This is a genomic window from Arsenicicoccus dermatophilus, from assembly GCF_022568795.1.
Taxonomy (GTDB): domain Bacteria; phylum Actinomycetota; class Actinomycetes; order Actinomycetales; family Dermatophilaceae; genus Arsenicicoccus; species Arsenicicoccus dermatophilus.
In genome coordinates this window covers 1,019,620-1,076,728 of sequence record NZ_JAKZHU010000001.1, presented here as the reverse complement: position 1 = coordinate 1,076,728, position 57,109 = coordinate 1,019,620, and the positions used below count along the sequence as shown (strand labels likewise).

The window sequence follows — 57,109 nt, the reverse complement described above, 5'->3', positions numbered from 1 at the left end:
GGCCCGGCTCCGTCATACCGGGCCGGTCCTGAGCCTCCTCCCCCGGGCCGGTGCGGTGCGGTGCGGGGTCCTTGCGGTTGCTCATGCGTGGAAGAGGTGTCGGCGGATGGATGCGACGTTGGAGAAGATGCGGACGCCGAGCACCACCACGACGCCGGTGGACAGCTGCGCCCCGACCCCGAGCTGGTCGCCGAGGAACACGATGAGGGCGGCCACGACCACGTTGGACAGGAACGAGATCACGAAGACCCGGTCGTTGAAGATCCCGTCGAGCACGGCGCGCACCCCGCCGAACACCGCGTCCAGGGCGGCGATCACCGCGATCGGGAGATAGGGCTGGAGCCACGGGGGGACGGCCGGATCGAGGAAGACCCCGACCGCGATGCCGATCAGGAGACCGAGGGCAGGGATCACGGGTGGACCTCCGTGGTGCGGGTGGTGGCGGCCGGCGTCCCCGTGCGGGGCGCCCTGCCAGGGGCGGATGTGCTCGTCGGCCGTGCCAGCGGTTGGACGGGCCGGGCGTAGCGCAAGGTGATGGACGAGGCACCGCGCATCGTCAGCGAGCGCTCCTCGGCGACCGAGTGCTGGATGCCGACGTCGTCGTTGAGCTGCTGGAGGAGGCGGCCACCCTCCGTCTGGGGGAAGCGGCTGCGCAACGAGTCGGCTTCCCCGATGGCATGGATGAGGTAGGGCCGGGTGAGGGGTCGGTAGTCGACGAGGATCGCCTCTCCGGCGAACCGGACCGCCGAGGTGGACGTGAGGCGGTTCCCGTTGATGTCGATGGCTTCGGCGCCGGCCTGCCACAAGCCGTTGACGACGGCCTGCAGGTCGCCGGACTGCACCCGCCCCTGGTCCGGCTCGTCGGTGTCCGGCTGCGTGGCCCCGGCGTCCCGGGAGTCGTCGACGGTCACGGTGATGCCGGGACCGGAGACGGCGGCCGCCGCGGCAGCCATCTCGGCCTCGCCGAGGCGGCCGGACAGGTCCCGCTGCGTCCCCGCGTCGAGGGCGCGACGCTGGGCGGCGGCGATCTCGGTCTCCCAGGCCGCGATCTGCGCCTCCAAGGCGTCGCCGTCGCGCTGACGACGCTCGATCTGCCCGATGAGGGCCGAGCGCTGCTGGACGACGGTGGCCTTGGGCTGCCGCAGGGCGGTGGCCGCCCCGGCCATGAGCAGACCGATGAGGAACATCACGACCGTCACCCGGGCCGTCACCCCGTGGGGCGTGCGGGACAGGCCTGCGGCCTCGCGCCGGTCGGCCTCGGCGGCGTACGAAGGGTCCAGAGGCCGCTTCATCATCTCGGTGAGGAGCGTCATGGACGCGTCGGGGCGACGCGGACGCTGCGACGTGGCCGGCATGTCAGCGCTCCTCCCCGAGTCTGCGCACCACCTGCTGCGCCTGGATGTAATACATGATTGCGGAGAGCCAGTACAGCCCCAGGCCCCACCATGCGAAGGCCCATCCCATCACGAGAGCGCCCCGCTGCGGCAGTCCCTCCCCCGCGCCGAGCAGGAGCAACGGGAAGGCCACCAGCAACGCGAAGGTCGCTGCCTTGCCCAGGAAGGTCACCGGCAGCGAGCTCAGACCGTGACGTCGCAGCCGGACCATCTCCGCGACACCCCACAGGTCTCGCGCCACGAGCGCAACGACGAGCCACGAGGGCACGAGGTCACGGAGAAGCAGCCCGAGGAGTGTCGAGACCACGAAGAGGCGGTCGGCGATCGGGTCGAGGACGAGCCCCAGCCGCGATACCTGACCGTAGCGACGTGCGACCACGCCGTCCAGCCAGTCCGTCAGGCCGGAGCCGACGAGGACCCAGAACGCCGCCGTGTCGGCCCGCCGGACCAGGAGCAACCACAGGAAGACCGGCACCATCAGGATGCGCAGGCCGCTCAGCAGGTTGGGCACCGTCAGGACCCGGTCGTCGGGCATGGTGGCCCGCTCGTCGGCCTGCTCGTCGTCGCTCCGGTCCACCACGGGACCAGGCTAGGGGGCGACATGCCCTGGCGCGGGGCGGCCCGCGGGGCGGACGGCTCATGGGGTCCTGGAGGTCCGCAGGTCCGGGCCTGCGGCGGGTGCTCGTGGCAGGATGCGGCGTATGACGACGTCCGCCCGCCTTGCTGCGCTGTCCGACCGGGGTCGGGTCAGCGACCACAACGAGGACTGCTACGCCACCCACGACGACCTCTGGATCGTGGCCGACGGGATGGGTGGTCACGCCAGCGGCGAGGTCGCCAGCCGGGTCGCGGTGGACTCGGTGGTCCGGTCCCTGGGCGCGATGGCGCCGGGCCAGGCCCTCGCCGACCAGCTGCGCGACGCGGTCGCGGGCGCCCGGGGGGCGCTCCTGGACCACGTGCGCGCCACGCCGCAGGACGCGGGCATGGGGACGACGCTGGTGACCGCCGCCCGCCGGGGCGACGAGCTCGCGGTGGCCTGGGTGGGCGACAGCCGCGCCTACCTGCTGGAGGGCGACCAGCTGCGGTCGCTGACCAACGACCACAACGTGGCCGAGGAGATGCTCGCGCTGGGGATGATCGACGCCGAGCAGGCGCGCACCCACCCCGGGCAGTACCGCCTGACGCGGGCCCTCTCCGGGGACAGCGACATCGACGCCACGCCGGACGCGCTCACCGTCCCGGCCCGTGGCCGGCTGCTGCTCTGCTCGGACGGGCTCAACGGCGAGCTCTCCTCGGACACCATCGGCCGGCTGCTCGGCGAGGCCGATCCCGAGACCGCCGCCCGTGCCCTCGTGCATGCCGCCCTCGACGCGGGGGGCAGGGACAACATCACCGTCGTGGTCGTGGATCTGTGATGCGCAGGGTCACCCCGCTCGTGGCGCTCGCCGTCGTGCTCGGCGGGTGCGGCCCGACCCAGCCGGACGTCCAGCCGTCCACGCTGCAGGTGACCCTCCCCGGTGACGTCCCGCCGTCGGCCCGCGACGACCAGCTGCCGCAGGTGCACCAACCCGACGTCCCTCCCGCACCCACGGGGGCCGGCGTGGCGAGCTCCACGATCGGGCGGGCGGGTCTGCCCCGGTGGCGCTCGGCGTGGTGGCGCGACGAGTGGCCGGTGGCGGCGCGGTACGGCTGCACCGACGTCGGCACCCGCCCGCACGACCCGCGGTGCCCGGGCACCCAGGGCTTCCGGCACGGCACGGAGATCGCCATGGCGTGCGGCACGGTCGTGACGTCCGGCGTCGAGGGCGTCGTGCTGGACCCCGCGACGCCGACGACCCCGGGCCCGGCATACGGCCCGAACGCCCTGCGGGTGCGGACCAGCACCCCGGCGAAGGACGTGGTCCTGGGGCACGCGCGCCGGCTGCTCGTGCGCCCGGGTCAACGCGTCGTCGTCGGCACTCCTCTGCTCGAGGCGGGCGACCTGGCCTCGGAGGGCGGCTGCCGGCTGTCGCTGGAGGTGCGCGCCGTCGGCGGCGACGTGACCACCGCGCAGGACCCGGCCCGGGTCCTCAACCTGACGGCCGACTGAGCAGGCTCAGCGCCCGGCCATCGGCCACCGGGTCAGGCGCTCCCGCAGCTCGCTCGTGGTACGCAGGCCCCGGCGCGAGGCCTGACCCACGCGCATCAGCACCGCCGCCGCGCTCGACCCCAGGACCAGCCCGATGGCGATGGCGCACAGGACGCTGACCGACAGGCCCAGGGTCGGCCCGGCGAGGTCCGGCTCCAGGCCGAGCTGGGTCACGGACATCACCCCGAGGGAGCCGGGCACGAGCAGCCAGAAGCTGGGCAGGAAGACCACGAGCCGCGGCAGCGCGGGCCGCAGGGCTTCCACCGTCTGCGCGCCGAAGCTCGCCGCGATCGCGCCGAGCAGCGCGCCGAACCACGGGCTGGGCACGAGGGTCTGGCCCAGCACCTGCCCGCCGAAGGTGATGGACAGGATCGCGAGGACCCACGGGACCAGGTGCGGCGGGATCGACTCCATCAGGCTCATCCCGCTGGTCAGCAGCAGCAGGCCGACGATCGCCGCCCACCACCCCAGGTCGTCGGCGCGCACGTTGAGCAGCATCGTGCTGTCGGCCGACAGCAGCACCGCGGCGGCCCCGACGCCGAGGGAGAACAGCAGCACCTGCGTCGCCCCGAAGACCAGCCGCGAGGTCCCCGCCACCATCTCCCCCGCCGCGAGCTCGGACAGGCCGGTCACGAGCAGCCCGCCCGGCAGCAGGACCGCGAGCGGTGGCAGCAGGCTGCGCAGCGGGCCGGTCAGCAGCCCGTGCTGGGCGGCCCAGAAGGCCCCCAGGCTCACGCAGAAGGCCGCCGCGCAGGGGAAGATCATCGACGCGAGCCGGTGCCGCGCGCTGAAGCGCATGAGCAGCACCACGAGCGGGCTGCACAGCACGGCGAACACCACGCTGCGCAGGGAGGGCTGCAGGATCATCGCGATGCCGCCGGCGACGAGCGCCCCTCCGACATACATCCCCTGGACGTCGTAGCGGTGCGGCCGGGCGCGCATCGCCACCAGCTGCTCCAGCGCCTGGGTCGCGTCCAGGTCCCCGTCCTCGACCCCGCGCTGGATGGCGTTGACCTCGGCGCTCTGGTCCAGGCGCAGGGGCCCCTCCACGGACTCGAAGGTCGCGGGCGAGCCGTAGCCCAGCGAGAGGACCACCCCCGTGGGCAGCGCCTGCACCTGGCAGCCGGCGTGCCCGAGGCGGCGGGCGGCACGCCGGACGTCGGCCTCGACCTCGTGGACGGGCATGCCGCCGGCGATCAGGGCAACGGCGAGATAGACGAGCAGGCGTCGGGTCTGGCGCTCATCCGGGGCGGGGGCGGCGGCGTGGGTCTGCACGAGTCGCCAGGCTACCGTGCGTGATTGCGCAGTGGGTCCACCAGGTGCCTGGCCAGAAGGTTGCCGAGGGGTCAGGAGGGGGACTATCTTGGAGGCGCGGACCCGTCCTGCGCACGCAGGGAAACGGGTCCAGCTTCTTTGGTGCGGGCAGGCCGGGTTGCCGCCCCCGGCCGGGACGTCCGCCTGGGACGCCACCCCCGGAGCCCGATCCAGATCAGGACAGCCACCGCAGCCAGCTCGACGACGAGCCCCCTGACGACCGCGATCACGACGTCCTCGGCCGATCCTCGCGAGGTGACGACGTCCTGACGTGCGTCGTGGACGAGCGGCGGCGCTCCGGTCAGGGCCGCGGACAGGCACAGCACCGCACCCATCACCGTGACGTGTCGGCGAGTCACGGAGAGGATCCTGGTGATGAGGACCACGCGGGCGTCCGGGGCCTGCCCGACCCGCGACCGACCGCACCTGGCGGGGGACGTGCAGGGTCAGACCGGGTCGAGGTGGACGGTGTCGTCCAGCCGGCAGGGCTGGCGGCTGTGGCTGTGCGGATCCTTGCGCAGCCGGGTGATGCTGCCGGGACGGACGGGGAAGTCGGCGCGGCCGGCGTACCCGAGCGGGACCCCGATCCAGGCGGCGATCACGAAGGTCACCGTGCGCTCGTGGGTGACGACGATCTGGCGCTCCCCGCGCACGCGCACGGCCAGGTGCCGGGCGAGCGCCTGCGCGTCCCGGCTGCCGCGCGCCGTCGACGACGAGTCGAACCAGCGGCCCCGCGCGAGGCCACCCCGCGTCCGGCAGGGGTCAGCGGGCCTTGGCGGCCGCGAGCCGGGCCTCGAGCGCAGCCTGGGTGGCCAGGGCCTTGAGCTCGCGGCGGGTCAGGGTGGCCTGGGCGCGGGCGCGGTGCTTCAGACCGGGCTTGCCCTCGGTGTCGACCATGCCGAGCAGCGCGCCGCCGGCCAGACCGAGGTTCTTGTAGAACTGGATCTGCTGCATCTGGCGGGCCTGCGGGTCGGTCTCCTTCCAGAACGCGTGCCCCGCGAGGGTGGTTGGCACCATGGTGGCAGCGAGCACGGCGCTGGACAGGCGCGGGAGGCGACCGAGGGCGAACATCGTGCCGGCGCCCACCATCGCGGCGCCGCTGGCCTTGACGAGCAGCTCGTCGGACAGCTCGACGCCGGTCAGGTCCTTGACCGTGGTGCGCACCGGCTCGAGGACCGGCTGGCCGAGCTGGACATGGTGCTCCAGACCCTTGAAGTGGCCGATGCCCCCGGTGACGTAGATCGCGGCGAGCATGGGGCGGGCGAGACGACGGACGATGGACATGAGGCTCCTTGCAGCTGCGGGTGGTGCCTGGTCGGACTCCATGGAGGACCCGGCGTGCTGATGAGGTCACCCTAAGCCACACATCGGTGCCGGCCCCTCCCCCACGCCCACCGGCCGGCCGCGCTCGTCATACGGCCAGAGGCCCACCGAGCACGTCGATCTCCCGCAGCCGGGGATACCACCCGTGCGCGAAGGCCTTGGCCGGCTCCTGCAGGATCTCCTGGTAGGCCGAGTAGGCGACCATGTCGGCCATCTGCAGCCACTGGCTGCGCGAGCTGTGCTGGAACATCGGGTCCTCCACGATCCGCCGGGTCCGCAGCCGCAGCGCCCGGTGCGCCGCCAGGTAGCCGGTGTCGGTGCCGTCGCCGTCCATCACCACGATCCCCAGCTCCCCGGCGCCGGCCAGGTGTCCGTCCAGGACACCCACCAGCTCGCCGTAGACCCGCAGCCGCTCCGCGCGGTAGGCACCCCGGCGGCCGGTGGTGCGGGCGTAGACGGTCCCGACGCGCAGGCAACCGGTGCTCGCGATCGCCTCCAGACCCTGCACGAAGACCGCGCGCCGGCGGGCCTTGGAGGCGTTCCACCGGTCGTTCAGGCTCGGGCGTCCGCGGCCGTTGACGAAGCTCGTCGAGTGGATCTCCACGGCCTTGCCGATCTGGTGCCGCTCCCACAGCAGGTCCCGCCAGTCCAGCCATCGGCCGAGGGCGGTCGACCAGTCGCCGTCGACCAGCTCGACCCAGCTGTAGGCCACGATCCCGGAGATCTCGGCCCCCGAGTCGTCGACGTAGACCAGGCGCATGCCCCGCTCCCTTCGATGGGCCTCCATCCAAGCAGGCGCCACCGACAGGCGGCGCACCGGCGATCGGCCGCGACCCGGTGACCCCGTGAGAGGGTGGGCCGGCACCACCGGACCCGACCTCGAGGAGCAGCCATCAGCGACCAGGACCAGACCATCGACGAGCGGGACAACGCCGAGTCCCGCGTCGCGGAGGGCGAGGCCAGCCAGACCCGCCAGGGCGCCAGCAAGGGGGGACCGATCCCCGCGGACGCCCCCGCGGCCGGCCAGACCCCGGCCAAGAAGGACGCCGAGGACGGCATCACCGCCGCCGGCACCGGTGGCGGCAGCCCCCTCGCGGGCGTGCTCATCAGCGAGGAGGACGCCGCCGAGGCGGTCCACGGCGACGAGGGCCCCGAGCACCCAGGCCGGCGCTCGCGGTCCTGATCGCGGGATGACGAGACGCCCCGGTCCTCGTGACGGGGGCGTCTCGTCGTGCCGGGCGACCGGGCCGTTCGGCATACGCCCTGACAGCACCCGCCGTGTCAATCCCCCATCACCCACGGTGACGAGGTAGGAAGGACAGACCACGGCGGGACCACCGAAGAGCCCCGCACCGAGGAGGCCTCATGGCTCAGGTCACGAGTGGCGCTACCCGCTGGACCCGGCCCTCGTCCACGCCGCCCGGGCAAGGAGCAGCCGGACCCGGGCTCGGCCAGGGGCTGGAGCGCCGCCACCTGGACCTGATCGCGCTGGGCGGGGTCATCGGCGCCGGGCTCTTCGTGGGCAGCGGGGTCGTCGTCCAGCACGCCGGGCCGGCCGCGATCGTGTCCTTCCTCGTCGCGGGCGTGATCACCGTCCTGATGATGCGGATGCTCGCCGAGATGGCCGTGAGCCGCCCCGTGGTGGGGTCCTTCTACGTGTACGCCCGCGAAGCCCTCGGTGCCCGAGGCGGATTCGTCGTCGGGTGGCTCTACTGGTACTTCTTCGTCATCGTGGTCGCGGTCGAGGCCGTGGCCGGAGCGCGGATCCTCGCCGGCTGGTGGCCGCAGGTGCCGGTCTGGGCCTTCGGGCTGGGGCTGCTCGTCACCCTCACCGCCACCAACCTCGTCTCGGCGCGCAGCTACGGCGAGTTCGAGTACTGGTTCAGCTCGATCAAGGTCGTCGCGATCGTGCTCTTCCTGGCCGCCGGTCTGCTGTGGATCACGGGGCTGTGGCCGCGGTCCACGCCGGGGCTGTCGGGACTGTGGTCCCACGGCGGCTTCGCGCCGCACGGGTGGGTCGCCGTGGTCACCGCGGTGGTGCCCTGCGTCGCCTTCTACACCGGCGCCGAGATCGTCACCATCGCCGCCGCCGAGTCGCGGGACCCGCGCGGCGCCGTCGAGAAGGCCATGCGCACCATCGTGCTGCGGGTCGTCACGTTCTACGTCGGGTCGGTCTTCGTCGTCGTGGCCGTGCGGGCCTGGAACGACCCCGAGATCGCCATCTCCCCGTATGCCGCCGCGCTGCGGACCCTCGGCATACCCGGTGTGTCGACCCTGATGAACCTGCTCATCCTCACGGCCGTGCTCTCCTGCCTGAACTCCGCGCTGTTCACCGCGTCGCGGATGCTCTTCGCCCTCACCGGTTTCGGCGACGCGCCGCCGTGGTTCGCGCAGGTGTCGCGCAGCGGCGTGCCCCGGCGCGCGATCGTCGCCGGCACTCTCGTCGGCTGGATCTCCCTCGTGGCGGCCGTCGTCTCCCCCGACGTGGTCTTCGCCTTCCTGATCAACTCCTACGGCGCCGTGATCCTGTTCGTCTACATCGCCATCGCCGCCTCCCAGATCGTGCTGCGGCGCCGCGGGCAGGCGGCCGGGGAGCCGCGACCGGCGGTGCCGATGTGGGGCTTCCCGTGGCTGTCCTCCGTCACGCTCGCGCTGCTCGTGCTGGTGGTCGTGGCGATGGGTCTGCTGCCACAGACGCGCCCCCAGCTGCTCGTCTCGCTGCTGACGCTCGCGGTGGTGCTGGGCCTCTACGAGCTGCGGGTGCGGCGCGGACCGGACCCGGCGTCGATCGTCGCGCCCGCCCGCGAGCGCACCTGACCCGCCACCGACAGCGGGTGGTATGACGCCGCCCCCGGTCACCTGCGAGAGGTGGCCGGGGGCGGCGGCGTACGGCCAGGACGACCGGATCAGCCGGCGCTCAGCAGGGCCGTCCCTGCGGGGCGCGCGCCGCGGTCTGGGCCGGGTCGCGCTCGACGACCGAGCCGAGAGCCTCGTCGACGGCCTTCATGACCTCGTCGTCCAGCCGCACGCCTGCGGCCTTGACGTTGTCCTTGATCTGCTCGGGGCGCGAGGCGCCGACCAGGGCGGCGGCGACGTTGGGGTTCTGCAGGACCCAGGCGACGGCGAGCTGGGGCATGGTCAGGCCCGCCTGCTCGGCGATCGGCTTGAGACCCTGCACGGCGGTGAGCACCTCGTCGCGCATCAGGTCCTTCATGGACTGGCCCGCCTGCGCGTGGCCGGCGCGGGTGTCCTCGGGCGGCTGCTGACCGGGGAGGTACTTGCCGGACAGGACGCCCTGGGCCATCGGGCTCCACACGATCTGGGAGATACCGAGCTCCTCGCAGGCCGGGACGACCTCGCCCTCGATGACTCGCCACAGCATGGAGTACTGCGGCTGGCTCGAGACGAGCTGCACGCCCAGCTGCTTCGCGAACGCGTGGCCCTCGCGGATCTGCTCGGCAGTCCACTCGCTGACGCCGATGTAGAGCGCCTTGCCCTGGCGGACGACGTCGGCGAAGGCCTGCATCGTCTCCTCCAGCGGCGTCTCGGTGTCGAACCGGTGCGCCTGGTAGAGGTCGACGTAGTCGGTCTGCAGGCGCCGCAGCGAGCCGTCGATCGACTCCATGACGTGCTTGCGGGACAGTCCGCAGTCGTTGTGCCCGCCGGGGCCGGTGGGCCAGTAGACCTTGGTGAAGATCTCCAGGGACTCGCGGCGCTCGCCCTTGAGGGCCTCGCCGAGGACCGTCTCTGCCTTGGTGTTGGCGTAGACGTCTGCGGTGTCGAAGGTGGTGATCCCCTCGTCGAGCGCAGCGCGCACGCAGGCCTTGGCCGTCTCGTTCTCCACCTGCGACCCGTGGGTCAGCCAGTTGCCGTAGGTGATCTCGGAGATCTTCAGTCCGCTGTTGCCGAGGTATCGAAACTCCATGTCCGCGACCTTAGTCCTCGGGCTGCGGCTCCGGGGTGCTGAGCACGAGGAATCCCTGGTCCTCGGAGGGGAGCAGGCTCAGCTCGTGGCGGTAGAGCCGTGCGAGGTAGTCCACCGGCTGGTGGTAGACGAACACCGAGGGCCCCTCCCCCACGATCGCCGGGGTGTCGACGAAGAACGGCAGCTCGTCCAGGAAGTACTCCACCGCCAGCTCGGCCTGCTCGGCGGTCGGCTCTCCGCCGTCCGGGATCTTGCCGGCGAGCACCCAGCGGGAGGTCTCCAGCGTCGCGGCCCGGAAGGCCGCGTCGTCGGCGAAGCGCTCGCGCCCCTCGCGAGCGAGGCGCTGGTACTGCTCGTTGGCGTCCAGCGGCTCGCTCCACTGCAGGTAGGGCTCCGGGTCCGCGACGCCCGCCTTGCCGAGGGCCGTGCGGATCTTGTTGAGCACGTAGGCACCCTGGCGGCGGGCCTTGGTGCGCGCCTTGCCCTCGGCATACCCGAGCGCGCGGAAGGTGTGCTGGGGAGACAGGTCGGGGACGTAGAAGCTGACCGACGGATAGGCCTCGAGCCCCCAGCGCACGAGCAGGTCGATGCGCGGCTGGGTGTAGTAGCCGTTGAAGGGGCTGATGCCGAGACAGACGTGTCGGGCCCGGTCGGCCACCTGGGCGCAGCGCGGGGTGAGCGGGGTCGCGACGAAGCCGTCGAGCGTCGCGGCGGAAGGGGTGGGGGTGGCCACGGGGGTCATGGCTCGCTCCTCGGGGGTGGGGGCGCGGGACGGTGTGATCGTCACGGAGCGGTCACGACAGACTCAACACATTGACCCTAAAAGGGGACAAGATATGACTGAGAGCGCTGCCAGGTCAGGGTTAGGTCCGCCATTCCGGACAACTGCGGTCACCTGGGGCGGGCCCGGGTCGAGCACGGCCGGGATCGACCCGGTCGGCGACGGGCCCACCTGCGACGGCGCCGGCAGACGGCTGCCTGCCCTCCCGACCCGCCGAGGGCCGCACCCCCGCAGGACGGGGCGCGGTCCTCGGTGTCCGGTGGCCGACGGTCAGGAGCGCGCCGACGGTTCCTCGGCGGCGGGCCGGACCTGGCCGGGCTCGACCTGCTGCGGCCGGCCCTTCAACGAGGCGCCGGTGAGCAGGCCCACCATGAAGACCCCGATCGACAGGGCGCCGAGGCCGAAGACCACGTCGCCGGGGATCCGCAGCCAGCGGACGACGGTCAGGACGGGACCGTAGAGGAACTCGTCGGAGCGGGCCCACCACAGGCCGCGGTCCATCGACGCCCAGGCCTGGGCGAGGCCGAGCGGGAGCAGAGAGACCAGGGCCATGGCGAGCAGCCCGCCGTTGAGCAGCCAGAAGCCCCACCGCAGCGGCCGGTCGTCCCACTCGCGGCCGGGCATCAGGGAGCGGATGCAGAAGAGCATCAGCCCGATCCCCAGCATGCCGTAGACGCCGAACAGCGCGGTGTGCCCGTGCAGCGGGGTGAGGTTGAGGCCCTGCACGTAGAACAGCGAGATCGGCGGGTTGATGAGGAAGCCGAAGACCCCGGCGCCGAGCATGTTCCAGAACGAGACCGACACGAAGAAGTAGATCGCCCAGCGATAGCCGGCGACCCACTCGCGGACCTTCAGCAGCCGCAGGTTGCGGAAGGCCTCGAAGCCCATGAGCGCCAGCGGCACCACCTCCAGGGCGCTGAACGCCGCGCCGAGGGCGAGCACCGGCGACGGGGAACCGGTGAAGTACAGGTGGTGCGCGGTGCCGATGATCCCGCCCGCCAGGAAGATCGTCGTCGACGAGATCACCGAGGTGGTGGCGGACGACGAACGGATCAGCCCGAGCCGGGAGAACAGGAACGCGATGACGGTCGTGGCGAAGACCTCGAAGAAGCCCTCGACCCACAGGTGCACCACCCACCAGCGCCAGTACTCCGCGATGGACAGGTGCGTGCTGTGCCCGATCCCGAAGGCCGCGCCGTAGAACCCGGCGATGGCCAGACAGCTCATGAGGAGCATGAGGGTGAGCGAGCGCTGGCTGCCCGAGGCGAGCGGAGCCTCGGGCGTGGCGGCCAGGTGTCCTTCGTCGCGGGCGCGGCGCAGGGCCGGCGCCATACCCCGCCACATCAGGGCGAACCACAGGAAGAGGCCGACGAACAGCCCGATCTGGAAGGCCCGCCCCAGGTCGACGTACTCGTAGCCCTGGGTGCCGAGCCAGAAGGACAACGGGGTGCCGTGACCCATCCTGCCCATGATCGACAGCCACTCCCCCGCCATCGAGCCGAGGACCACGACGAGCAGCGCGCCGAAGAGGACGTTCACGCCGAGGCGCTGGCCGGCGGGCTCGCGTCCGCCCACGGCCGGTGCGACGTACAGACCGGTCGCCAGCCAGGCGGTGGCGATCGGGACTGTCGGATTATCGGTGGGCGGGGTGCCCAGCGTTCTTAGGTGGTCGAGGGGGTGATGCGTCCCTCGAAGGTGATGGCGAAGGCGTTCAGGGGTGCCTTCCACCGGATGACCCATCGTGCCCTGCCTCTCCCGGTGGGGTCCAGGGAACGGGTCACCAGGTAGAGACACTTCAACGCGGCGGCGTCGTTCGGGAAGTGCCCTCGCGCACGGACGGCGCGCCGGTAGCGGGCGTTCAACGACTCGATCGCGTTGGTCGTGCAGATGACCTTGCGGATCTCGACGTCGTAGTCGAGGAAGGGCACGAACTCGTTCCACGCGCCTCGCCACATGCGGATCGCGGCGGGACAGACGGGCTCCCACGTGGCGGCGAAGTCCTCGAACCGTGCGGCGGCCTGCTCGGCGTTGACGGCCGTGTACACGGGCCGCAGGTCCTTGGCCATCGCGTCCCAGTGCTGGCGGGCCGCGTACCGGAACGTGTTCCGGATCAAGTGCACGACGCACGTCTGTACGGCGGCGAGCTCCCATGTCGTGGTGATCGCCTCGGGCAGTCCTTTCAGCCCGTCGCACACGGCGATGCACACGTCCTCGACACCGCGGTTCTTGATCTCGGTGAGCACGCCCAGCCAGAACTTTGCGCCCTCCCCACCGTCGCCGGCCCAGATCCCGAGGATGTCGCGTTCCCCGGCGGTCGTCACGCCGATGACGATGTAGAAGGGCTTGTTGGTGACCTGCCCGTCACGGACCTTCACCACGAGCGCGTCGATGAAGATCACCGGGTACACGCGGTCCAGGGGCCGGTGCTGCCACTCAGACATCTCCGCGGCGACCTTCTCGGTGATCCGACTGATCGTGTCCTTGGACACCGACGCGCCATACACCTCGGCGAAGTGCGCCGCGATCTCACCGGTGGTCAACCCGCGCGCCGACAAGGACAGGACGAGCTGGTCGACGCCGTCCAGACGGCGTTGCCGCTTCCGGACGATCTTCGGGTCGAATGTGCCGTCCCGGTCCCGCGGAACGTCGATCGTGACCGGCCCGATCTGCGTGAGCACCGTCTTGGATCGGGTGCCGTTCCGCTCGTTCCCGCCCCCGTCGACCGGCGCCGGCTTCGCGTGCCGATCCGAGTGCTCGTAGCCGAGGTGCTCGGTCAGCTCTTCCTCCAGAGCGGTCTCCAGCACCTGCTTGGTCAGGCCCGTCAGCACACCGTCGGGGCCGACCAGGTCGACTCCTTCAGCGCGGGCCTGGTCCACCAGACGCTGCGCCAGCGCCTGCTTGTCGTCATCGTTGAGGTCCACGACCCCAATCGTGTTCGTCATGCTGCCTGCTCTCCCGCCGAGCACCGCTCAGCGCGTCAGGCCGAACCCCCACCCACCGTTGTTCTGACACTCCCCCGGTGGTCGACACCCTTCACCAAGGGCATCGACCACCGGGGATCGAGGATCAGGACTCGACGTGCGTGCTTTTGATCCCGTTGATGCAGTGCGAGCTCGAGGTCGAGCGGTTGGCGCCCGTGATCCAGGCCGTAGCGATGTCAGGCTGCCACAGGTTGCAGTCCCCGATGCCGCGGGCCGACGTGTTGCTGTACTTGGTGCAGGAGATGACGACGTGGTTCTGGTCGGTGCCACCCGCCCAGGTCTTGCAGTCCACGCGGGCCAGGGAAGGAGTTGCGGAGCTGGCGACAGCAGGCACCGCAGACGGGGCCAGCGTGAGGGCCGCGGCCGCCATGGCGACGACGATCGGGAGCTTCTTGGTGGACATGTCGAGCCCTTCTCTCGGTTGGAGCAGTGGGCCGTGCCCACTGCTCCAACCAGGGCGGAGGATCGCTCCGACCTGGCGCATGGAGGGGTCCTCCCTCATGCGCTCTCATACTGCAGGTGGAACGCGTTGCCACTCAGGGGATTTCGGTGAACTGCGGATGAAGACTGGATCGAGCCGGTAGCTACCCACCTCCCGGAGCGGCATGACGTCCGTGCCTGGTAGGCATGCCTGACGACATCCGCAAGTAGCACCCTCGGGCCGTGGGCCCGCAGGTCTTCGGTCTCGCTGCGACAGACGCGGCCGGGTCGAGAGCGGGTCAGGCCCGGCCGGTCTCGGCGATCGTGGCGGACCCGACCACCCGCGTCCCGGCATACAGCACCACCGACTGGCCCGGCGCGACGCCCCGGGTGCGCTCGGCCAGGGACACGTGCAGCGAGGCGCCCTCCACCCAGGCCCGCGCGGGGATCTCGGCCCCGTGCGCGCGCAGCTGGGCGCCGACCTCGACCGTCCCGTCCGGCGCCGGACCGCACCAGCGGACGTGCTCGCCGCGGATCCGGTCGATGCCGAGCAGCTCGCCGGGCCCCACGACGACGCGGTTGCGCGGGACGTCGACGGACGTGACGTAGCGCGGCCGGCCGTCCTGCGCCGGGCGCCCGAGCCGCAGCCCGCGTCGCTGGCCGACGGTGTACGCATACGCACCCTCGTGCGCGCCCACCACCGCACCGGTCTCGTCCACGATCTCCCCGGGCCGCTCCCCCAGCCGCGCCCCGAGCCACCCGCGGGTGTCCCCGTCGGCGACGAAGCAGATGTCGTGGGAGTCGGGCTTGCGGGCGACGGCGAACCCGCGCTCGGCCGCCTCCGCGCGCACCTGGGTCTTGGTGGCGTCCCCGAGCGGGAAGAAGGACCGGGCCAGCTGGTCGGCGTCCAGGACGCCCAGGACATAGGACTGGTCCTTGGCCGGGTCGACGGCGCGGTGCAGCTCGCGCGCGACGGCGCCGTCCGGCGAGCGACGCTCGACGACCTGGGCGTAGTGGCCGGTGGCGACCGCGTCGAAGCCCAGCGCGAGCGCCTTGTCCAGCAACGCGGCGAACTTGATCCGCTCGTTGCAGCGCAGGCAGGGGTTGGGGGTGCGGCCGGCGGCATACTCCGCGACGAAGTCGTCGATCACCTCGGCCTGGAAGCGGTCGGCGAGGTCCCAGACGTAGAACGGGATCCCGAGGCGGTCGGCGACCCGGCGGGCGTCGCCCGCGTCCTCGAGCGTGCAGCAGCCCCGGGCGGACTCGCGCAGGGTGGCGGCGGAGCGGGACAGGGCCAGGTGCACGCCGACGACCTCGTGGCCGGCGTCGAGCATCCTGGCGGCGGCCACGGCCGAGTCGACCCCGCCGCTCATGGCGGCGACGACCCGCATCAGCTCGCCGCCTCCACCGCGTCGGCGCCCAGGCCCCGGGCGGCGGCAGCCGCGACCGGGCCCCCGCTCAGCGAGCCCGCGCGCCGGGCCCGGTCGACCGCTCCCGGCAGCGCCGCGAGGGCTCGCTCGACGTCCTCGTCGGTGGAGCTGTGCCCGAGGGTCAGGCGCAGGGCCCCGCGCGCCTCGGCCTCGGACAGGCCTATGCCGATCAGCACGTGGGAGGGCTGCGGGACGCCCGCGTGGCAGGCGGACCCGGTGGAGCACTGGACACCGGCGGCGTCGAGAAGGTAGAGCAGCGAGTCGCCCTCGCAGCCGTCGACGACGAGGTGGGCGTTGCCGGGCAGGCGCCGGGTGGCGTCGCCGGGCTCCCAGTCGCCGCCCACGCGGATGCCGAGGTCCAGGTCGAGCGCTCCCTGCAGCAGCCGGTCGCGCAGCGCCACCAGGCGGGCCGTCTCGGCCTCACGCTGTTCGCAGGCGATCCGCAGGGCCGTCGTCATGCCCACGATGCCCGCCACGTCGAGGGTGCCGGAGCGGATGTGTCGCTCCTGACCACCGCCGTGGGTGAGCGGGTCGACGACGGCGTCGCGGCGGGCGAGCAGGGCGCCCACGCCCACGGGACCGCCGAACTTGTGCGCGGTGACCGCCATCAGCGCGAGCCCGCTCGCCGCGAAGTCCACCGGCACGTGCCCGACCGCCTGCACCGCGTCGGAGTGCACCGGGACGTCGTATGCCGCTGCGGCTGCAGCGATCTCGGCGATCGGCTGGATTGTGCCGACCTCGTTGTTGGCCCACATGACCGTGGCCAGGGAGAGGGAGTCGGCGTGCTCGTCGAGGGCCGCGCGGGCCGCCTCGAGGTCCACCCGCCCGGCGGCGTCGACCTCGAGCCAGGTGACCTCCGCGCCCTCGCGGCGCACCAGGTGCTCGACCGCGTCGAGGACGGCGTGGTGCTCGACGGTGGAGGCGAGGATCCGGCGGCGCTGCGGGTCGGCGGCCACGCGGGCGCGGGCGGTGCCGAGGACGGCGAGGTTGTCGGCCTCGGTGCCGCCGCCGGTGAAGATCACCTCGGACGGGCGGGCGCCGACGAGCTCGGCGATCTGCTCACGGCTCTCCTCGACGACGCGGCGGGCGGCGCGGCCGGCGGTGTGCAGGCTGGACGGGTTGCCGACGACGGCGCGCTGGCGGGCCACCGCCTCGACGACCTCGGCAAAGACGGGCGTCGTGGCGGCGTGATCGAGATAGGCGTAGTCCGGCTGCACACCCGGAGTCTACGTCCGGTCACACCTCGCCCCCGGGCCCCCAGGATCGCGGGCGGCGGGCGCCGGATTCCGGCGGTAGGCGCACACGACCCTGGGGCGGCGGGCAGCGGGCAGCGTCAGAAGATGCGCACCCGCTCCTCGGGCGCCAGCCAGGCCCGGTCACCCGGCGCGGTGGCGAAGGTCTCGTGGAAGCCGTCGAGGTTGCGGACGAGCCCGGCGAAGACCTCGAAGGGCGGGTGCACGTCGCTGCGCAGCCGCGCGCGGGCGACAGCGGGCCGGTCGGCCGCGCGCCGTCCGTAGGCCTTGGCCACGAAGAAGCGCTCGTCCCCCGTCAGCCCGTCCACGCGCCGCGTCCGCTCGTCACCGGAGACGTTGTCGCACCAGGCGTCCCACGCCAGCTGGAGCCCGATCAGCTCCGCCACGCACTCGAAGCCGACCCTCGTCCCGTCGACGCTCTCGTCGTCGACCCCGCGCGGGCGCCACCCGTCGACCTGGGCCTCGACGGCGGCCGCCCGCTCGCGGAAGGCCGCCTCCTCGGCTGCGCCCCACCACTGCCGCACCCGGCCGAGGTGGTCCCGCTGCGAGCCGCGCGAGTCGAAGGCATGTCCCAGCTCGTGCCCGAGGACGCTCGCGTACTGACCGAAGAGCACGGCCGGGTCGTCGAGCACCGCGGCCGGCGGCAGGCTCGCGCCCTCGACAGTCACCTGGTTGTGGAAGGGGTGGTAGAAGGTGTTGACGACATAGGGCGGCGGTCCCCAGGTCGCCCGGTCGACGGCGGTCTCCGTGGCCGCCACCTCCCGGTCGTGCGCCGCCGCCCGCGCCGCGCGCACGGCGCCGGCCGCGGTCTCCCCCAGCTCCAGGCCGGTCATGTCGGGCCACTCGTCCGGCCACCCGACGAGCATGACCACGGCGTCGAGCTTGGTGAGCGCGGCGGTCGTGGCCTCCTCCCCCAGCCACGGACAGTCGCGCAGCGTGGTCCGCATCCCGTCCCGCAGCGCCTCGGCGAGCTCGCGGGTGCGCTCCCGGCACCGCTCGTCGGCATACCGCTCGACCCACAGCCGTCCGAGGGCCAGGGGCAGGACGTCCTGCACGGTCTGCACCCGGCGACGCCAGTCCGGCGTCGGCCGTGGCTGGCCGCCGAGCACCTGCTCGTGGAAGCGGGCGTGCGCCTGCGCCAGGTCCGGACCCAGGTCCGGACCGAGGTATGCCGCGCGTGCCGCGACGAGCCGCCAGCGCAGGTAGTCCTGCCACTGCGCCAGGGGTCGCTCGCGCAGCAGCCGACCGAGCCCGGCGACGTAGGACGGCTGACAGACGTTGAGCCCCAGCCGATCCGGACGCAGACCCAGCGCGTCGAGCCAGGGAACGAGGTCGATCCCGGCCAGGTCGCCCAGCTCGACGAAGGTCATCGGGTGGGTGAGCGCCCGGTCGTCCTCGCCGTCGGGGGCATCCCAGCTGACCTCGGCCAGCGCGCGCTCCAGGTCCGGCGCCGAGGCTGCCACCCCGGGCCGGAGACCTGCTGCGGTGCACAGGGATCGGGCGTGCTCGTCGAGCGCGTCCCCGAGCCGGGCGTAGAGCGGGGCGACGGGCAGGGTGAGTCCGGCCTGGAAGAGGTGCACCGCCCAGCGGGTCGGGTCGTCGGCGTCCGGCAGGAGATGGGCCTCCAGCACGCCGGTCATCCCCTCGCGCTGCCGCTCCCCCAGCACCCGCAGCAGGTCGGGCAGGTCACCGATCGCGTCGACGGCACGCAGCTCGTCGCGCACCGGGTCCAGCCCGGCGGCCGCGCGTCCGGCCTCGTCCACCAGCAGGTCGCGGACCCGGGCGACCAGCCGCTCCTCGGCGAGATCGCCCGTGGCGCAGGCGGACTCGACGACCTCATGCAGCTGCTCGGACACCCGGGCCCGCGTGAGGTCGGACAGCCCCCACCGACCGCGGTCGGCCGGGATCGGGTCCGTCGCCAGCCAGCGGGCGTTGACGTGACCCCACAGGTCGTCCTGCGGGCGCACGGCCGGGTCCAGCTCGGCCACGGGCAGCGCCCCGGACAGCGGGTCCGGACCGGCGTCGGCCGCACCAGCGGTCGAGGAGGTGCTCGTGCCTGGACCCTGGGGCTCAGGCGATGGCGGCGCAGACGATGGCGCTGACCGCCAGCATGGCAGCGGCGGCGACGAAAGCGCCCGGGTGCCAGTCCTTCTCGACCACGAGGGCGCGCAGCGACCCGGGCGTGATCGCGTCGAGCAGCAGGAAGCTCACGGCCTGCAGCACGATCCCGAGCAGCCCGAAGCCCACGGTCCACAGCAGGGCGTGGCCCACGCCGGCGTCGCCGTTGGTCCAGATCGTCGTGAAGGTGATCGCGCCGAGCCCGAGGAACTCCGCCGCGACGACCACGGCGGCGTTGACCGACCGCTCGGTGTAGATCCGGGCGCCCAGGCGACCTGGCGTCAGCAGGTCGAGTACCACGAAACCGGCGGCCAGCAGGGCGATCCCGGCCAGGCAGTAGGCAGCGGCATACAGCAGAGCAGCGATCATCGGGGACCTCCCTGGTCCTCGGCCACCCACTGCGCGCGCTGCGCGGCGGACGGCGGGGCGGTGTCGATCAGGTGGGGGACGAAGCGGGCGCCGACGTCGGTGACCCAGCCGTCGCTCTCGCGGATCCCGGCGCCGGCGGCGTGGCCGTCGACCACCCAGGAGCCGATGACGACCTTGTGGCCGTCGAGCTCCGGGAGCGGGCACCACTGCTGGTAGACGCAGCTCGTGCCGCCGTCGGACCCGGTCGGGGTCTGCTCGACGCCGTCGGCGTGGATGCGGATCCCCGCGCCCTCGCGGCCGAAGATCGGCTTGGCGACCCACTCGGTGAGCCCCTGCGGGGAGTCGAGGTAGGCCGGGAGCAGCAGCTCGTGGTCCGGGTAGAGGTGCCACAGCGCGGCGAGGAGGGCCTTGTCGGACAGCACGACCTTCCACGGGGGCTCCAGCCAGGTGGTGCCGTACATCGGGTTGGGTCGCGGCTCCACCCAGCGGCCGAAGGGCTCGCGGAGCATGTCCTCCCAGGGATAGAGCTTGAAGCAGGTCCGCAGCATCTCGCCGCCGTGACCCACGAAGTACTCCGCCGCCTCGTTGTAGCCGATCTGCCCCATGGTGATCGAGCGGGTCTGCAGCCCGGCCTGCTCGGCGGTGTCGCGCAGGTAGGTCGTGGTCATCCACTCCTCGCCGGTGACCTCGTCCTCGTGGTGGGCGAACCACACCGGCTGGGTGATGCGCGGCGCCATGGCCTGCCACGCGGCGACCAGCCGCTCGTGCACGGAGTTCCACTGGTCCCGGTCGGGGTGCAGGTCCTCCAGCCAGTACCACTGCACCACGCTGGACTCGAGCAGCCCGGTGGGGGTGTCCGCGTTGTACTCCAGCAGCTTGGGCGGGCCGTCGCCGTCGTACCGCAGGTCGAACCGGCCGTAGAGGCTGGGCGTGCCGGCCTCCAGGCTCGCGGCGGCCAGCCGCAGCGCCCCCTCGGGGAGGCCGATCGGCCCCATCGCGCCGGTGACCAGGAACCGCGCCGCCTCCAGGCACATCCGGTGCAGCTGCTCGGTGGCGGCCTCCAGCTCGTCCACCTCCGCGGAGGTCAGCTCGTAGTACGCGCTCTCCCACCAGTAGGGCCGCTCGGCGCCGTCCGGGCCCACGGTCGTGGGATAGACCAGCCCCTGGGACTCGACGGTCTCCCGCCAGCCCGCGCGGGGCGTCGACGTCATCCGGCGCATCAGCTGCTCCCCTTGCCGCCGGAGCCGCCGAAGCCGCCCCGCGAGATCGTCGTGCCCTTCCCGCCGGAGACCGTCGAGGACTTCAGGCTCGTGGTGCCCCGGGGGTCGACGCCCCCGGTGACATAGCTGTGGTCGCTCGGTGCGCTGAACGACCCGCCGCTGACCTTGCCGCCCACCCGGGGCACCCGCGCGCCGTCGCTGTAGTAGTACCACCGGGCCCAGCGTCCGACCACGCCGTGGGCGCCGCGGCGCCGGTCGTCGCACTCGGAGTCGGGCAGTCGCTCGTTGGTCTGCGCGTCCACGCACACCCCCGCGGACGTCCGGCGGGTCTCCTGCGCGCAGCCGGTCAGCGTGCCGGCCAGGACGGCCGTGATCCCGAGGGCCACGACCTGGGACCGTCGTGCGGTCATCTGTGCCTCCCCCATCGTGTGCGGCGGGCGCCGCACTCCTTCCTGGACGCACCCTGGCACCGCGCGGTTCCCCACGGCGCGCGGCTCAGCTCGAGGCGCCCGCGGTGGCCAGGCTCGTCACGGTCACGATCAGCACCGGCAGCAGGCACAGGCCCAGCCCGACGAGCGCCCACACCCGGCCCGTGCGGGTGCCGCCCGCCCGCCGCCACGTCCAGGCGCAGGTCAGGGTGGCGACGACGAGCACGACGTGGGCGAGCGGGGCCGCGAGGGCGAGCACGCACAAGATCCCGAGCGCGAAAGTGGCTCGGGCCCAACGCTCCTGGGTCACCAGGGTGGAGCTGGGCATGGCACTCCTCGGGATCGGGCCCCGGGGCCGGGATGCCTCGGGCGCAGGCTCAGCCTGCGGCCCCCGAGGAGGCCTGCCTCCACCCCGGCGGGGCGCCGGCAACCGGATGACGGCGGCGGGCCGCCCTCCCCGTCGGGGAGGGCGGCCCGCCGCGAGAGCGCCTGGGGCTCAGCGCTTCTGGACGGCCTCGGTGGCCTGCGGAAGCACGGAGAAGAGGTCGCCCACCACGCCGAAGTCGACGAGCTCGAAGATCGGGGCCTCCTCGTCCTTGTTGATCGCCACGATCGTCTTGGACGTCTGCATGCCGGCGCGGTGCTGGATCGCACCGGAGATCCCGCACGCGACGTACAGCTGCGGCGACACCTGCTTGCCGGTCTGGCCGACCTGCGAGGAGTGCGGGTACCACCCGGCGTCGACGGCGGCCCGGGAGGCGCCGACGGCGGCCTTCATCGAGTCGGCGAAGGCCTCGACCGTGGAGAAGTCACCGCCGGTGCCGCGACCGCCGGAGACGACGACCTGGGCGGTGGCCAGGTCCGGACGGCCCGTGGACTGCTTGGGCTGGGCGTCGGTGATCTGCACGGCCTTGGCGGCGTCGGAGATCTGCACCTCCACGGGCTGCAGGGCGCCGGCACCCTGGGCGGCCTCGGGAGCCACGGAGGCGGGCTTGACGGTCACGAAGGTCGTGCCCCGGGTGCCCGTGGACTGCACGGTCCAGTTCCCGGCGAAGACCGACTGGGTGGCGAGGACGCCGTTGCCGCCGCCCTGCACGTCGACGGCATCGGTGATCAGGCCACCGTCGCAGCGGACGGCCAGGCGGGCCGCGATCTCCTTGGCGTCGGTGCCGGTGGTCATCAGGACCGCGGCGGGCGAGGTCTGCTGCACCACGGCGGCCAGGGCGTCGACGGCCGGGCCGACGAGGAACTGCCCGAAGGAGTCGTCGTCGACGACGTAGACCTTCTCGGCGCCGTACTTGGCGAGGACCGGGAGGGCGGTCTCGACGCCCTTGCCGAGGAAGACGGCGCTGGGCTCGCCGACGCGGCGCGCCAGCGTCAGCAGCTCGGCGGAGGTCTTCTTGAGCTTGCCGTCGGTGTGGTCGACCAGAACGAGAACTTCAGCCATGTCAGTGAACTCCTTTGTCGCGGTGGCCGGCTCAGACGAACTTCTTGGCGACGAGGAACTCGGCGAGCTTGGCGCCGCCGTCCCCCTCGTCCTTGACGATGGTGCCCTGCTCGCGCGGCGGGCGAGGGGTGGCCTGCTCGACCTTGGTGCGGGCGGCACCCAGGCCCACCTGGTCGGCGTCGAGGCCGAGGTCGGCGAGCGACCAGGTCTCCACGGGCTTCTTCTTGGCGGCCATGATCCCCTTGAAGGAGGGGTAGCGCGGCTCGTTGCCGGTCTGGTCGGTGACCGAGACGACGGCGGGCAGGGCGGCCTGGAGGCGCTGGGTGGCCGTGTCGCCGTCGCGGCGGATGCTCACGGTACCGCCCTCGACGCCGAGCTCGGAGGCCAGGGTGACCTGCGGCAGGCCCAGGCGCTCGGCCACCATCGCGGGGACCACGCTCATGGCGCCGTCGGTCGAGGCCATGCCGAACATCACCAGGTCCGGCTGACCTGCCTTCTTGATCGCCTCCGCGAGCACCAGCGACGTGGCGACGGCGTCCGAGCCGTGCAGCGCCTCGTCGTTGACGTGGATGCCCTTGTCGGCGCCCATCTGCAGGGCCTTCTTGATGGCGTCGGCCGCCACGTCAGGACCCATCGTGAGGACGGTGATGGTGCCCTCGCCGGCCTCCACGAGGCGCAGGGCCTCCTCCATGGGGTACTCGTCCAGCTCGGACATCAGGCCGTCGACGGCCTGGCGGTCGGTCGTCCAGTCGGACTCGTCGAAGCCGCGGTCGCCCTGGGCGTCCGGCACGTGCTTGACGCAGACAACGATGTCCATCGTGCGGGTCCTCTTCTCTATCGTCCACGGTGGCCTCGGTCGAGACCCGTGCTTGTGCTACTCAACTACATTACCGGCAGGTAACTTGCCGTGCGAGACGATCGACACCCCGATGCAACGCGCCCCCGGCCGTCCGGGTGGACGGTCGGGGGCGCGTCGGCTCGCGGGGCAGCGGCCAGGTGATCAGCTGGGCAGGCCACCCTCGGGCTGGTCGCCCTCGCCGGGCACCAGGCCGGTGTCGAACTGCAGGTCGCCGGTGACGATCTGGTGCCAGGTGTGGACCGCGGTGAGCACCACGGAGGTGGTCATGGGCAGCAGGGTCTTGACGTCGGTGCCGGGCAGCATCACGTGCTCCGCGGTGACCACGAGGGTGCCGCCGGCCAGCCCGGACTTGACGACGCTCATGCGCAGGTTGAGCTCGTTGCAGGCGCGCAGCTGGGACAGCTCGTCCTGCGGGATGTCGTCGCCGATCTGCCACTGGCCGAAGACCCGCATGATCGTGACCTCGCCCTCGATGCAGCGGACGAAGAGCTGCTGGCCCTGGACCTTGAACGAGACGTCGCCGTCGGCGTCGATGTCGGCCATCAGCCCGTCGTCGTGCAGGGCGTCGATGACCTGGCCGCGCAGCGGGTGCTCGTCGGCGGCCGGCGGGAAGCTGGGGATGGAGGTGGGATCCGTCATGCCCCCACCCTAAGCGCCGCCGCGGGGGCGCGCGCCAGACGGGGAGCCCCGGGGCCCCGACGCGCTTCGGGCGAGCGCTGCCGGAGCCCCCACCTATGCTTCCAACCATGCCCGCCACCCTCGAGCAGCCCCCGCGCCTCGGCGTCACCCTCCTGGCCGACGGCGCGGCCGTCGCCGTCCACGCCGGGCACGCGACGGCGGTGGAGCTGTGCCTCTTCGAGGCGGGCGACGCCACGGGAGCGAGCGAGCGGCGGATCCCCTTGCGGCAGCGGGCCTTCGGGACGTGGTTCGACGTCATACCCGGGATGCGCGCGGGTCAGCGCTATGGCTATCGGGTGCACGGCCCGTGGTCCCCCGCCGAGGGCCACCGGCACAATCCCGCCAAGCTGCTGATGGACCCCTACGCCCGGGCCCTGGAGGGGCAGGTCACCTGGCGGCCGGAGATCTTCGGCCACCGCGTCGACGCCGACCTGCGCGGCGAGAACGAGGTGCGCGACGACCGGGACGACGCGGCCTTCGTGCCGCGGTGCGTCGTGGTCGACGACGACTTCGACTGGGCGGGGGACGAGCGCCCGCGCACGCCGCCGGCCCGGTCCTTCGTCTACGAGGCGCACCTGCGCGGACTGACCCGCACCCTGCCGGGGGTGCCGGAGGAGCTGCGCGGCACCTACGCCGGCATGGCGCACCCGGTGACCGTCGCCCACCTGCGGCGGATCGGGGTGACCGCCGTGGAGCTGCTGCCGATCCACGCCTTCACCCACGAGCCCCACCTGGCCACCCGCGGGCTCACCAACCACTGGGGCTACAACACCCTCGGCTTCTTCGCGCCGCACGCCCCCTATGCCTCGACCACCGACCCCCAGGGCGTCGTCGACGAGGTCAAGCGGATGGTGCGCGACCTGCACCGCGCCGGGATCGAGGTGATCCTGGACGTGGTCTACAACCACACCTGCGAGCAGTCCGTCGACGGCGCGACGCTGTCGCTGCGCGGGCTCGACTCCGCCACCTACTACCGCCTCGACGGGCGCGGGCACGACGTCGACGTCACCGGCTGCGGCAACACCGTCGACACCCGGCACGTGGTTCCGCTGCGGCTCGTCCTGGACTCGCTGCGCCACTGGGTGCAGGAGATGCACGTCGACGGCTTCCGGTTCGACCTGGCCGTGGCGCTCGGGCGAGGCCGGGACGACGGCTTCGACCCGGACCACCCCTTCCTCATGGCACTGCGGGCCGACCCCCTGCTGCGCGACGTCAAGCTCGTCGCCGAGCCCTGGGACATCGGCTTCAACGGGTGGCGCACCGGCCAGTTCCCGCCGCCCTTCTCGGAGTGGAACGACCGCTTCCGCGACGGCGTCCGCAACTTCTGGCTCGTCGACGCCGCCCGCTCCCGCACGGGCGTCCCGGGACACGGCGTCTCCGACCTGGCCACCCGTCTCGCCGGATCCGAGGACCTCTTCGCCCGGCACGACCGCAACGCCGCCGCGTCGATCAACTTCGTGGCCGCCCACGACGGGTTCACCCTGGCCGACCTGACGGCCTACGACAGCAAGCACAACGAGGCCAACGGCGAGGACAACCGCGACGGGTCCGACCACAACCGCTCGTGGAACCACGGGGTCGAGGGTCCCGCAGGTGCGGACGACGACGGGGTCGCCGTCGAGGCGCTGCGCCGCCGCTCGATCCGCAACCTCCTCGGCACCCTGATGTGCTCGGCCGGCGTCCCCATGCTGGTCGCCGGCGACGAGCTCGGGCGGACCCAGCAGGGCAACAACAACGCCTACTGCCAGGACAACCCGCTCGGCTGGGTCGACTGGGACCTCGCTCCCTGGCAGGAGGACCTGGTCGAGACCACGGCCTGGCTGGCGCGGCTGCGCCGCGACCACCCGGTGCTGCGGCAGACGGCGTTCTTCGGACCCCGGGCCGCCCGCGTCGACGGGAGTCGGGACCTGATGTGGTTCGACGCGGCGGGCGTGGAGATGCGGGCCGACGAGTGGCACGACCCTCGCAACGTCACGCTGCTGGCCTATCTCGACGGCGGTGTCTGCGACGACGAGTCCTTCCTGCTGGTGATGCACAGCTCGACCGTCGACCTGCCGGTCACGCTGCCGCAGGTGCCGGGGGTCACGGGCTACCGGCTCGCGTGGGACAGCGCCTGGGAGCGCCCGGGCGAGGACCCCGGGGAGCGGGTGCTGCCCGGGCAGGTGCGGACCTCTCCCGGCCCGTCGATGCAGGTATGGCGCGCCGAGCGCTGACCGCGCCCACGAGCCGCCCCCGTGGACCCCGCCCACCGCTGACCGCACCCCAGGCCCCTCCATGGGCCGCCTCCATGGGCCGCCTCCATGGGCCAGGCTGGCCCCGTGGATCGATCAAAGAGGCCACTTTCCGTGTCGTTCAAGGCCAGCCTGGCCCCGAACGACACGGGCCGGGGCTGACCGCGACGTCCTCGCCGCCCGGGAACCGGACGTCGAGGGGCCGCCCGCTGCTGCGGGCGGCCCCTCGACGTCGGGCGGGTCAGTGCGTGGGCATCCAGATCCGGCGCAGGTAGTCCCTCATCGACCGGTCGGAGGAGAAGAACCCGCAGCGGGCGACGTTGAGGATCGCCGAGCGGGTCCACGCCTCCTGGTCCTGGTAGTACGCGTCGACCCGCGCCTGGGTCTCGACGTACGACTGGAAGTCCCCGAGGGTCATGAACCGGTCGTTGTAGAGCAGGTCGTCGACCACCGGGGCCGCCAGGCCGCGGTCGCCGCCGGTGAAGTGCCCCGAGGCGAGCAGGTCCATGGCCTTCTTCAGGCTCGGGTTGGCCTCGTAGACCGCGCTCGGGACGTAACCCTTGGCCTGCAGCTCGGCGACCTGCGGCTCGAGCATCCCGAAGAGGAAGAAGTTCTCGTCGCCGACGCGCTCGCGGATCTCGACATTGGCGCCGTCGTCGGTGCCGATGGTCAGGGCGCCGTTGAGGGCGAACTTCATGTTGCCCGTGCCCGAGGCCTCCTTGCCGGCGAGCGAGATCTGCTCGGACAGGTCGGCGGCCGGGATCAGCCGGTTGGCCAGGGTGACGTTGTAGTTGGCCGGGAAGGCCACCGACAGGGTGCCCTGGACCCGCTCGTCGGCGTTGATCGTCTCGGCGACCGAGTTGATCAGGAAGATGATCTCCTTGGCCATCTGGTAGCCGGGCGCGGCCTTGGCGCCGAAGACGAAGGTGCGGGCGACCACGTCGTCCTTGGCGACCTCGCCGTCGATGATCTGCTGGTAGGTCGAGACGATGTGCAGCAGCTTCAGCGTCTGACGCTTGTACTCGTGCAGCCGCTTGACCATCGCGTCGATCATGGCGTGCTCGGGGATCTCGATCCCGTCACGGACGACGAGCAGCTTGCGCAGGCGGTCCTTGTTGGCCTGCTTGGCCGCGCGGAAGCGCTCGCGGAACTCCTCGTCCTCGGCGAAGGGCTCCAGGGCCTCGAGCCGCTCGAGCCTGGTCTCCCACCCGACACCGATGGTGTCCGTGATGAGCTGGCTCAGACCGGGGTTGGCCAGGCGCACGAAGCGGCGGGGGGTGATGCCGTTGGTGACGTTGGTGAACTTGTCCGGCCACATGGCCGAGAAGTCGGGCAGCACCTTGTCGCGCAGCAGCTGGGAGTGCAGCTCGGCGACGCCGTTGACCTTGACGCCGGCGACGGTGGCGAGGTTGGCCATCCGGACCGCGCGCTCGGGGTGGTCCTGGATGATCGACATACGCCGCACGCGCAGCTCGTCACCGGGGAACTGGCTGCGGACGTCGGCCAGGAACTCCTCGTTGATGCGGTAGATGATCTCCAGGTGCCGCGGCAGGAGCCGGCCGACGAGCTCGACCGGCCAGACCTCGAGGGCCTCCGGCAGCAGGGTGTGGCAGGTGTAGGCGAAGCACCGGCTGGTGACCGCCCAGGCCTCGTCCCACGCGAAGCCGTGCTCGTCCATGAGGAGGCGCATCAGCTCCGGGATCGCGATGACCGGGTGGGTGTCGTTGAGCTGGAAGATGATCCGTTCGTCGAGGCGGTGGAGGTCGAAGCCCTTCTCCAGGGTCCGGTCGATGAAGTCCTTCAGCGAGCAGGCGACGAAGAAGTACTGCTGCTGCAGGCGCAGCTCGCGGCCCTGCGGCGTCGAGTCCTCGGGGTAGAGCACCTTGGAGATGTTCTCGGCGGTGGTCTGGGCGCGGACCGCCTGCGCGTAGTCGCCGGAGTTGAAGACCTGCAGGTCGAACTCCTGGGTGGCCTTCGCCGACCACAGACGCAGGGTGTTGACCACGCCGTTCTGGTAGCCCGGGACCATGTAGTGGTAGGGCACGCCCAGGACATTCCACTCCGGGATCCAGCGGCTGCGCTCGACGCCGTCCTCGGTGACCGTCTCGGTGCGACCGCCGAAGCCCACCTGGACCGCGCGGTCCGGGTGCGGGAAGCCCCAGGGATCGCCGAGGTGCAGCCAGGAGTCGGGCACCTCGACCTGACGGCCGCCCTCGAAGGTCTGCCGGAAGATGCCGTACTCGTACCGGATCCCGTAGCCGATGCAGGGGACGTCCATGGTGGCGAGGGAATCCACGAAGCACGCGGCGAGACGACCGAGGCCACCGTTGCCGAGGCCCGGCTCGACCTCCTGGGCGCGCATGGTCTTGAGGTCCAGACCCAGGCTCTGCAGGGCCTCCTTGGCGATCTCGCCGAGGTCGGTGGCGAGCAGCGCGTTGCCCATCTGACGACCCAGCAGGTACTCGGCGGACAGGTAACCCACCATCTTGGTCGGCTGCTCGCGGCGCCGACGCGCGGTCTCCAGCCAGTCGGCCATGAGGTAGTGGCGGATGGTGCGCGACAGCGCGAGGTACTGGTCGTTGCGCGAGGACCGCGACAGGGCCACACCCTCGCCGAAGCTCAGCTCGCGCAGGAACTCCCGGGCGAAGCCCTCGACGGTGCGAGGCGGACGGCCGACGGGGGCCGCGGCGAGCGGGCTGGTCGGGGTGATGCGGGGGCCCTCGTAGTCCGGGCTGTAGGCCTGCGGGTCCTCGTCCGCCAACCAGCTCGAGTCGTGCATCGGGTGTGCGGCTTCCTGGGTCATTGCGCCTCCGGTGTCGCGGCATGGGGTCCGGAACGTGGAGGATCCCGCAGTCCGCTACAGCGCGGGGTGCCACGGTCCGGGGACTCGCCTGCCACTGTAGTGGAATCCGCGCAGGGGGCCACCTGGGCTCGGCCCCTCCCGGAGCCCGGCGCAGGGCGCCCTCGACCGGCCCTCGCGGACCGGACGGGGGTCGTGAGCATCTACCACAGTTCGGTAGCGTTGGCCCGGTGAGCTCCCACCCCCTCTCCACCGCCCCCCAGACCCCTGTCGGCCGCATCCCCGTGCTGGCGGTGACGCCCAGCGTGGACGGAGGCCTGCGCCCCGTCGCGTCCGTCGTCGGGGAGCCGATACCGGTCACGGCCACCGTGTTTCGTGAGGGGCACGACGCCGTCAACGCCTCCGTAGCCGTCACGGACCCCGCCGGCACCACGACCTACCTGCCGATGACCTGCACCAACGTCGGCCTGTCCCGGTGGGAGGCGACGATCGTCGCGGACCGCGAGGGCCTGTGGTCGTTCACCGTCGAGGGCTGGTCGGACCCCTACGGCACCTGGCACCACGACGCCGTCATCAAGGTCGAGGCCGGCATCGACGTCGAGCTGATGCTGGAGGAGGGTGCCCGCGTCCTGGAGCGCGCCATCGAGCGTGTCGAGCGCAGCCCGGAGCAGCGCGCGATCCTCACCGGCGCGATCGCCGCCCTGCGCGACACCACCCGCGACCCCCGGGAGCGCCTGTACGTCGCGGCGTCCGGCCCGGTGGAGCACGAGCTGACCGCCCGTCCGCTGCGCGAGCTGGTCTCCCCCGCGCCCGCCCAGTCCTGGCTGGTGGAGCGCCCGCTCGCCCTGTGCGGCGCGTGGTACGAGATCTTCCCGCGCTCCGAGGGCGCCTACCAGGACGAGGACGGCACCTGGCACACTGGGACGCTGCGCACAGCCGCCGAGCGCCTGCCCGCGATCGCCGAGATGGGCTTCGACGTCGTCTACCTCACGCCGATCCACCCCATCGGCACCACCAACCGCAAGGGCCCCAACAACACGCTGACCGCCGGCCCGCTGGACGTGGGCTCGCCCTATGCCATCGGCGCGGAGGCGGGCGGTCACGACGCCATCGAGCCGTCGCTGGGGACCTTCGAGGACTTCGACGCCTTCGTGGCCCGCGCCCGCGAGCTCGGTCTGGAGGTCGCGCTCGACATCGCGCTGCAGTGCTCGCCCGACCACCCCTGGGTGACCGAGCACCCGGAGTGGTTCACGACGCGCGCCGACGGGACGATCGCCTACGCCGAGAACCCCCCCAAGAAGTACCAGGACATCTACCCGCTCAACTTCGACAACGACCCGGCCGGCATCTACCAGGCCGTCCGCGACGTGATCCAGGTCTGGATCGACCACGGGGTCACGCTCTTCCGCGTCGACAACCCGCACACCAAGCCGGTGGAGTTCTGGCAGTGGCTCATCGCCGACGTCGCTCAGGACCATCCCGAGACCATCTGGCTGGCCGAGGCCTTCACCAAGCCGGCGATGATGCACACCCTGGGCAAGATCGGTTTCCAGCAGAGCTACACCTACTTCGCCTGGCGCAACCAGAGGTGGGAGCTCGAGGAGTACGTCCGCGAGCTGGCCGGCGACGCCGCGAGCTACATGCGGCCGTCCTTCTGGCCGACCACGCACGACATCCTCACGCCGTACATGCAGTTCGGCGGACCGGCTGCCTGGAAGGCCCGCGCGGCCCTCGCCGCGACGTTGGTCCCCACCTACGGCATCTACGCGGGCTACGAGCTCATGGAGTGCGTCGCCCGTCCGGGCGCCGAGGAGCAGATCGACAACGAGAAGTACCAGCTCAAGGACCGCCGCTGGGCGGACTACGAGCCGGGCGGCGCCAAGGAGGGGCAGTCGCTCGCGGGCTACCTGCGCCGGCTCAACGAGATCCGCCGCGCCCACCCGAGCCTGCACCTGCTGCGCAACATCACCTTCCACCACTGCGACGACGAGAACATCATCGTGTTCTCCAAGACGGCGACCCTGCCCGACGGCCGGGAGGACACCGTGATCGTCGTGGCCAACCTCGACCCCCACTCCACGCGCGAGTCCTGGGTGCACCTGGACATGGGCGCCCTGGGCCTGGGGCCGGACGACGGCTTCGTCGCCCGCGACGAGATCACCGGTGCCGAGTGGCACTGGGGCCAGCACGACTTCGTCCGCGTCGGTCGCGAGGGCGAGCCGGTCCACGTTATCCACGTGCGGAGGTTCTGAGCGTGCAGGGCCTGTCGCTCAACCAGCCCGGTCTTCAGCACGACCCCAGCTGGTTCCGCAAGGCGGTGTTCTACGAGGTCCTGATCCGGGCCTTCGCCGACAGCAACGGCTCCGGCGCAGGCGACTTCACCGGTCTGATCAACAAGCTCGACTACCTGCAGTGGCTCGGCGTGGACTGCCTCTGGCTGCCGCCGTTCTACGCCTCGCCCCTGCGCGACGGCGGCTACGACATCGCCGACTACCGCGCGGTGCTGCCGGAGTTCGGGACGCTGCCGGAGTTCACGGAGCTCGTCGCGCAGGCGCACGCCCGCGGGATCCGGATCATCACCGACTTCGTGATGAACCACACGAGCGACCAGCACCCGTGGTTCCAGGCGAGCCGGTCCGAGCCCGACGGCCCGTACGGCGACTACTACGTCTGGTCCGACGACGACACGCTCTACTCCGAGGCGCGCATCATCTTCGTCGACACCGAGGTGTCGAACTGGACCTTCGACCCGGTCCGGCGGCAGTTCTTCTGGCACCGCTTCTTCTCCCACCAGCCGGACCTGAACTTCGAGAACCCGAAGGTCCAGGAGGAGATGCTCGACGTCGTCCGCTACTGGATGGACATGGGCATCGACGGCTTCCGGCTCGACGCGGTCCCCTACCTGTTCGAGGAGGAGGGGCACAACGGCGAGAACCATCCCAAGACCCACGAGTTCCTCGCCCGGCTGCGGCGGATGGTCGACACGGAGTACCCCGGCCGGATCCTGCTGGCCGAGGCCAACCAGATGCCGCACGAGGTCGTCGACTACTTCGGGTCCGAGGAGGACCCGGAGTGCCAGATGTGCTTCCACTTCCCGGTGATGCCCCGGCTGTACTACGCGCTGCGCGAGGGCAAGGCGACGTCGATCGTCAAGGTCCTCGAGGACACCCCCGCCATACCGCCGGGGACCCAGTGGGGCACCTTCCTGCGCAACCACGACGAGCTCACCCTCGAGATGGTCGACCCGGAGGAACGGGCCGCGATGTACGGGTGGTACGCCCCCGACCCGCGGATGAAGGCCAACGTCGGCATCCGGCGCCGCCTGGCCCCGCTCCTCGACAACTCCCGCGCCGAGATCGAGCTGATCAACGCGCTGGTCCTCTCGCTGCCCGGCTCGCCCTGCCTGTACTACGGCGACGAGATCGGGATGGGCGACAACATCTGGCTGCAGGACCGCGACGCCGTCCGCACCCCGATGCAGTGGACGCCGGACCGCAACGCGGGCTTCTCCACCGCGGACCCGGGCAAGCTCTACCTCCCGGTCATCCAGTCGCTCGTGTACCACCACAACAACGTCAACGTCGAGGCACAGATGGCCTCGAGCTCCTCGCTGCTGCACTGGATCCGCGGGATGCTGTCGGTGCGCAGGCACCACCCCGTCATGGGGATGGGCACCTTCGAGGTGCAGGCCAACGACAACGACGCGATCCTGGCCTTCCTGCGGGAGATCCGTCCCGAGGACGCCACCGAGGACGGGCCCGCCGAGGCCGTGCTCTGCGTCAACAACCTCTCCCCCCGTCCCCAGGGCACGCGCATCCAGCTCCCGGAGCGCTTCGTCGGCGCCCAGGTCGTGGACCTCTTCGGCGGATCGGGCTTCGTGCCCGTCGACGAGCAGGGCCGCTTCGTGGTCACGATGGGCTCGCGCGACTTCTTCTGGCTGCAGCTGGTCCCCGCAGCCCCCACCACCGACACCGGAAACGAGTCCTGACATGGCCGGCACCTCCCGGATCGAGAAGGGCGCGACGATCACGCCCGACAAGCGCGAGACCGTCCAGGCGTGGATCGGACGGCAGCGGTGGTATGTCGGAAAGGGCTCGGGCGTGGCACCGCGGCTCGAGCGCGTCGGCAGCTATCGCTTCGAGGACCCCGCCCACGAGGTGGGCATCGAGACCCTGCTGCTGCGGGACGTCTCGGTGCAGCCGCCGGTGACCTACCAGGTCCCGCTGACCTATCGCGGGGCACCGCTCGAGGGGGCAGACCACGCGCTGGTCGGCGTGGTGGAGCACTCCGTGCTCGGCACCCGCCATGTCTACGACGCCACCCACGACCCGGTCTACGTCGCCGAGCTGGTCCGCACCATCGTGGAGTCGGACACCGGCTCGACCCCGGACCACGGCACCCCCGACGTGCACGTCACCGGGGAGCCGACGGATGCCTGCTCGCCGATGACGGTCCGCTCCGCGCGGGTCCTGTCCGGCGAGCAGTCCAACACCTCGATCATCGTGGAGACCGACGGGAAACCCTTGATCGTCAAGGTCTTCCGGATCCTGTCCCCCGGCGACAACCCGGACGTGACCGTCCAGACCGCCCTGGCGGCCGCCGGCTCGACGCTGGTGCCCAGCCCCGCCGGCGCGCTGCGCGGCCGGTGGACCCGGGACGGCCGCCAGGTCTCGGGGCACCTGGCCTTCGCCCAGGAGTTCCTGCCCGACGTGCGCGACGCCTGGCGGGTGGCCCTCGAGTCCGCCTCCACCGGAGGCGACTTCACCGAGCGTGCCCGCGCCCTCGGCGTTGCCACCGGGGAGGTCCACCGCACCCTGGCCGACACCATGGAGACGGCCGTAGCCACGGCCGAGGACCGCAGGACGCTGGCGCTGTCCATGCGCAACCGCTTCGTGCTCGCCGCGGAGGCGCACCCGCCGCTGCGCGCCCAGGAGCCCGAGATCGAGCGGGTGCTCGGCGCGGCCCGCGACGCCGAGTGGCCCCGGTTGCAGCGCATCCACGGCGACTACCACCTAGGCCAGGTCCTCGACGTCCCCGGCCGCGGCTGGGTGCTGCTCGACTTCGAGGGGGAGCCGCTGCGGCCGCTGCGGCAGCGGACCCGTCCCGACCTGGTGCTGCGCGACGTCGCCGGCATGCTGCGGTCCTTCGACTATGCCGCCGGGTCGGTGGCACAGGAGGATCCGTCCCGCGCCGAGGCCGCCCGCGCCTGGGCCGAGGCCGCCCGGGCGGCTTTCGTGGCCGGGTATGCCGAGGCGACCGGCGTCGACCCGCGCCGCGAGCCGGAGGTGCTGCGCGCGTTGGAGCTCGACAAGGCGCTGTACGAGATCGACTACGAGGCGCGCAACCGCCCGTCGTGGCTGCCCATCCCCACCAGCGCCGTCACCCGGCTCGTGACCGCTGCGACGGGAGACACCACGGGGCAGCAGGAGCACCGCCTCCCCCAGACCCCTGAGGACGAGGCTGCCACGGTCCCGGTCGAGGAGAAGGCGCCGGCCCTGGCGGCGCGGACCACGCCCGAGACACCCGCCCCGGCGGCCTCCGAGGAGGAGCCCCCGACCGCACCGGCCGCGACGGTCCAGGATGAGGCCGCCGCCCCGGCCGCCTCCGAGCCCGAGACACCCGCCCCGGCGGCCCCCGAGGACGACACCGCCGACGCGACCACCGCCGGTGCGTCTCGTCGGGTCCGCCACGCGCCGGTCAGCGCCGCGGTGTCCGGGATCGCGGCCCAGCTGGGCTCGACCGCCCGCTTCGTGGCGCGGACCGTCGCGAGGACCGCGACCACCGGCACCGTGCAGCCCGTCGCAGCGTCCGGTCCGGTCCCGGCCGGCGGTCACGACCGTCCCTCCGAGGACGCCCGCGCCACCGATCCGGTCGCCGGCACCGACCCGACGCCCGTCGCACCGGCGGCCGAGAACCACGGGCCGGACCTGGCCGAGGACGCCCCGACGACCGACGCACGACCGGCACCGGCACCGGCACAGATCGACGAGCCTGCCGAGGTCCAGGGCTCCGCCGTCGAGACGCCCGAGCCTGCTCCCGAGCCGGTCGCCGCCGTCGAGGCCACGGCCGGCGCGCCTGCCGTCGAGGAGCCCACACCGGACCTGACCGAGGAGACCCTGATGGCCGACGAGACCACGGCACCCCTGGAGCCGACCCCGAGGCCGGCGACGGACGGCGCGAACCCGGAGCCCGCCTCCCCGGCGTACGACCAGGAGCAGGACCCGGCCACCGACGGCCGGCAGCCGGAGGGCGCCGCCCGCCACCTGCCCGTGCCCACCGACCAGATCAACCGGCTGGTCCACGGCCACCACCACGACCCCCACTCGGTCCTCGGCGGCCGCGTCGGCGATGGCCTGGTCACCATCCGCACCTTCAAGCCGCGGGCCGCGACGGTGGACCTCCTCCTCGAGGGCGGCCGCACGGTCCCCTTCGCGCACGAGCACGAGGGCGTCTGGGTCGCCACGATCGAGGGCACCGACGTCCCCGACTACCGCGTGGCGGTGGACTACGGCGACGGCTTCAAGCACACCATCGACGATCCCTACCGGTTCCTGCCCACGCTCGGCGAGATGGACATCCACCTCATCGGCGAGGGGCGCCACGAGCGGCTGTGGGAGGTCCTCGGCGCGCACGTGCGCGAGTACGACGGGCCGATGGGCGTCACCCGGGGCACGGCCTTCGCGGTGTGGGCCCCCAACGCCCAGGCCGTGCGCCTGGCCGGCGACTTCAACACCTGGGACTCCCAGGCGCACCCGATGCGCTCGCTCGGCTCGTCCGGCCTGTGGGAGCTGTTCGTCCCCGGCGTCGAGGAGGGCATCCGCTACAAGTACGACATCCTCGGCAAGGACGGCCAGTGGCGCGGCAAGGCCGACCCGCTGGCCCGGGCCACCGAGATCCCGCCCGCCACCGCGTCGGTCGTCGAGCGCTCGTCGTACACCTGGCACGACCAGGAGTGGATCGCCGAGCGGGACGCCACCTCGCGCCACGAGGCCCCCATGTCGGTCTACGAGGTGCACCTCGGCTCCTGGCGACAGGGACTGAGCTACACCGAGCTGGCCACCCAGCTGGTCGACTACGTCAAGGACCTCGGGTTCACGCACGTCGAGCTGCTGCCCGTCGCCGAGCACCCCTACGGCCCCTCGTGGGGCTACCAGGTGACCGGCTACTACGCCCCGACGTCGCGGTTCGGCTCGCCCGACGAGTTCCGTCACCTCGTCGACGCCCTGCACCAGGCCGGGATCGGCGTCATCCTCGACTGGGTGCCCGCCCACTTCCCCAAGGACGCGTTCGCGCTCGCGCGGTTCGACGGGGAGGCGGTCTACGAGCACCCCGACCCGCGCCGCGGCGACCAGCCCGACTGGGGCACGCACGTCTTCGACTTCGGCCGGCCGCAGGTCCGCAACTTCCTCGTCGCCAACGCGCTGTTCTGGCTCGAGGAGTTCCACGTGGACGGCCTGCGCGTGGACGCCGTCGCCTCGATGCTCTACCTCGACTACTCCCGCAAGGACGGCGAGTGGCTGCCCAACGTGTATGGCGGGCGGGAGCACCTCGAGGCCGTGCAGATGCTCCAGGAGACCAACGCGACCGTCTACCGCCGCCACCCCGGCGCCATGATGATCGCCGAGGAGTCCACCTCCTGGCCGGGCGTCACCCGCCCCACCGAGGCGGGCGGTCTGGGCTTCGGCTTCAAGTGGAACATGGGCTGGATGCACGACACCCTCGACTACGTCGAGCACGACCCGATCCACCGGCAGTACCACCACGGCGAGATGACCTTCGGGCTCGTCTACGCGTTCAGCGAGAGCTTCGTGCTGCCGATCTCCCACGACGAGGTCGTCTACGGCAAGGGCTCGCTGCTGCGCAAGATGCCAGGCGACCGCTGGCAGCAGCTCGCCAACCTGCGGGCCTACCTCGCCTTCATGTGGGCGCACCCCGGCAAGAAGCTCCTGTTCATGGGTCAGGAGTTCGCGCAGGAGGCCGAGTGGGCCGACGGCAGCTCGCTGGACTGGTGGCTCCTCGACCAGCCCTGGCACCGGGCCGCGCACCAGATGGTCCGGTCGATGAACGCGACCTACCAGGCCTCCCCCGCCCTGTGGCAGCTCGACACCAGCGGTGAGGGCTTCCAGTGGATCGACGCGAACGACGCCACGGGCAACGTCTTCTCGTTCGTGCGCTACGGCAAGGACGGCGGCTCGGGACGGGTCCCCGCCGTCGCCTGCGTCTCGAACTTCGCGGGTGCCCCGCACGAGGGCTACCGGATCGGCCTGCCCGGGCCGGGGGTCTGGCGCGAGGTCCTCAACACCGACGCCGCCGAGTGGAACGGCTCAGGGGTCGGCAACCTCGGCCAGGTCGTCGCCGAGCCGGTCCCGTGGCACGGCTTCGCGTGGTCCGCGGTGATCACCTGCCCGCCGCTCGCCACGGTGTGGCTCGCCGCCGAGGAGGACGTCGAGCGTCACCACGAGGCGTCCCGGGCCCAGGAGCGCCCCGAGCTCGTCGCCGCGGCCGAGGCCCAGCGCGCGGCGGAGGCCCGGGAGGCGGCCGACGCCGCCGAGCGGCCCGAGCTGAGCGAGACGTCCGCCGAGGGCTGACCGACCGGTCCTGGTGCGACAGGCCCCGTGCCCGCCTCCCTGCAGGGGGGCCGGGCACGGGGCCTGTTGTCGTACCGCCGGGTCGGGATGCGCCCCGGAGCCGGGAGGCCGTCACTCGTAGGGGTTGGGCTCCGCCGGCACCGACCTGACCACCGCGTCCCGCAGCTGCGGCCAGGTCACCCGGCCCTCACCGGAGTAGGGCGGGCGGGCGACCCAGGTGCCGACGGCCTCGACCCACGAGTCCTTCGGCGGGGCCGGGACCCCGACGACGCCCACCTTGAACGGCCGGGCGTCGGCTGCGCAGCACTTGACCCGGATGCGGGTCACCGCCCACCCGTCGCCGTCCGGGGAGACGAAGCCCACGAGCCGCACCTTGCGGCCCGTGAGGGAGGACTGGCTGTCGAAGGTCGCCCGGTCCACGAAGTCCGACACGTTCATCGTGAGGACCTCGTCGTCGGGCAGCGGGTCGAAGCTGCCCGAGGGGTCCCCGCCCATGTCGACCTGGGAGCGGTCGGCCGACCACGAGGTCAGCGGGTTGATCGGCACGACCGCCATCGCCACGAAGGGCAGGGCCAGGGCGATCCCCATGCGCGAGGCGCGGTGGTCGTGCTCGTGCTCGTCGCGCCGGGCCAGCAGCAGCGTCACCCCGCACGCGGCGAGGACGGCGGCGGTCGCGAGCAGCGGCCAGCGCATCGTCGGCCGGACGAGGTTGAGGTAGGTGCCGTTGAGGATGATGCCCGCCGTCGTCACCGCGACGGCCAGCAGCAGGGCGGCTTGCACAGGACGCTTCACAGCAGCAGGGTTCCGATCCAGTTGGCGCAGTTGAGCGCGACGACGAGGGTGAGGGGGACGAAGACGAGCGCGAACTTCTTGCCGTAGGTCCCGACCTGCATGGCGATGAGCTTGATGTCGACGACCGGCCCCACGACCATGAAGACGAGCTGAGCCAGCGGCGAGAAGGCCGAGAGGCCGGCCGCCACGAAGGCATCGGCCTCCGAGCAGACGGCGACGATCATCGCAAGCAGCGCCAGGGCCAGCACCGACAGCACCGGGTTGCCGGCGACGGTGCCGACCCACTCGGTCGGCACGACGACGTTGAGGGTAGCGGCGATCGTCGCGCCGACGACCAGGTAGCCGCCGGCCTGCAGCACGTCGTGCGACAGCTCGTCCATGAGCGCCCGCCAGCGTCCGTGCTCGTGCTCGTGCCGCGCGCGGATCGCGGGCACGTGGTCCTTGCCGAGCTTGATCCAGACCAGCCCCACGACCACGGCCGTCAGCCAGGACGCGAGGAACCGCGCCGTGACCATGGTCCAGCTGCCGCCGAAGGCCACCGCGGTCGACGCGAGGACGACCGGGTTGACCGCAGGCGCCGCCAGCTGGAAGGTCAGGGCCACGGCGGGGGCGACCCCGCTGCGCATGAGGGCCGAGCTCACCGGCACCGAGGCGCACTCGCAGCCGGGGAGCAGGATGCCTGCGGTGCCGGCCACGGGGACGGCCGCCACCGGGTTGGCGGGCAGCGCGCGCTCCAGCAGCCGCGGCGGCACGAGGACGCTGATGGCCGACGACAGCAGCACCCCCAGCACCAGGAAGGGCAGGGCCTGCACCGACATGGACAGCATCGTCGTCAGCCAGGCCTGGAGGGCGGGGTGGTCGGCCACCGCCCCGGCGACCGGCGCTCGGGACCACATCGCCAGGGCCGCGAGGACCCCCAGCAGGAGCAACGCCGGAGCCAGGGGGCTGCGGCGGAGGGCTGACAGGTCCACGGGGAGGCCTTCCACGAGCGGGGAGTCACTGCTGCCCTACCCTGCGCTACATCGATGCAGGTCAGCGGGCTAAGGCATGGTAGTGACAGACCGAGCCGACCGCCATACCTGCTCGTCGGCGGCGGTCGGCCCGGCCTGCGAGGTGCAGCAGCCCGGCCGGCTTGCGAGGATGAGCCCATGACCACGAACCGAGCTGGACAGCCCGCAGAGCCCCGCGACCTGGTGGACGTGGCGCACCTCGTCACGGCGTACTACACCGGAAAGCCGTCCCCGGACGACGTCGACCAGCAGGTCGCCTTCGGGACCTCCGGGCACCGCGGGTCGAGCCTGAAGACCTCCTTCAACGAGGACCACATCCTCGCGACGACCCAGGCGATCGTGGACTACCGCACCGAGCAGGGCTTCGACGGACCCCTTTTCATCGGCCGGGACACGCACGGCCTGTCCGAGCCGGCCTGGGCCTCGGCGATCGAGGTGCTCGTCGCGGGCGGCGTCCGCGTCCTGGTGGACGCCGAGGACCGCTACACCCCCACCCCGGCCGTCAGCCACGCCATCCTGCGCGCCAACAAGGGCAAGATCGGCGTCGTCGACGACCTCCCCGCCGACAGCGGGCTCGCCGACGGCATCGTGGTCACGCCGTCGCACAACCCGCCCACCGACGGCGGCTTCAAGTACAACCCGCCGCACGGCGGCCCGGCCGACAGCGACGCGACGAGCTGGATCGCGGCCCGCGCCAACGCCTACATCGAGGCCGGGCTCGAGGGGGTGCACCGCCTGCCGTTCCCGCAGGCGCGGTCCCGGTGCGAGCCCTACGAGTTCAAGCGGATCTACGTCGAGGACCTCGAGAACGTCATCGACGTGCAGGCCATCAAGGACGCCAAGGTCCGCATCGGCGCCGACCCGCTCGGGGGCGCCGCGGTCGACTACTGGGCCGCGATCGGCGAGCACTACGGTCTGGGGCTGACCGTCGTCAACCCGCTGGTGGACCCGACCTGGCGGTTCATGACGCTGGACTGGGACGAGAAGATCCGGATGGACTGCTCCTCCCCCTCGGCCATGGCGAGCCTGATCGTGCAGAAGGACTCCTTCGACATCGCCACCGGCAACGACGCCGACTCCGACCGCCACGGCATCGTCACCCCCGACGGCGGCCTGATGAACCCCAACCACTACCTCGCCGTCGCGATTCAGTACCTCTACGGCGGCGCCCGCCCCCAGTGGCCGGCCGACGGCTTCGTCGGCAAGACCCTCGTCTCCTCCTCGATGATCGACCGCGTCGCCGCCGACCTCGGTCGGCGCCTCGTCGAGGTGCCGGTGGGGTTCAAGTGGTTCGTGCCCGGGCTGCTCGACGGCTCCGGCCCCTTCGGCGGCGAGGAGTCCGCGGGCGCGAGCTTCCTGCGCAAGGACGGCACCGTCTGGTCCACCGACAAGGACGGCATCATCCTCGCCCTGCTCGCCTCGGAGATCCTGGCCACGACCGGCAAGACCCCCACCCAGCACTACGCGGAGCTCGTGTCCCGGCACGGCGACCCGGCCTACGCCCGCATCGACGCCCCCGCCGACCGCGAGCAGAAGGCCAGGCTCAAGGCCCTCTCCCCCGCCGACGTGACCGCCCGGACCCTCGCCGGCGAGCCGATCACCGCCACGCTCACCGAGGCCCCCGGCAACGGCGCGGCCATCGGCGGCCTCAAGGTGACGACGCAGTCCGCGTGGTTCGCCGCGCGGCCGTCCGGCACCGAGGACGTCTACAAGATCTACGCCGAGTCCTTCCAAGGCCCCGAGCACCTCGCGCAGGTGCAGGAGGAGGCCAAGGAGGTCGTCTCTGCGGCCCTCGCCCGATGAACCGGGGCCTACGACGCCTCGCCGGCACGCTCCTGCTCGCCCTCGGGCTGTTGTGCCTCGTCGGCCTCGGCGTCCTGCTCCTGGTGCGCCCGGAGTGGGGAGTGGTGGCTGCGCGGCTCCCTGGCCAAGGGGTTGCAGTGGGGCGGCGCCGGGCTGCTCCTCGCGGGCTTCGGGCTGCGGGCGACGGCCGAGGACGACCGAGCGACCCGATGAGGGTATGCCGCGCCCGTCGGCCCGGCCGGGTCGGTGGGCGCGGCGTCCGACGCGCTGGGCAGGCCATTGCCCGCAGGGCCGTCATACGGCAGGATCCGTCCGCGCGGCTAGGCTGACCGCATGACCTTTGCCGACGACCTCGCGCTGGCCGCCGACCTGGTGCGCACCGCGGGCGCCCTGGCCCTGCAGATGCGATCGGAGGGGCTCGAGGGCGAGCGCAAGACCTCCGTCTCCGACGTGGTGACCGCCGCCGACCATGCCGCCGAGGAGCTCGTCAGCACCCGGTTTCGCGCCGAGCGCCCCGACGACGGGATGATCGGCGAGGAAGGCACGTCCGAGGGCGGCACCACGGGACGGACGTGGTACATCGACCCGGTCGACGGGACCTACAACTTCCTCGGGGGGATGACCCACTGGTGCTCCGCGCTCGCTCTGGTCGACGCGGACGGGCCGGTGCTCGGCGCGGTCTACCACCCGCAGACCGACGAGCTGTGGCTCGGCGGCCGCGAGCACCCGACGAGCCGCAACGGCGTGCCCGTCAGCCCGGTCGAGGACCAGCCCCTCGCCCTGGTCAGCGCCGCGACCTATCTGCACCCGACCCGCTTCGACCGGCCCGAGATGATCGCCCCCTGGGCCGAGGCGACCAAGAGGTGCGCCACGGTGCGGATGCTCGGCTCGGCGTCGGTGGACCTGTCCTGGGTGGCCGCCGGGAGGCTGGGCGTGTGGTACCAGGCGGACTGCCACCCCTGGGACTGGTATCCCGGACGCGCCCTCGTCGAGGCCGCAGGGGGCGTGACCGAGCTGGTCGAGGTGGGCGGGCACGTCTGGCACGTGGCGGGCACCCCGACCGCGGTGGGCGAGGTCGCCGCGGCGATGCGCACCTGCCTGCCCGCCGACCAGCGCTGAGCCACCACCGATCTCGCCGCCCCTCGGCCCCGTGGTCCCGCCGCCGCAGGGTGGCCTCGCCCACCCGGGCCCCGGACGCGGTGGTCCTCAGACCCACCGTGCCCGGGGTGGCGGCCGGCTCAGAAGAGCGCGGACATCAGGGCCGTGCGCCCCTTCTTGACACGCGGGTCCTCGGCCCCGACGACGTCGAAGAGCTGGACCAGGTGCAGCCGCACCCGCTCCCGGTCGTCGCCCGCCAGGGTGCGGACCAGGTCGACCAGGCGCAGGAAGGCGTCCTCCACGTGGCCGCCCATGACATCCAGGTCGGCCACGAGCAGCTGGGCGTCGACGTCGGACGGGTCCGCGGCCGCCGCCGCGCGGGCGGCGAGCAGGTCGACCCCGGTGGTGCGCTGGAGCAGGTCGACCTGGGCCTTGCCGATCGCGGCGTCGCGGTCCTTGGGGTCCTTGGCCAGCGCCTTGTCGTACGCCGCGCGGGCGGCGTCGAAGTCACCCCGGTCGAGGGCGGCATAGGCCTCCTCGTGCTCCGGCGACAGAGGCGGCAGCTCGGGGGCGGCGTCCGCGCCCTCGACCCGGCCGGTGACCCCGTTGGCGACGGCGACCTTGGCGAGCTCGTCGACATACCGCTGGATGACCTCGCGGGGCTGCGGTCCGACGAACAGCGGGACCGGCTGACCCTGCAGCAGGCCCACGGCCATCGGGATCTGCTGGACCCCGAGGGCCTGGGCCAGACCCGGCGAGGCGTCGACGTCGACGGTGGCGAGCAGGAACCGACCACCCGACGCCTCGGCGACGGCGGCGAAGTCGGAGACGGTCTCGGCGCCGCCCTGACGACCGCTCCACACCAGCAGGACGACCGGGTGCTTGACCGACTGCTGCATGATCTGCTGGATCGTGGCGTCCGTGGCCTCGACCACGACGCGCGAACCGCCGGCGGGCTGTGCCGGGGCCTCCCCCTGCCCGGCGGGCGTCCGGGGCGCGCCCCCGGAGGTGGTGGACAGTCCGGACAGGTCGACCGCGCCACGTGCAGCGGCGCCGGGGAACGGCTGGCTCGTCATACGGCTCATTCTGTCGCAGCGTCGCAGGTATGGCGAAAACCCGCGCGCCCGAAAGGTCCTTCAGAAGCGGGCGGGCTCGCGATAGATGCCCCACTCCTCGCGCAACGCGTCGCAGATCTCGCCCAGCGTCGCCTCGGCGCGGACCGCGTCGAGCATGGCCGGGATCATGTTGTCGCTCGTGCGGGACACCTTGACCATCCGCTCGACGGCGTCCCGGGCGATCTCCTCCTTGCGCCCGGCCCGGCGCCGGCCGAGGGTTGCCACCTGCTCACGCTCCACCTCGTGCGAGACCCGCAGGATGTCGAGCTCGGAGCTCACCGACTCGGTGAGGCAGTTGACCCCGACGATCTTCTTGGTCCCCTCCTCCAGCGCGATCTGGTGGCGGAAGGCCGCGTCGCCGATCTCGAGCATGAACCAGCCCTCCTCGATCCCGTGCAGGATCCCCGAGGTCATCGGCATGCCGGGCGCGTCCGCACCGGACTGCACGGCCTCGCGCACCGCCTCGGCCAGGCGCGGCTTGTCCGTCGAGTCGACCCGCGTCGTGCCCATCGCCAGGATGCGGGTGAAGATCGCCTCCGCCTCGGCCTCGATGCGGTCGGTCAGCGCCTCGACGTACCACGAACCGCCCAGCGGATCCGCGACGTTCGTGACACCCGTCTCCTCCATGATCACCTGCTGGGTGCGCAGGGCGATCTCGGCCGACTGCTCGGTCGGCAGCGCCAGGGTCTCGTCCAGGGCGTTGGTGTGCAGCGAGTTGGTGCCACCCAGGACGCCCGCGAGCGCCTCGACGGCGGTGCGCACGACGTTGTTGTAGGGCTGCTGCGCGGTCAGCGAGACCCCGGCGGTCTGGGTGTGGAAGCGCAGCTGCATGGCCTTCTCGCTCGTCGCGCCATACACGTCCCGCATCCAGCGGGCCCAGATGCGCCGCGCGGCACGGAACTTCGCGATCTCCTCGAAGAAGTCCACGTGGGCGTCGAAGAAGAAGGACAGGCCCGGCGCGAACGAGTTGACGTCCAGCCCGCGGGACAGCCCCAGCTCGACGTAGCCGAAGCCGTCGGCAAGGGTGAACGCCAGCTCCTGCGCCGCCGTCGCCCCGGCCTCGCGGATGTGGTAGCCGGAGACCGAGAGCGGCTTGTAGGCCTTGATGTTCTGGTCGCAGTACTCCATCAGGTCGCCGATGAGGCGCAGGTGCGGCTCGGGCGCGAAGAGCCACTCCTTCTGGGCGATGTACTCCTTGAAGATGTCCGTCTGCAGGGTCCCGTTGAGGGTGCCCACGTCCACGCCCTGACGCTCGGCGGCCACGAGGTACATGCAGAACACCGGGACGGCGGGCCCGGACACCGTCATCGACGTGGTGGTGTCGCCCATCGGGATGTCGCTGAACAGGATGTCCATGTCGGCGGCCGAGTCGACGGCGACGCCGCAGTGACCCACCTCGCCGAGGCTCATCGGGTCGTCCGAGTCGCGCCCCATCAGCGTGGGCATGTCGAAGGCCACGGACAGCCCGCCGCCGCCGCGCGCGAGGATCATCTTGTAGCGCTCGTTGGTCTGCACGGCGTTGCCGAACCCGGCGAACTGCCGGATCGTCCAGGTGCGCCCGCGATAGCCGGTGGCGTGCAGCCCTCGGGTGTAGGGGAACTCGCCGGGCCAGCCGATGCGGTCCATGCGCTCGTCGGCGGCCGCCTGCTCGTCGGTGGGGCCGTAGACCGGCTCGACCTCGAGGCCGGACAGGGTGGTGAAGTCGGCCTGGCGGAGGCGGCCCGTGGCCACCGCCTCGTCGTACCGCGCCTGCCACCGGCTGCGGCCCTGGCTGCGGTGCTCGGGGGTGGTGGAGTCGCTGCGCTGGGTCTCCTGGATCGTCATGGCGACAACATACGTGGACGTCCTAGTAGTTGTCCGTGCCCGGCGCGCTCCGGCCCGGCGTGGACGGTGTCCTCGTCCTCGGCCGGGTCCTCGCCGTCGGCGAAGTCCCCCGCCGCCACCCGCACCCGGCGCAGCACGCCGAAGAGCTGTGCGTGCTCGGCGTCGTCGAGCACGTCCAGCCCGAAGCCCAGGGCGTGCAGGTCGGCCGTCGCCGCCTCCATGACCGCCCGGCCCGCGTCGGTGATCTGCGCCAGGGTCCCCCGACCGTCGTCCGGGTTGGGCACCCGCCGCACGAAACCCTGGGTCTCGAGCCGCTGCACGATGCTCGTGGCGCTCGTCGGGTGCACCATCAGCCGCTCCCCGATGCGCGTCATCGGCAGCCCCCTCGCCCGGGCGAAGGCCAGCAGCACCAGCGCCTCGTAGCGCGCGAAGGTCAGCCCGTGCCGACCGCACGCCTGGTCGAGCTGCATGGTCAGCACCTGGGCGACCCGCAGCAGGCTGGTGGCCGTCGCCATCTGGGTGGCGGGCGCCTCGTCGCCCCACCGCTCCCGCCAGGTCAGCTCGGCGCGGGCGATCGGGTCGAAGGGCAGGTTGAGCGGGGTCACCCGCGCAGGATAGAGGCGCGGCCGGGTGAGAGTCACCGCGCGTCGTCGCCGCGACCCCAGGGCGGGGTCTCCCCGGCCACCTCGTCGAGCAGATCCGCCAGCGCCGCGCGATCCACCCGCGCGACGGGCGAGGTGGCCACCCAGGTGCCTCGCGGGCTGCGCAGCTCGATTCGACCCCCTCGGTCAGCTCGCCACGCACCTGCAGCACCGCCTGGCGTGGCGGGCGACCGGCCACCTCGACGATCCAGGTGGGCTGCTCCCCCACCATCACGAGCACCGCATCCGCTCCGGGACCGAGGGGTAGTCCGACCACGGTGCGGGACTGCGCCCACGGCGCGGTCAGCAGGTGCACGAGGCTGCGGCGTGCCCGCCACAGGGTGCGTCCCATAGCGTGGTGGCATTCCCGCGCTGGTCGCCGCGATGGTGCTGCTGCTGTTCAGGGGGGTCATCGCGGGTACTTCCAGGATTCCGCCAAGAACTCCAAGGACCCGCGATGACCCGTCCCCAGTCTGCCCTGTCCGCGCTCGTCGGTGAACTCCTCGCCGATCCTGACCTGGCCCGCGACGACGTGTTCCGCCGGCTGCTGCAGGCCGGGTTGCAAGACCTCGTCGACGCCGAGGCTACCGCCAAGATCGGCGCCGGCCGCTACGAGCGGACCCCAGATCGCACGACCCGCCGCAACGGCACCCGCCCCAAGACCGTGGCGACCCCGGCCGGGGAGCTGACCCTGGCCATCCCCAAGCTGCGCGAGGGCTCGTTCTTCCCCTCCCTGCTGCACCCACGCCGACGCGTCGACAAGGCCCTGTACGCCGTGATCTGCACCGCATGGATCGACGGGGTCTCCACCCGTAAGGTCGACGACCTGGTCAAGGCCCTGGGCAACGACACCGGCATCAGCAGGTCGACCGTGTCCCGGATCTGCGCCGACATCGACGACTCCGTCCACGCCTTCCTGACCCGGTCCCTGGACCACACGTGGTTCCCGTACCTGTACCTCGACGCGACCTATCTGGACGTCCGTCACGGCGGCCGGGTCGTCTCCCAGGCCGTGGTCACCGCGATCGCGGTCTCCGCCGCCGGGCGCCGCGAGATCCTCGGCATGGCCATCGGCGACAGCGAGTCCACCGACTTCTGGACCGAGTTCCTACGATCCCTGCGCACCCGCGGCCTGACGCCCTCCACACCGGCCCACCCCCAGGGCGTGGCCCTGGTCATCAGCGACGCCCACGCCGGGCTGAAGGCCGCGGTCAAGGCCGTGCTGCCCGGCGCCGCGTGGCAACGCTGCCGGGTCCACTTCGCCCGCAACATCACCCAGGTCCTCGGGTCCGCCCGGTCCAAGCCTGTTAACGCCCTGGTCAGCACGATCTTCGCCCAGACCAGCCCCGAGGCCGTCCGGGAGACCTATCACCAGGTCACCGCGTCCCTGCAGGCCTCCTTCCCCCAGCTCGCGGCCATGCTCGCCGACGCCGAGGCCGACCTGACCGCGTTCGCCGCGTTCCCCACCGAGCACTGGAAGAAGATCTGGTCGAACAACCCCGTCGAACGCTGCAACGGCGAGATCAAACGCCGCGCCGACGTCGTCCAGGTCTTCCCCAACCGCGACAGCGTCACCCGCCTCGTCGGCGCCGTCCTCCTCGAGCAGCACGAGGAATGGCAGTACGGCGAACGCCGCTACCTGTCAGACACCAGCATGCGACGACTGCTCTACACGCTCACCACCGAGAACATCCCAACCGCCATCACCACCTGAAACAACACCACCCCACGGGACTTGACCCCGCCACACCCGCACGGCCTGGACCGCGAGCGCGAGCAGCAGCGCGAGCGCGCTGAGCGGCGCCCATCGGCGGGCATCTCCCTCGTCGGTCGCCAGCCCGGCCGTCAGCGCGGCCAGGACCAGCACCACCCACCAGCCACCGGCCGCCAGGGTCAGCCAGAACTGGCCGGACCAGGAGCGCACCTCCTCCAGGGAGAGCGGTTCCGGGTCCGGATCACCCTCGTCGTCCCAGCCCTCCCGCGCGGACAGCTCGAGAGCACGCCGCACCAGCGGGTCTCGGGCCAGCGGGCTGGACGGTGGCGCGGTGGCCGCCAGGACCGGCTGGAGCGTGATCGCAGGGATGTCCGTGAATCGGGCACGAGTCCGCCGGCGCAGCCAGCCCGCGAGGGCGAGCAGCCCGATCCCCAGACCTGGCGCCCAGAACCGCAGGAAGCTGGACAGTCCCTCGTCGGACATCCCCTCCCCTCGCAGGGGCCCGGTGTGCGCGCGCACCTGGATCGGGTCACCGGCCTGGACCGGCCGACCGTCGTGCTCGGAGCAGTCGACGTGGACGCCGGACACCCGGTCCGCGGTCCGCGGATCCAGCCAGCTCACCACGCAGCTGCCGTCATGCGGGGTCTCGTCGACGCGAGCGACCACCTCGACGCTGGTGAGCCAGATCGGCCAGAGGAGACAGGCGCCGAGCAGGCAGAGCGCTCCGAGTGCCGCCACGACCTGGGCGGGCCGGGACCGTGCCCGGCGACCCGGGGCCGGCCCCCCGGGCACGACTCCGTCGGCTCCGGTGGGGCGCGACGAGCGGCGGAGGGCGTCCAGGGCGTCGACCGCAGCCAGCGGGACCCCCACGAGCAGCCGACGACCGTCGGGGCCCTGGCAGGCCTCCAGCACCCAGGTCTCCTGGCGGTGCTCGTCCTCCAGGACGGTGCACACCGCGTCCCCCGGCAGGTGCAGCGGCGTGCGCCAGCGCCAGATGTCGCAGGACCACTCGAGCACGTCACCGACGACCGTGACGTGCCCCTGCTGGTCCAGCTCCTCCCGCTCGTCGACGAGCAGCGCCACCATCTCGCGGCGGGCGCCCGCGGCCCAGGCACGGGCATGCCGTGCCCGCACCCGCCCTCTCACCCGCCTCCCCACCACTGCGAGGACGACGGCCAGGGTCGCCCACAGGAGAAGTTCCATCAGCGGGGGCTGGTATGGCGCAGACCTGGACGGTCGCCCTCAGGGCCGAACTCGGTCATCCCTGGCGGCCGGCGATCTTGGCCTCGAGCCGCTCGAGCTTGCCGTCGAGCTCGCCCGTGCGCCCCGGCCGCAGGTCGGCCTTGAGCACCAGCGAGACGCGGGGGCTGTGCTGGGCGCAGGCCTCGCAGGCGGCCTTGATCACGGCCAGGCACTCGTCCCACTCGCCCTCGACGGTGGTGAACATCGCGTCGGTGCGGTGCGGCAGGCCGGAGTCGCGGACGACCTGGATGACGTCGGCCACGGCGTCGGAGACCGAGCCGGACTCGTCGGCGGCGGTGGCGGGGGCGATGGAGAAGGCGAAGAGCATGAGGCGAACGTACCTCGGGCTCAGGCCCTCCGGTGGAGCAGGGTGGCCCCGTGCCAGGCTCCCGCGAGCAGCACCACGAGGGCCCCCGCGGACGCGACGGCTGCGGTGAGCATGTAGTAGGCGATGGCGTGGGCCCCCATGTAGGGACCGACGGTGACGAGCTCGTAGAGCGCGGCCAGGCCGCCCACCGCCATGGGGACGGGCAGCAGCAGCGCGGCGACGGAGGGCACACGTCGGGCCACGAGGTCCGGAGGGCGCCGGGCCAGGTCGTGGTAGGCGGTCCAGCAGATGGCGGCGAGGCCGAGGACCGAGCAGAGGTACATCAGCCACCGGGCCACCGGCAGCCCGCCGAGCGACATGGCGAGGAAGGGCAGGTGGGCGGACAGCCAGGACGGCTCGTGGGTGAGCTGGTCCCAGGCCAGGTGCGACAGCGACCCCACCAGCACGGCGGGCAGGGACCACAGCCAGTGGCCCCGGTCCATGACCGGCGGCCGCACGGTCATCCGGGCGCGGCACCAGTCGGGCAGCGCGTCCAGGACCGGGCCGCGCAGGTAGTAGCCCCACACGGCGGTCAGCAGGAGTGCGACGGGCACGCAGAAGGCCACCAGCCCGAACCACGTGTGGGTCCAGGAGTGTGCCTCGTCGCGGGTGCCGAGCAGTCCCCCCGGGACGTAGATCGGCACGTCCGGCGACAACGACCCGGCCACGAGCGCCGCCAGCGGGAGGTGCGACCACCGCAGGGGCAGCACCACGGCGGGGTGAGCGAGCGTGAACGGCACCCCGGCAGCCTAACGATCAGGGGTATGCCGTGCAGGGCTCTCGGCATACCCCTCGCCTCGTGTCCCCTCCCGTGGGCACGGGGCCGGCTCAGGTGAGGTCGGCGAGCACCTGGTCGGCCGCGCGGTAGGGGTCGCTCTGCCCGTCCACGACCGCGGCGGCGAGCGCCTCGATCCCGTGAGAGCCGCGCAGGTCGCCCATCCGCTCGCGCAGCGAGGTGATGACGATCGACTCGATCTCGTCGGCGGCCCGGCGGGTGCGCCGACGACGCAGCTCGCCCTTGTCCTGCATCCAGGCCAGGTGCTTGTCGAGCGCCTCGACGACCTCGCCGACGCCCTCGTGCTTGTGGGCGACGGTCTTGACCACGGGCGGGCGCCACAGGCCGGCCTCGGTGCGGTCGCCGAGGGAGATCATGTGGCGGATGTCGCGCACGGTGTTGTCGGCGCCGTCGCGGTCGGCCTTGTTGACCACGAAGACGTCGCCGATCTCGAGGATGCCGGCCTTGGCGGCCTGGATCCCGTCACCCATCCCGGGCGCGAGGAGCACGATGGTGGTGTCGGCGAGCCCCACGATCTCGACCTCGCTCTGGCCGACGCCGACGGTCTCGACGAGGATCACGTCGCAGCCGGCCGCGTCGAGGACGCGCAGGGCCTGCGGGGTCGTCCAGGACAGTCCCCCGAGGTGGCCGCGGGAGGCCATCGAGCGGATGTAGACCTGGGGGTCCAGGACGTGGTCGGCCATCCGGATCCGGTCGCCGAGGAGCGCCCCGCCGGAGAAGGGCGAGGAGGGGTCCACCGCCAGCACGCCGACGCGCAGGTCGCGCTTGCGCAGCTCGGTGACCAGGGCGTTGGTGGAGGTCGACTTGCCGACGCCCGGCGACCCGGTGATCCCGACGATGTGGGCGTGGCCGGTGTATGGCGCGAGCGCGGCCATCACCTCCCGCAGGGCCGGGTGGGCGTCCTCGACCATCGAGACGAGCCGGGCGACGGCTCGAGGGGCCCCGGCTCGGGCCTGCTCGACGAGGGACGGGATGTCGACCTGACGGGACACGGTGTGCTGCTCCTCCGGAGGTAGGGAGCTGCGCGGACGCCCCGGCAGGAGGCGCCCGCGCAGCGGGGACTTACTTGGCGACCTTGACGATCAGGGCGTCGCCCTGGCCGCCGCCGCCGCACAGGGCAGCCACGCCGGTGCCGGCCGCGCCGCTTGAGCTCGAGGGCCAGCGTGAGGACGACCCGCGCGCCGGACATCCCGAGCGGGTGGCCGAGGGCGATGGCGCCGCCGTTGACGTTGATCCTGTCCTCGTCCAGCCCGAGGTGACGGGCCGACGCGATGCCGACGGCGGCGAAGGCCTCGTTGATCTCGACCAGGTCGAGGTCCTTGGGGTCGACGCCCTCCTTGCGGCAGGCTGCCGCGATGGCGTTGGCCGGCTGCAGCTGCAGGGTCGAGTCGGGCCCGGAGACGTTGCCGTGGGCGCCGATCTCGGCGAGCCACTCCAGGCCCAGCTCCTCGGCCTTGGCCTTGCTCATCACGACGACCGCGCAGGCGCCGTCGGAGATCTGCGATGCGGAGCCGGCCGTGATGGTGCCGTCCTTGCTGAACGCCGGACGGAGCTTGCCCAGGGACTCGGCCGTGGTCTCGGCGCGGACGCCCTCGTCGGTCTTGAACTCGATCGGGTCGCCCTTGCGCTGCGGGATCGTCACCGGGACGACCTCGTCCTCGAAGCTGCCGTCGGCCCAGGCCTTGGCCGCCAGCTGGTGCGAGCGCGCGGCGAAGGCGTCCTGCTCCTCGCGGGAGACGGCGTTCTCGTCGACGTTCTCGGCCTCGGTCAGCAGGCCCATCGGCTGCTCGGTGAAGACGTCCCACAGGCCGTCCACGATCATCGAGTCGGCGAGCGTGGTGTCGCCGTACTTGAACCCGTCGCGGGACTTGGGCAGCAGGTGGGGGGCGTTGGTCATCGACTCCTGGCCGCCCGCCACCACGACGTCGAACTCTCCGGCGCGGATGAGCTGGTCGGCCAGGGCGATGGCGTCCAGGCCGGACAGGCAGACCTTGTTGACGGTGAGGGCGGGGACCGTCATCGGGATCCCGGCCTTGACCGCGGCCTGGCGGGCCGGGATCTGCCCCACGCCGGCGCCGAGGACCTGGCCCATGACGACGTACTCGACCTGCTCCGGGCTGACCCCGGCCCGGTCGAGAGCTCCCTTGATGGCGACGGCGCCGAGGTCGGCTCCGCTGAAACCCTTGAGGGAGCCCATGAGCCTCCCCATGGGCGTACGGGCGCCGGCGACGATGACCGACGGGGTGGATGCAGCGGACATGGGTGAGGCCTCCAGCAGCGATGGTGGGTGAGGTCTGTGCATCCCCACCATAGTCAGCGGCGCCAGCGGGGAGCGCGACGCACAGGTCGTGGCTGGTGGGGCGTCGTGGTGACTCTCGTCATAGGCCCCTCGCGACCGACCCCGGCTGGGGCGCGCCGGCGCGGGGGTCCTAGGCTGAGGGCATGGCTGACAACGACCTGCAGGGACTGTTCACGCACATCGACCACGTCGGCATCGCCGTCCGTGACCTCGACGAGGCCATCGAGTTCTACGAGACCAAGTACGGCATGAAGATGGCCCACCGCGAGGTCAACGAGGAGCAGGGCGTCGCCGAGGCGATGATGGCGGTCGGCGACTCGACCTCCCACATCCAGCTCCTCGCTCCCCTCAACGAGCAGAGCACCATCGCGAAGTTCATCGACAAGAGCGGCGTCGGCATGCAGCAGATGGCCTACCGCGTCGAGTCCATCGACGCCGTGTGCGCCACGCTCAAGGAGCGCGGCCTGCGCCTGCTCTACCCCGAGCCCAAGCGCGGCACCGCCGGTTCCCGCATCAACTTCATCCACCCCAAGGACGCCGGTGGGGTTCTCGTCGAGCTGGTCGAGCCCGCGCCGGGCGGCATGCACTGAGGTCCTGCCTCCAGCACGTATGGCGGAGCGCTCGTCCCTGACCGGGGGCGGGCGCTCCGTCGCGTGACGGGCTAGCGGACCGTGCCGGACGCCGCGAGGTCCGCCACCGTCACCGAGGTCAGCCCCCGGGCGCGAAGCGACGCCAGCAGGTGGGGCAGCGCCTCCACCGTCGCGCTGCGGTCGTAGGTCTGGGCCCATCGCCCGGCGACGTGTCCGCCGTCGTGGGCGAGGACCACCGCGCCCGGCGCCAGGTCCTCCCCCAGCGCACGGCCCCCGGCCGCGACGCCGTCGTGCAGGTTGGCCTCCAGGCAGTCGGTCCAGAAGACCTGTCGCTCCCCCGCCGCGCGCGCCTGCCCCGTGACGGCCCGGCTGGTGCGCCCGACGGGCGGTCGCAGCAGCCACGGCTCGCCCCCGCCGGATCTGGTCGCGGCCGTCACCGCGGCTCGCCCCCGCCGGATCTGGTCCCCCGCCTCCGGCGCCGGGACCGCGGTCAGGTCCGGATGGTCGTGCGTGTGGTTGGCGACGAGGTGCCCCTCGCGGCGGATCCGGGCGGCGAGGTGGGGGTGGGCCGCGGCGTTGGCCCCCACGAGGAAGAACGTCGCGTGGGCGTCGTACCGCCGCAGCAGGTCGAGCACCGCGGGGGTGTATGCCGGGTCCGGCCCGTCGTCGAAGGTCAGCGCCACCCACGGGCGGGAGGTGCGAACGGCGTTGATGCATCGGGGGTCTGCCGCCCGCCGCGCCTGCGGGGACGTCGTCGGGCCGCCACAGGCCAGCTCGAGCCGCCCGTCCTGCACCACCGTCAGCCCGAGCCCGGACAGGGCGCACAGCGCCGAGCCGACCAGGATGGTTCGCCGAGGTATGCCGGGGTCAGGGGCCGCCCCCTGGCGGTCTCCCCCGTCACCAGACCCCCGCCCTGGCCCCGCACGCTTCATCCACCCATCGTAGGCATCCCGTGACGGACGTCACCGGTGTGAAGGGGCTCTCATCCCCTGGCAGCCCTCCCGACGCGCCAGTAACGTCGACGAGACAGGCACACGGTGGTGCCCTGCCAAGGAGCCAGAGATGACGAACGACCGCATGATCGCCATCCGCGACGCCATCATGAGCGGCGACCGCACCGACGAGACCTACGCCGGCCTGGACCTGCCCGAGTCCTATCGCGCGGTGACCGTCCACAAGGACGAGGTCGGGATGTTCGAGGGTCGCGCCAGCCGTGACAAGGACCCCCGCGAGAGCCTGCACCTGGACGAGGTGCCGCTGCCCGAGCTCGCCCCCGGCGAGGCCCTCGTCGCCGTCATGGCCAGCTCGATCAACTACAACACGGTGTGGACCTCGATCTTCGAGCCCGTCCCGACGTTCGGCTTCCTGGAGCGCTACGGCCGCACCTCGACCGCCGCCAAGCGCCACGACCTGCCTTATCACGTGGTGGGCTCGGACCTCGCGGGCGTGGTCCTGCGCACCGGCCCCGGCGTCCACATCTGGAAGCCCGGCGCCGAGGTCGTCGCCCACTGCCTGTCCGTCGAGCTGGAGCACCACGACGGGCACGACGACACGATGCTCGACCCGGAGCAGCGGATCTGGGGCTTCGAGACCAACTTCGGCGGCCTGGCCGAGCTCGCCATCGTCAAGGCCAACCAGCTGATGCCCAAGGCCGGGCACCTCACCTGGGAGGAGGCCGCCTCCCCCGGCCTGGTCAACTCCACGGCATACCGCCAGCTCATCTCCCGCAACGGCGCCGGCATGAAGCTCGGCGACCGGGTCCTCGTCTGGGGTGCGTCCGGTGGCCTCGGCTCCTACGCCACCCAGATGGCGCTCGCCGGCGGGGCCACCCCGATCTGCGTCGTCTCCTCCCCGGAGAAGGCCGAGATCTGCCGCAAGATGGGCGCCGAGCTCGTCATCGACCGCAACGCCGAGGGTTACCGCTTCTGGAAGGACGAGCGCACCCAGGACCCCCAGGAGTGGAAGCGCCTCGGGGCCAGGATCCGCGAGCTCACCCACGGTCACGACCCGGACATCGTGTTCGAGCACCCCGGTCGGGAGACCTTCGGCGCCTCGGTCTACGTCACCCGCAAGGGCGGCACCATCGTCACCTGCGCCTCGACCTCGGGCTACATGCACGAGTTCGACAACCGCTACCTGTGGATGAACCTCAAGTCGATCATCGGCTCGCACTTCGCGAACTACCGCGAGGCGTGGGAGGCCAACTCGCTGATCCGTCGCGGTCTGATCCACCCCACGCTGTCCGTGACCTATGCGCTGGAGGACGTGGGCCAGGCCGCCCTCGACGTCCACCGCAACGCCCACCAGGGCAAGGTCGGCGTCCTCACGCTGGCCCCCGAGGAGGGCCTCGGCGTCAGCAACCCGCAGCTGCGCGACGAGCTGCTGACCGAGATCAACCGCTTCCGTCACGTCTGACCCCGCGCCGCCTTCACCGGGGCCCGGGTCGCTGCCCGCGACCCGGGCCCCGTCCTGCTCGTGCCGCCGGCGCGGCGGTCGCGGCTCACCACGGCCGTCGAGATCCCGGTCTGTGACCTGCCTCAAGACGTTCCGGCTCGGTGCGTCGGGACGACGTCTGCGTCGGTCAGACCAGTAGCGTCTCCCTCGTGGAGAGCGTCGAGGACCTCAGCCGAAGAGTGTCGGAGCTGCAGGACATCGTGATAGCTCTGACCCTGAGCGCCGCCTATAGCGGGCAGGAGCCTGTCGAGGAGTTCATGGCCAGGAACCAGATCGGCGGCGAGCGCAGGACCGCCATCGCCCTCGTCCTGGCTGCCCTCCTCGGCCGGGCGTCCGGCGACCCGCTGGACGGTGTCCCCGGAGGGGCCTTGTCGACCGGTTTCCCGCCCTGGCCGAGGCCTGCGGCGCCGGACCGGTCTCGTTGGAGGACGTCGTCGCCGTCCTCTCCCCGCTCGTGGGATCCGAGGAGCGAGCCCACGAGCTCCTGCGGGCGCACCAGGCCCGAGGATTCACGCCCGAGGCCTACGAGGCGCTCGGGATCCCGTGACGCGGGCGGGGTGTGCCCGGGTGGCACGCGCCGGCCCGTGGCACCCGTCGTCGCAGGCAGACGACCGACCACGACCCGCGAGGCTCCGATCAGGACCCCTCAGCCACCTCGCCGGCATAGGTCGTCGGCAACGGGCCGAAGCCCGGCCGCACCCGGGCCACGATCTCGTCCAACGCCCGTCGCACGTAGGTCTCCCCCACCCACAGGTGCTTGCACCCGTCGATCCCGACGACCTCGGCCTGCGGGACCAGCGCGAACCTCTCCCGCGCCTCCTCCGGCTGCAGGTAGTCGTCGTGCTCGGGCACCAGCGCCACCAGCGGTCGCCCGTCCACGGCCCACTCGCGCAGGTGCTCGGGCTGGGTCCACCGCAGCGGGGGGGACAGCAGGACAGCCCCCTCGATCGCCGGCTCCAGGCCGTACATCAGCGTCAGGTCGGTGCCGAAGGACCACCCGACCAGCCACCGGTGCGGGAGCACCGGGCTCTGGCGCAGCTCGGCATACTCGATCGCCGCTGCGACGTCGAAGCGCTCCCCGTCGGCGTTGTCGAAGGACCCCTGGGACGTGCCACGCGGCGAGCTCGTCCCCCGCGTGTTGAACCGCAGCACGGCGATGTCCGCGAGCGCCGGCAGCCGGTAGGACGCCTTCTTGTAGACATGGCTGTCCATGAAGCCGCCGTGCGTGGGCAGCGGGTGCAGCGTCACCAGCGTCGCGACCGGGTCCCGCTCGAGGGGCAGGGCGAGCTCGCCGACGAGGGTGAGCCCGTCAGCGGTGTGCAGCTCGATCTCCTCCCGCCGCGCGGGCAGGATCGTGTTGGCGCGGATCTTGTGCTCAGCCATGGGTTCCTCGTCGGTGGTGATGATCAGGTCGTATGCCGCAGGACGGCGTCAGCGCCGCCCGTCCGGGGCCGGGGCGTCAGCGTCGTCGCCCCGGCAGGTGCCGGTGGTCGCGCGCGGTCCAGCACCCGCTGTGCCAGTGGCGCCGGTCGGGCAGGCCGCGCAGCCCCTCCGCCGGCCAGGCCACCACGTGCGGGAGGGAGTCGTGCAGCTCCTGCTGGCAGCCGGGGCAGCGGTAGACCTTGCCGGTGGCCGCTCCCCGCACGGCGCGCACCATCCACGCCCCGTCGGGGTGCT

General features: G+C 72.3%; 49 protein-coding genes and 1 pseudogene (1 of these 50 cut by a window edge). 14 read left to right on the top strand and 36 right to left on the bottom strand.

Annotated elements, in window-relative coordinates:
* Positions 1 to 81 precede the first annotated feature (81 nt).
* From MM438_RS05060 to MM438_RS05050, 3 genes are read right to left on the bottom strand one after another with little or no spacing between them, the layout of a single operon-like run.
* Positions 82 to 414, bottom strand: a complete 333-nt coding sequence (locus MM438_RS05060; protein ID WP_241451433.1) for a small basic family protein — start codon at positions 412 to 414, stop codon at positions 82 to 84.
* Positions 411 to 1,355 (bottom strand): DUF881 domain-containing protein, encoded by a 945-nt coding sequence (locus MM438_RS05055; RefSeq protein ID WP_241451432.1) that lies wholly within the window; start codon positions 1,353 to 1,355, stop codon positions 411 to 413. The genes MM438_RS05060 and MM438_RS05055 overlap by 4 nt, the downstream gene beginning before the upstream one ends.
* Before the next feature lies 1 nt (position 1,356).
* Positions 1,357 to 1,974: a CDP-alcohol phosphatidyltransferase family protein gene (locus MM438_RS05050; protein WP_338155502.1), complete on the bottom strand. Its 618-nt coding sequence runs from the start codon at positions 1,972 to 1,974 to the stop codon at positions 1,357 to 1,359.
* A 121-nt stretch (positions 1,975 to 2,095) separates the two neighbouring features.
* Here MM438_RS05050 and MM438_RS05045 point away from each other — a divergent pair, with 121 nt between their 5' ends.
* Positions 2,096 to 2,809 (top strand): PP2C family protein-serine/threonine phosphatase, encoded by a 714-nt coding sequence (locus MM438_RS05045; protein WP_241451431.1) that lies wholly within the window; start codon positions 2,096 to 2,098, stop codon positions 2,807 to 2,809.
* Entirely contained in the window at positions 2,809 to 3,483 is a 675-nt protein-coding gene (locus MM438_RS05040; RefSeq protein WP_241451430.1) for a M23 family metallopeptidase, read from the top strand. The genes MM438_RS05045 and MM438_RS05040 overlap by 1 nt, the downstream gene beginning before the upstream one ends.
* A gap of 6 nt (positions 3,484 to 3,489) precedes the next feature.
* On the opposite strand, the gene MM438_RS05035 is transcribed toward MM438_RS05040, so the two are convergent.
* The 4 genes from MM438_RS05035 to MM438_RS05020 all read right to left on the bottom strand — a co-directional run bounded on the left by MM438_RS05035 (position 3,490) and on the right by MM438_RS05020 (position 6,919).
* Entirely contained in the window at positions 3,490 to 4,797 is a 1,308-nt protein-coding gene (locus MM438_RS05035; protein ID WP_241451429.1) for a threonine/serine exporter family protein, read from the bottom strand.
* A 485-nt stretch (positions 4,798 to 5,282) separates the two neighbouring features.
* Positions 5,283 to 5,495, bottom strand: a complete 213-nt coding sequence (locus MM438_RS05030) for a histidine phosphatase family protein (RefSeq protein ID WP_241451428.1) — start codon at positions 5,493 to 5,495, stop codon at positions 5,283 to 5,285.
* Positions 5,496 to 5,598: 103 nt separating this feature from the next.
* Positions 5,599 to 6,120 (bottom strand): DoxX family protein, encoded by a 522-nt coding sequence (locus MM438_RS05025; protein WP_241451427.1) that lies wholly within the window; start codon positions 6,118 to 6,120, stop codon positions 5,599 to 5,601.
* Positions 6,121 to 6,247: 127 nt separating this feature from the next.
* Positions 6,248 to 6,919, bottom strand: a complete 672-nt coding sequence (locus tag MM438_RS05020; protein ID WP_241451426.1) for a DUF3800 domain-containing protein — start codon at positions 6,917 to 6,919, stop codon at positions 6,248 to 6,250.
* A 93-nt stretch (positions 6,920 to 7,012) separates the two neighbouring features.
* Here MM438_RS05020 and MM438_RS05015 point away from each other — a divergent pair, with 93 nt between their 5' ends.
* Both MM438_RS05015 and MM438_RS05010 read left to right on the top strand, forming a co-directional pair.
* Positions 7,013 to 7,342 carry a hypothetical protein gene (locus tag MM438_RS05015; RefSeq protein ID WP_241451425.1) on the top strand — a complete coding sequence of 110 codons (330 nt, stop codon included), beginning with the start codon at positions 7,013 to 7,015 and terminating at the stop codon, positions 7,340 to 7,342.
* Positions 7,343 to 7,524: 182 nt separating this feature from the next.
* Positions 7,525 to 8,976: an amino acid permease gene (locus MM438_RS05010; RefSeq protein WP_241451424.1), complete on the top strand. Its 1,452-nt coding sequence runs from the start codon at positions 7,525 to 7,527 to the stop codon at positions 8,974 to 8,976.
* A 100-nt stretch (positions 8,977 to 9,076) separates the two neighbouring features.
* Here the strand turns inward: MM438_RS05010 and MM438_RS05005 are convergent, their stop codons facing one another.
* The 15 genes from MM438_RS05005 to MM438_RS04935 all read right to left on the bottom strand — a co-directional run bounded on the left by MM438_RS05005 (position 9,077) and on the right by MM438_RS04935 (position 24,029).
* Positions 9,077 to 10,084 carry an aldo/keto reductase family protein gene (locus tag MM438_RS05005; protein WP_241451423.1) on the bottom strand — a complete coding sequence of 336 codons (1,008 nt, stop codon included), beginning with the start codon at positions 10,082 to 10,084 and terminating at the stop codon, positions 9,077 to 9,079.
* Between the two features lie 10 nt (positions 10,085 to 10,094).
* On the bottom strand, positions 10,095 to 10,826 hold the full coding sequence (locus MM438_RS05000; RefSeq protein ID WP_241451422.1) for a tRNA-dependent cyclodipeptide synthase: 732 nt from the start codon (positions 10,824 to 10,826) through the stop codon (positions 10,095 to 10,097).
* 309 nt (positions 10,827 to 11,135) lie between these two features.
* On the bottom strand, positions 11,136 to 12,605 hold the full coding sequence (locus MM438_RS04995; protein ID WP_241451421.1) for a cbb3-type cytochrome c oxidase subunit I: 1,470 nt from the start codon (positions 12,603 to 12,605) through the stop codon (positions 11,136 to 11,138).
* Positions 12,527 to 13,807 (bottom strand): IS256 family transposase, encoded by a 1,281-nt coding sequence (locus tag MM438_RS04990; protein ID WP_241449384.1) that lies wholly within the window; start codon positions 13,805 to 13,807, stop codon positions 12,527 to 12,529. Before MM438_RS04990 ends, MM438_RS04995 begins: the two co-directional genes overlap by 79 nt.
* 124 nt (positions 13,808 to 13,931) lie before the next feature.
* On the bottom strand, positions 13,932 to 14,249 hold the full coding sequence (locus MM438_RS04985) for a hypothetical protein (RefSeq protein WP_241451420.1): 318 nt from the start codon (positions 14,247 to 14,249) through the stop codon (positions 13,932 to 13,934).
* A gap of 316 nt (positions 14,250 to 14,565) precedes the next feature.
* A complete protein-coding gene (gene mnmA / locus MM438_RS04980; protein WP_241451419.1) occupies positions 14,566 to 15,657 on the bottom strand; it encodes a tRNA 2-thiouridine(34) synthase MnmA in 1,092 nt (363 codons plus the stop codon).
* Positions 15,657 to 16,913, bottom strand: a complete 1,257-nt coding sequence (locus MM438_RS04975) for a cysteine desulfurase family protein (protein ID WP_241451418.1) — start codon at positions 16,911 to 16,913, stop codon at positions 15,657 to 15,659. The genes mnmA and MM438_RS04975 overlap by 1 nt, the downstream gene beginning before the upstream one ends.
* 116 nt (positions 16,914 to 17,029) lie before the next feature.
* Complete coding sequence (locus MM438_RS04970; RefSeq protein ID WP_241451417.1) at positions 17,030 to 18,937, bottom strand: M13-type metalloendopeptidase; 1,908 nt, start codon at positions 18,935 to 18,937, stop codon at positions 17,030 to 17,032.
* Positions 18,938 to 19,019: 82 nt separating this feature from the next.
* Positions 19,020 to 19,436, bottom strand: coding sequence for a DUF350 domain-containing protein (locus MM438_RS04965; RefSeq protein ID WP_241451416.1), 417 nt, complete (start codon positions 19,434 to 19,436; stop codon positions 19,020 to 19,022).
* Positions 19,433 to 20,656 (bottom strand): glutathionylspermidine synthase family protein, encoded by a 1,224-nt coding sequence (locus MM438_RS04960; RefSeq protein WP_241451415.1) that lies wholly within the window; start codon positions 20,654 to 20,656, stop codon positions 19,433 to 19,435. Before MM438_RS04960 ends, MM438_RS04965 begins: the two co-directional genes overlap by 4 nt.
* Positions 20,656 to 21,066 (bottom strand): hypothetical protein, encoded by a 411-nt coding sequence (locus tag MM438_RS04955; protein WP_241451414.1) that lies wholly within the window; start codon positions 21,064 to 21,066, stop codon positions 20,656 to 20,658. The genes MM438_RS04960 and MM438_RS04955 overlap by 1 nt, the downstream gene beginning before the upstream one ends.
* A gap of 85 nt (positions 21,067 to 21,151) precedes the next feature.
* Positions 21,152 to 21,412, bottom strand: a complete 261-nt coding sequence (locus tag MM438_RS04950) for a hypothetical protein (RefSeq protein WP_241451413.1) — start codon at positions 21,410 to 21,412, stop codon at positions 21,152 to 21,154.
* Positions 21,413 to 21,580: 168 nt separating this feature from the next.
* Positions 21,581 to 22,531 (bottom strand): electron transfer flavoprotein subunit alpha/FixB family protein, encoded by a 951-nt coding sequence (locus MM438_RS04945; protein ID WP_241451412.1) that lies wholly within the window; start codon positions 22,529 to 22,531, stop codon positions 21,581 to 21,583.
* Between the two features lie 31 nt (positions 22,532 to 22,562).
* Positions 22,563 to 23,348, bottom strand: a complete 786-nt coding sequence (locus MM438_RS04940) for an electron transfer flavoprotein subunit beta/FixA family protein (RefSeq protein ID WP_241451411.1) — start codon at positions 23,346 to 23,348, stop codon at positions 22,563 to 22,565.
* A 183-nt stretch (positions 23,349 to 23,531) separates the two neighbouring features.
* Positions 23,532 to 24,029, bottom strand: coding sequence for a hypothetical protein (locus tag MM438_RS04935; protein ID WP_241451410.1), 498 nt, complete (start codon positions 24,027 to 24,029; stop codon positions 23,532 to 23,534).
* 107 nt (positions 24,030 to 24,136) lie between these two features.
* Between MM438_RS04935 and glgX the strand changes: the two genes are divergently transcribed.
* Positions 24,137 to 26,281, top strand: a complete 2,145-nt coding sequence (glgX, locus tag MM438_RS04930; RefSeq protein WP_241451409.1) for a glycogen debranching protein GlgX — start codon at positions 24,137 to 24,139, stop codon at positions 26,279 to 26,281.
* A 259-nt stretch (positions 26,282 to 26,540) separates the two neighbouring features.
* Here glgX and MM438_RS04925 read toward each other — a convergent pair whose 3' ends face one another.
* On the bottom strand, positions 26,541 to 29,078 hold the full coding sequence (locus tag MM438_RS04925; RefSeq protein WP_241451408.1) for a glycogen/starch/alpha-glucan phosphorylase: 2,538 nt from the start codon (positions 29,076 to 29,078) through the stop codon (positions 26,541 to 26,543).
* Positions 29,079 to 29,329: 251 nt separating this feature from the next.
* Between MM438_RS04925 and MM438_RS04920 the strand changes: the two genes are divergently transcribed.
* From MM438_RS04920 to glgB, 3 genes are read left to right on the top strand one after another with little or no spacing between them, the layout of a single operon-like run.
* Positions 29,330 to 31,351 carry a maltotransferase domain-containing protein gene (locus tag MM438_RS04920; protein WP_241451407.1) on the top strand — a complete coding sequence of 674 codons (2,022 nt, stop codon included), beginning with the start codon at positions 29,330 to 29,332 and terminating at the stop codon, positions 31,349 to 31,351.
* 2 nt (positions 31,352 to 31,353) lie between these two features.
* Positions 31,354 to 33,087, top strand: a complete 1,734-nt coding sequence (gene treS / locus MM438_RS04915; RefSeq protein WP_241451406.1) for a maltose alpha-D-glucosyltransferase — start codon at positions 31,354 to 31,356, stop codon at positions 33,085 to 33,087.
* A 1-nt stretch (position 33,088) separates the two neighbouring features.
* Complete coding sequence (gene glgB / locus MM438_RS04910) at positions 33,089 to 37,687, top strand: 1,4-alpha-glucan branching protein GlgB (RefSeq protein WP_241451405.1); 4,599 nt, start codon at positions 33,089 to 33,091, stop codon at positions 37,685 to 37,687.
* Positions 37,688 to 37,798: 111 nt separating this feature from the next.
* Here the strand turns inward: glgB and MM438_RS04905 are convergent, their stop codons facing one another.
* Entirely contained in the window at positions 37,799 to 38,479 is a 681-nt protein-coding gene (locus MM438_RS04905) for a TIGR03943 family putative permease subunit (RefSeq protein WP_241451404.1), read from the bottom strand.
* Positions 38,476 to 39,450, bottom strand: coding sequence for a permease (locus MM438_RS04900; RefSeq protein WP_241451403.1), 975 nt, complete (start codon positions 39,448 to 39,450; stop codon positions 38,476 to 38,478). Before MM438_RS04900 ends, MM438_RS04905 begins: the two co-directional genes overlap by 4 nt.
* A gap of 177 nt (positions 39,451 to 39,627) precedes the next feature.
* Between MM438_RS04900 and pgm the strand changes: the two genes are divergently transcribed.
* Both pgm and MM438_RS04890 read left to right on the top strand, forming a co-directional pair.
* Entirely contained in the window at positions 39,628 to 41,292 is a 1,665-nt protein-coding gene (gene pgm / locus MM438_RS04895; RefSeq protein WP_241451402.1) for a phosphoglucomutase (alpha-D-glucose-1,6-bisphosphate-dependent), read from the top strand.
* A gap of 333 nt (positions 41,293 to 41,625) precedes the next feature.
* The gene (locus tag MM438_RS04890; protein WP_241451401.1) at positions 41,626 to 42,411 is read left to right on the top strand and encodes an inositol monophosphatase family protein; all 786 of its coding nucleotides are present in this window, start codon (positions 41,626 to 41,628) and stop codon (positions 42,409 to 42,411) included.
* Positions 42,412 to 42,530: 119 nt separating this feature from the next.
* Here the strand turns inward: MM438_RS04890 and MM438_RS04885 are convergent, their stop codons facing one another.
* From MM438_RS04885 to MM438_RS04875, 3 genes are read right to left on the bottom strand one after another with little or no spacing between them, the layout of a single operon-like run.
* A complete protein-coding gene (locus MM438_RS04885) occupies positions 42,531 to 43,466 on the bottom strand; it encodes a tetratricopeptide repeat protein (protein WP_241451400.1) in 936 nt (311 codons plus the stop codon).
* Between the two features lie 60 nt (positions 43,467 to 43,526).
* Positions 43,527 to 45,329: a coenzyme B12-dependent isobutyryl-CoA mutase large subunit gene (locus MM438_RS04880; protein WP_241451399.1), complete on the bottom strand. Its 1,803-nt coding sequence runs from the start codon at positions 45,327 to 45,329 to the stop codon at positions 43,527 to 43,529.
* The gene (locus tag MM438_RS04875; RefSeq protein WP_241451398.1) at positions 45,326 to 45,934 is read right to left on the bottom strand and encodes a MarR family winged helix-turn-helix transcriptional regulator; all 609 of its coding nucleotides are present in this window, start codon (positions 45,932 to 45,934) and stop codon (positions 45,326 to 45,328) included. The genes MM438_RS04880 and MM438_RS04875 overlap by 4 nt, the downstream gene beginning before the upstream one ends.
* Before the next feature lie 493 nt (positions 45,935 to 46,427).
* On the opposite strand from MM438_RS04875, the gene MM438_RS04870 reads away from it, so the two are divergent.
* Entirely contained in the window at positions 46,428 to 47,684 is a 1,257-nt protein-coding gene (locus MM438_RS04870; protein ID WP_241450836.1) for an IS256 family transposase, read from the top strand.
* On the opposite strand, the gene MM438_RS04865 is transcribed toward MM438_RS04870, so the two are convergent.
* The 5 genes and pseudogenes from MM438_RS04865 to MM438_RS04845 form a co-directional block, all read right to left on the bottom strand.
* Positions 47,613 to 48,887: a hypothetical protein gene (locus tag MM438_RS04865; RefSeq protein ID WP_241451397.1), complete on the bottom strand. Its 1,275-nt coding sequence runs from the start codon at positions 48,885 to 48,887 to the stop codon at positions 47,613 to 47,615. The two genes, MM438_RS04870 and MM438_RS04865, sit on opposite strands and share 72 nt — an antisense overlap.
* 55 nt (positions 48,888 to 48,942) lie before the next feature.
* Positions 48,943 to 49,254, bottom strand: coding sequence for a thiamine-binding protein (locus MM438_RS04860; protein ID WP_241451396.1), 312 nt, complete (start codon positions 49,252 to 49,254; stop codon positions 48,943 to 48,945).
* Between the two features lie 20 nt (positions 49,255 to 49,274).
* On the bottom strand, positions 49,275 to 50,033 hold the full coding sequence (locus MM438_RS04855; protein WP_241451395.1) for a DUF4184 family protein: 759 nt from the start codon (positions 50,031 to 50,033) through the stop codon (positions 49,275 to 49,277).
* A gap of 88 nt (positions 50,034 to 50,121) precedes the next feature.
* Positions 50,122 to 51,081, bottom strand: coding sequence for a methylmalonyl Co-A mutase-associated GTPase MeaB (gene meaB, locus MM438_RS04850; protein WP_241451394.1), 960 nt, complete (start codon positions 51,079 to 51,081; stop codon positions 50,122 to 50,124).
* A 70-nt stretch (positions 51,082 to 51,151) separates the two neighbouring features.
* A pseudogene (locus MM438_RS04845) lies at positions 51,152 to 52,349 on the bottom strand (acetyl-CoA C-acetyltransferase).
* Between the two features lie 182 nt (positions 52,350 to 52,531).
* Between MM438_RS04845 and mce the strand changes: the two are divergent.
* Entirely contained in the window at positions 52,532 to 52,978 is a 447-nt protein-coding gene (gene mce / locus MM438_RS04840) for a methylmalonyl-CoA epimerase (protein ID WP_241451393.1), read from the top strand.
* Between the two features lie 71 nt (positions 52,979 to 53,049).
* Here the strand turns inward: mce and MM438_RS04835 are convergent, their stop codons facing one another.
* The gene (locus MM438_RS04835) at positions 53,050 to 53,910 is read right to left on the bottom strand and encodes a polysaccharide deacetylase family protein (RefSeq protein WP_241451392.1); all 861 of its coding nucleotides are present in this window, start codon (positions 53,908 to 53,910) and stop codon (positions 53,050 to 53,052) included.
* A 145-nt stretch (positions 53,911 to 54,055) separates the two neighbouring features.
* On the opposite strand from MM438_RS04835, the gene ccrA reads away from it, so the two are divergent.
* Positions 54,056 to 55,393 carry a crotonyl-CoA carboxylase/reductase gene (gene ccrA, locus MM438_RS04830; protein ID WP_241453311.1) on the top strand — a complete coding sequence of 446 codons (1,338 nt, stop codon included), beginning with the start codon at positions 54,056 to 54,058 and terminating at the stop codon, positions 55,391 to 55,393.
* A 460-nt stretch (positions 55,394 to 55,853) separates the two neighbouring features.
* Positions 55,854 to 55,979 (top strand): hypothetical protein, encoded by a 126-nt coding sequence (locus MM438_RS16220; RefSeq protein ID WP_277627923.1) that lies wholly within the window; start codon positions 55,854 to 55,856, stop codon positions 55,977 to 55,979.
* A gap of 89 nt (positions 55,980 to 56,068) precedes the next feature.
* Here MM438_RS16220 and MM438_RS04825 read toward each other — a convergent pair whose 3' ends face one another.
* Positions 56,069 to 56,815, bottom strand: a complete 747-nt coding sequence (locus MM438_RS04825; protein WP_241451391.1) for an alpha/beta hydrolase — start codon at positions 56,813 to 56,815, stop codon at positions 56,069 to 56,071.
* 76 nt (positions 56,816 to 56,891) lie between these two features.
* A protein-coding gene (locus MM438_RS04820; RefSeq protein WP_241451390.1) for a hypothetical protein crosses the window boundary here: on the bottom strand, positions 56,892 to 57,109 show its 3' portion. 79 nt of this gene lie beyond the right edge of the window; only the last 218 of its 297 coding nucleotides appear in the window; the start codon falls outside the window, past its right edge; it ends in the stop codon at positions 56,892 to 56,894.

What these genes read in the sequence shown, in the direction of transcription:
- MM438_RS04890 (WP_241451401.1), top strand. Translation starts at nt 41,626, where the DNA reads ATGACCTTTGCCGACGACCTCGCGCTGGCCGCCGACCTGGTGCGCACC.
- MM438_RS04885 (WP_241451400.1), bottom strand. Translation starts at nt 43,466, where the DNA reads ATGACGAGCCAGCCGTTCCCCGGCGCCGCTGCACGTGGCGCGGTCGAC.
- MM438_RS04995 (WP_241451421.1), bottom strand. Translation starts at nt 12,605, where the DNA reads ATGGGTCATCCGGTGGAAGGCACCCCTGAACGCCTTCGCCATCACCTT.
- MM438_RS05010 (WP_241451424.1), top strand. Translation starts at nt 7,525, where the DNA reads ATGGCTCAGGTCACGAGTGGCGCTACCCGCTGGACCCGGCCCTCGTCC.
- MM438_RS04870 (WP_241450836.1), top strand. Translation starts at nt 46,428, where the DNA reads ATGACCCGTCCCCAGTCTGCCCTGTCCGCGCTCGTCGGTGAACTCCTC.
- MM438_RS05020 (WP_241451426.1), bottom strand. Translation starts at nt 6,919, where the DNA reads ATGCGCCTGGTCTACGTCGACGACTCGGGGGCCGAGATCTCCGGGATC.
- MM438_RS04990 (WP_241449384.1), bottom strand. Translation starts at nt 13,807, where the DNA reads ATGACGAACACGATTGGGGTCGTGGACCTCAACGATGACGACAAGCAG.
- pgm (WP_241451402.1), top strand. Translation starts at nt 39,628, where the DNA reads ATGACCACGAACCGAGCTGGACAGCCCGCAGAGCCCCGCGACCTGGTG.
- MM438_RS04835 (WP_241451392.1), bottom strand. Translation starts at nt 53,910, where the DNA reads ATGAAGCGTGCGGGGCCAGGGCGGGGGTCTGGTGACGGGGGAGACCGC.
- ccrA (WP_241453311.1), top strand. Translation starts at nt 54,056, where the DNA reads ATGATCGCCATCCGCGACGCCATCATGAGCGGCGACCGCACCGACGAG.
- MM438_RS04985 (WP_241451420.1), bottom strand. Translation starts at nt 14,249, where the DNA reads ATGTCCACCAAGAAGCTCCCGATCGTCGTCGCCATGGCGGCCGCGGCC.
- MM438_RS04865 (WP_241451397.1), bottom strand. Translation starts at nt 48,887, where the DNA reads ATGGAACTTCTCCTGTGGGCGACCCTGGCCGTCGTCCTCGCAGTGGTG.
- MM438_RS05000 (WP_241451422.1), bottom strand. Translation starts at nt 10,826, where the DNA reads ATGACCCCCGTGGCCACCCCCACCCCTTCCGCCGCGACGCTCGACGGC.
- MM438_RS05025 (WP_241451427.1), bottom strand. Translation starts at nt 6,120, where the DNA reads ATGTCCATCGTCCGTCGTCTCGCCCGCCCCATGCTCGCCGCGATCTAC.
- glgX (WP_241451409.1), top strand. Translation starts at nt 24,137, where the DNA reads ATGCCCGCCACCCTCGAGCAGCCCCCGCGCCTCGGCGTCACCCTCCTG.
- MM438_RS04960 (WP_241451415.1), bottom strand. Translation starts at nt 20,656, where the DNA reads ATGCGCCGGATGACGTCGACGCCCCGCGCGGGCTGGCGGGAGACCGTC.
- MM438_RS04965 (WP_241451416.1), bottom strand. Translation starts at nt 19,436, where the DNA reads ATGATCGCTGCTCTGCTGTATGCCGCTGCCTACTGCCTGGCCGGGATC.
- MM438_RS04880 (WP_241451399.1), bottom strand. Translation starts at nt 45,329, where the DNA reads ATGACGATCCAGGAGACCCAGCGCAGCGACTCCACCACCCCCGAGCAC.
- MM438_RS04945 (WP_241451412.1), bottom strand. Translation starts at nt 22,531, where the DNA reads ATGGCTGAAGTTCTCGTTCTGGTCGACCACACCGACGGCAAGCTCAAG.
- MM438_RS04925 (WP_241451408.1), bottom strand. Translation starts at nt 29,078, where the DNA reads ATGCACGACTCGAGCTGGTTGGCGGACGAGGACCCGCAGGCCTACAGC.
- mnmA (WP_241451419.1), bottom strand. Translation starts at nt 15,657, where the DNA reads ATGCGGGTCGTCGCCGCCATGAGCGGCGGGGTCGACTCGGCCGTGGCC.
- MM438_RS05045 (WP_241451431.1), top strand. Translation starts at nt 2,096, where the DNA reads ATGACGACGTCCGCCCGCCTTGCTGCGCTGTCCGACCGGGGTCGGGTC.
- MM438_RS05040 (WP_241451430.1), top strand. Translation starts at nt 2,809, where the DNA reads ATGCGCAGGGTCACCCCGCTCGTGGCGCTCGCCGTCGTGCTCGGCGGG.
- MM438_RS04955 (WP_241451414.1), bottom strand. Translation starts at nt 21,066, where the DNA reads ATGACCGCACGACGGTCCCAGGTCGTGGCCCTCGGGATCACGGCCGTC.
- MM438_RS04935 (WP_241451410.1), bottom strand. Translation starts at nt 24,029, where the DNA reads ATGACGGATCCCACCTCCATCCCCAGCTTCCCGCCGGCCGCCGACGAG.
- MM438_RS04860 (WP_241451396.1), bottom strand. Translation starts at nt 49,254, where the DNA reads ATGCTCTTCGCCTTCTCCATCGCCCCCGCCACCGCCGCCGACGAGTCC.
- MM438_RS04825 (WP_241451391.1), bottom strand. Translation starts at nt 56,815, where the DNA reads ATGGCTGAGCACAAGATCCGCGCCAACACGATCCTGCCCGCGCGGCGG.
- MM438_RS05055 (WP_241451432.1), bottom strand. Translation starts at nt 1,355, where the DNA reads ATGCCGGCCACGTCGCAGCGTCCGCGTCGCCCCGACGCGTCCATGACG.
- MM438_RS04950 (WP_241451413.1), bottom strand. Translation starts at nt 21,412, where the DNA reads ATGCCCAGCTCCACCCTGGTGACCCAGGAGCGTTGGGCCCGAGCCACT.
- MM438_RS04940 (WP_241451411.1), bottom strand. Translation starts at nt 23,348, where the DNA reads ATGGACATCGTTGTCTGCGTCAAGCACGTGCCGGACGCCCAGGGCGAC.
- mce (WP_241451393.1), top strand. Translation starts at nt 52,532, where the DNA reads ATGGCTGACAACGACCTGCAGGGACTGTTCACGCACATCGACCACGTC.
- glgB (WP_241451405.1), top strand. Translation starts at nt 33,089, where the DNA reads ATGGCCGGCACCTCCCGGATCGAGAAGGGCGCGACGATCACGCCCGAC.
- MM438_RS05005 (WP_241451423.1), bottom strand. Translation starts at nt 10,084, where the DNA reads ATGGAGTTTCGATACCTCGGCAACAGCGGACTGAAGATCTCCGAGATC.